The following is a 56,142-nucleotide window of genomic DNA, read 5'->3' as shown; positions in this document are numbered from 1 at the left end:
AAAGTCCAGATCGCGGCTGACAAGGCGGCGCACCCCGGCCGAGGCATTGGCAAGGCGCAGCCGGTAGCCGGTGATGGCGCGGGCAAAGACGTTGTAGATGACGACGGCGGGGATGGCCGCGACCAGACCGATGGCGGTGGCCAGCAGCGCCTCGGCGATGCCCGGCGCCACGACGGCAAGGTTGGTGGTCTGGCTTTCGGAAATGCCGATGAAGCTGTTCATGATGCCCCAGACGGTGCCGAACAGGCCGACGAAGGGCGCGGTCGAACCGATGGTGGCCAGAACGCCGGTGCCACGTCCCATGGTGCGGCTGGCCACGGCCTCGATGCGGTCCAGATGGCTGTCCACGCGTTCTTTCAGGCCGCTGTCGCCTGCAACTTCAAGCGCGGGGGCCGAGCGGTCATATTCGGTCGAGGCGGCGCGGATCATGCGCGACACCGGGTCGCGGCGATTGCCGATCGAGGACAGCGCGGCAGGCAGGCTGCCCGCGTTTTCGATGCGGCGGATGCCGTTCTGCACGCGCTTCATCGCGCCGCCCAGTTCCAGAAGCTTTGCGACCAGCACGGTCCAGGTCACGATCGAGGCAAAGACCAGCCCCAGCATCACGCCCTTCACCACCCAGTCAGCGGCCCAGAACATCCCCATCGGCGACAGGTCATGGGGCAGGTTCGGATCGCGTTCCTGCGGGGCAAGGGGGGCCAGAATGTTCTGGATCGACTGTGGCAGGATGCTTTCGCTTTGCGGTGCGGCGGTATCGGTCACGGGCAATTCGATCGCGGGCGCTGCGGTATCTGCTGCGGGGGCGGGTTGCACCGGGGCCGGGGTTTCCGCGGGCGTGGTTGCCGCCGGAACTGCGGGCGCGTTGGGCGTTGTAGTCTGGGCCGGGGTGGCGGGTGCAGCAGGTTCGCTAGGTGTGGGCGTCGTCGCCGTCGGGGCAGGTGCGGCAGGCGCGGTGTCAGCCGGAGCCGCAGGAGCCGTTTGCGCCGGAGTGGGAGCCGTCGTCGGAGGTGCGGTCGGCGCAGGTGCAGTCGGTGCCGCTTCCGGTGCGGGCGTCGGGGTCGTTGCCGGCGCCGGGGTTTGCGTCTGTGCGCTGCCTTCCTGAGCGGTAGCGGGTGCGGCAAGCAGCAGGCAGGCAAGCGTAAGGGCGGTCCCCGCGCAGGTGCGCGGCAGCGACATGTGGCTCATGGTGGTCCTTCGTGTCTTCGGCATATGTCCGTCCGCCTTTCGCTTGGACACAGGCCCGCACCGAAAGATGCTGACCCTGCCTGGCTGCGGGTTTGCGCAGGGTATCAAACGTCAGGGTAAAATTGTCAACTATAGCATCGGGTTTTCTGCCCCGTCAGGCCGTCCAGTAACCCGCAAGATGAGTGCGGCCCTTGTCATGCCCCAACTCGTTGAGGATCAGCTTGCGCAGCGCGGTGATCCCGGATTTTTCCGACGCCATCCAAAGATAGGTTTCGGGGTGGGGCGGGTTGGCGGACAGAATCCGTCCCAGTTCCGCCTCGCCCTGCGGCAGGTGGGTGATCTGGAAATTCGGCGCGGGCGGCAGCGGGTAATCTGCCCGCGTGCCCAGCAGATAAACCTGTCCCTGCGCATCGGGGCGACGTTCCATCATGCGGGCCAGTGCGGGATAGGCGGTTTCATCCCCCGCCAGGATCAGCCGTGCCGCGTTCGGAATGCCGCCGCCGCCGGGACCGGACAGGCCGATCTGGCGGCCCTGCGGATTGCCGCGCGCCCATTCCGTCACCCGGCCGCCGTCATGGATAAAGATGTCGGTATCCAGCCAGCCCGCATCCAAGTCGATATGGCGCACCGTATAGGCGGGGCGGTGCAGCGCCTTGGCCCCGCTGGGCCAGATGGTCTGGCCGTTGGGCGCGATGCGCGGCCATTCGGGCGCATCGTCGCCTTCGGGCGGCAGGACGATGCGGAAATGGATCGAATCCTGCGTCGCCAGTCGGTCCAGATCCGGGGCGTGCAGGCGCAGGCGGATGAAGTCCTGCGCGATCTGGCGCGCTTCGCCCACGCGGGCAAAGCTGAAATAGGGCGGGATCTTGCCCGCATCGGCCAAGGACGACCAGCGCATCGCGCGGGCCTGATCGGGCAGCACCTCGGCCAGATGATAGACGATGGTTTCCTGAAGCGAGAACAGCCATTCCGCCCGATGCGCGCGGGCAAAGACCAGCACGTCATCGCCGCGCTTCTTGGCCCCGAATTCGCCCATATCCGTCTGGCACCAGGTCGAGCGGCCATGCCCGTTATGCAGCTCCAGCCCGTGTTCCTCGGCCTCATGGCGCAGCATCTGGTCCACGATGGCGAAATCGGTGGCGGGCAGCATCGCCTCGGATTGGAATTCGGGCAGTTCGGTGATGCGCATCTGGGCCTCCTGTCATTCAAGGCAAAATGGCGATTGTGGCGCGGGGCCGCAATCGCCGGGAAGAAAAGGCCCGCCCGGATTGGAACCGGGCGGGCAAGTGAATCCCTCGCAGCCCTAGAAGCTGCGCGAGACCGAGAGCTTGAAGTTCCGGCCGGGGGCCGGTCCGCTGACCCAGCTTGCGGGCGTGTAGTCGCGGTCGGTGATGTTATCGACGCCCATATGCACCTCGATCCCTTGGGCGGGGCCCGATTGCGGGGTCCATGTCGCGAAGATGTCGTGGACGCCATAGCCGCCGCGATGCGTTCCATCGGGCTTGTCGCGACCGGCGGCCAGCGTGCTGCGCGCGCCGATGCGCCATGCGTCGCCGGCCATGTAGACGGCTTGCAGGGTCAAGCGGTCATTGGGCAGGGTTTCCAGATCGGCCCCGTCCTGATCCTCGCCCGCCACGACCGAAACCGCAGCGCCCAGATCCCAGCCGCCGATGGCATAGCTGGCCTCGATCTCGCCGCCTTTCAGATAGGCTTTGTCGATATTCGTGTAATAGGCCGAAGGTCCGCCGCCCGAACGCACGATCATGTCGTCGATATGGTTGCGGAACAGGGTGATCTTCATCACCGCCTCATCGCCATCCGCGATCAGCGAGCTGCCGCGATAGGAGGCGCCAATTTCGATGTTCTTGCCCTTTTCATCCTTCAGGTTCGGATTGGGCGCCGTGATCATCGAGCCGTCGTAAAGTTCATCGACCGACGGGATGCGGTTCACATAGGCGACCGAGCCGAAGACAGACCACGCGTCGTTCAGGCGATAGATCGCGGCGACCTGCGGCTCGACCGCCTCGAATTCGCGATTGTCGGCATCGAAGCTGACCGAATCCTTGGGTTCGGTGCGCTGGCGTTCATAGCGCAGGCCGCTGTTCACCGTCAGATCGCCATAGGTCACTTCCGACAGGGCATAGGCCGACCACGCGCGGGTATAACCCTCGGGGTGCGATGACGACGGCACCTGTGACGAACGATCCTGTTTCCAGACCTCGAACCCGGTGGTCAGGTGGTGATCATAGCCCGAGGTGGACAGGTCGGCCACGTTGGCGACTTTCAGTTTCCACAGGCGATAGTCGCGCTTGCCCAGCAGGCTTTCCATGATCGGCTCGGCCGGATCATCGCCCTGCCGCACGTCCTTCATGGTGTTCGAATAGGACAGGGTTGCCGTCAGATCGACGTAACGGTTGTCCTGCGGGTTCCAGCCCCAGACCAGCTTTGCAGTCTGGTCGCGTGTGATGATGTCGCCCACACCCCACGAAAAGCCCGGATAGAACAGGTCTTTCTGCGACCCCTCAAGCTGGTTGAAGTCCTGATCCTCGCCCTTGGCCTCAAGGTGCTGATAAGAGAAGGCGACATATTGATCGCCGAAGGTCTTCTTGGCCTTCAGCAGCAGGTTCGGCGTCTTCGAGTTCGAGCGCACGATGGTGTCGCCATCGGCATCCTTGCTGTCGCCCAGCTTGCGCCATGCGAATGCCGCCAGCGCCTCGAAATCCTCGGTCAGACGCCAGCCCATCGCGACGCTGCCAAGAATGGTTTCCGGGTTCGAGGCATAGCCGATCTTGGCCTTGCCGCCGAAGGTCTTGCCTTCGGGGATCAGGTCGCCGGCCTCGATCGTTTCCATCGCGATCACGCCGCCCAAGGCGCCCGAGCCGTAAAGCGTGCTGGAACCGGGACCACGTAGCACCTCGACCTGACGCAGGAAGTCGGGTTCGACGAACAGCGCGCCCTGACGATAGGATTCGTAATATTTCTTTTCGCCGTCGATCAGCTGGACGATGCCAGCTTCGGATGCGGCATTGCTGGCCGCGCCGAAGCCGCGGATGTTGAAGCCCTGCCCGAAGAAGCTGCCCGAGCCGACGCCCGCGACGCCCGGCACTGTCGCCAGCACCTCGCCGATATGGACGGGGGCGATGTCGTCAAGTTCCTGCGCGCCGACGACCGACACGGATTGCGGCACTTCGGACGCGACCTTGGGCTTGCCCGCGCGCAGGACCAGCGGGTCCAGCACATAGGTCTGCGCCTGTTGTGCGGCGGCGGGCAGGCTGATTGCGAAAACGGTAAGGCAGGTCGTGCCGGCAAGCAGTCCGGCGCGGATCGGATGGCGTAGCATATGTCCCCGAATTCTTCTTGTTGGTGGGTCGGGCTGGCTTCGGGGCTCGCATCTTGCGCCGCGTTAAGTATTCTGACTAAATCTGTCAATGATTCATTCAACGCCCCCAGCCATTTGCCAGAGGTGTTTCCCAGCAAAGCAAGGCCCTTACGATGACCGACCACTCCCCCGCCGATCTGCGCCGCATTCAGGCCGAGGATACTGCCCGCCCCTTTGATCTTGCCGCGCGTCTGGATGTGCCCGAGGCCGCGCTGGTTGCGGCCCATGTCGGCCACGGCGCGACGCGGATCCAGTCGCTGCCGGGACAGCTGATCCCCGCGGTGCAGGCCTTGGGCGAGGTGATGGCCCTGACCCGCAACCGCTCCTGCGTGATCGAGAAGGTCGGGACATACAACGATTTCCACGATGGCGAACATGCGTCGATGACGACCGACCCTGAAATCGACATGCGGATGTTCCCGCGTCACTGGGTTCATGCCTTCGCGGTCGAAAAGGGCGACAGGCGTTCCGTTCAGGTCTTTGACGCAGCAGGCGATGCGATCCACAAGGTGCATCTGCGCGAAGGCTCGGACCTTGCGGCGTGGGAGGCGCTGAAGCGCGATCTGGCGGTCGCGGATCAATCCGACAGTGCCGAATTTACCCCGCGCGAGCCGGTCGAGGGGCCGAAATCCGCGCCCGAGCGTCTGGACGCGCTGCGCCGCGAATGGGCCGAGATGACCGACACGCATCAGTTCAACATCCTGATCCGGCGGCTGAAGATGAACCGTCTGGGCGCCTATCGCATCATCGGCGCGCCATGGGTCCGGCCCTTGTCGGTCGATGCCGTGCCTGCGCTGCTGGAGCGGGTGAATGCCCAAGGCGCAGGCGTGATGATGTTCGTCGGCAATCAGGGCTGCATCGAAATCCATTCGGGCGGGTTCCAGACGCTGCAGCCAATGGGGCCGTGGCTGAATGTCATGGACCCCCGCTTCAACCTGCATCTGCGCGGCGACCATGTGGCCGAGGTCTGGGCCGTCGAAAAGCCCACCAAACGCGGCCCGGCGATTTCCGTCGAGGCCTTCGATGCCGAAGGCGCGCTGATCTTCCAATGCTTTGGCTTGCGTCCTGAAAAGGGCGGTGACGCGGATCAATGGGCGGCGCTGGTCACGGACCTTCCCGCGCCGGCCGAGGCCGCGGCATGAGGGCGCTGGTCCTTTTTGCCGCGCTGATCGCCGCGCCCGCCCATGCCGAAAGCTATCCCGATGCGCAGCGTGTGCTGTCCATCGGCGGCTCGGTCACGGAAATCATCTATGCGCTGGGGGAACAGGACCGGCTGGTGGGCCGCGACCAGACCTCAAGCTGGCCGCCCGAGGCGTTGTCGCTGACTGATGTCGGCTATATGCGCGCGCTGTCGCCCGAAGGCGTGCTGTCCGTGTCGCCCGACCTGATTTTGGCCGAGGATGGCGCAGGCCCGCCCGAGGCGGTCTCGGTCCTGAAATCCGCGGGTCTGCCCTATGTCACCGTGGACGAGGGCTATGACACCGCAGGCGTTCTGCGCAAGGTCGATGAGGTGGCCGAGGCGTTGGGCGTGCAGGACAAGGGCCGCGCGCTGCATGACAAGCTGGCGGGGCAGTTAAGCGATGCCGAAACCCGCGCCAAGTCGGTCGGAACGCCGAAAAAAGTGCTGTTCGTGCTGTCCCTGCAAGGCGGGCGGGTGATGGCGGGGGGCAGCGATACCTCGGCCGACGGGATCATCCGGCTGGCGGGGGCGCAGAATGCCGTGACCGGCATCGAAGGCTACAAGCCCCTGACGGATGAGGCGATCGTGGCCGCCGCGCCCGACGTGATCCTGATGATGCAGCGCGGCGATGCGCAGGCCGATGCGAATGCGCAGGGCGGCCATGCCTCGGCCAAAGAAGCGGCGCTGGCCATGCCCGCACTGGCGCAGACCCCGGCGGGGCGCGACGGCGCGCTGGTGATGATGGACGGGCTGAAGCTTCTGGGCTTCGGCCCCCGCACCCCAGAAGCGGCGCTTGAGCTGCATGATCTGGTCTATGGAGGCCGGTGATGGTGGCCATCAGCCCCGATTTCCTTGAAGGCGACCGCAGCCACCGCGCCCGCCGGATGGCGCTGGCCCTGTCGGTGCTGCTGGTGCTGGTCGCGACGCTGTCGCTGGGCTGGGGTGCATCGGGCACATCCTTGCCGCGCGCCATCGGCGACCTGCTGGCGGGGCGGGAACTGGCGGTGCAGGACCGCGTGGTGTTGCTGGACATCCGCCTGCCGCGCGTGCTGATGGGGATCTGCGTCGGCGCATCGCTGGCGGTATCCGGGGCGGTGATGCAGGGGCTATTCCGCAATCCGCTGGCTGATCCGGGGCTGGTCGGCGTCAGCGCGGGCGCGGGCCTGGGCGCTATCCTGGCCATCGTGCTGGGCGGCACGCTGCCTGTTGCCGTGGCGGGTCTGCTGGGCTGGTATCTGGTCCCGGTCGCGGCCTTCCTTGGCGGCTGGCTGACGACGCTGGTGCTGTATCGCATTGCGACGCGGCGGGGCCGCACCTCGGTCGCGACGATGCTTCTGGCGGGGATCGCGCTGGCCGCGATCATGTCGGCGGTGGCGGGCGTGGTCATCTTGCGGGCCAATGACGCGCAGTTGCGCGACCTGACCTTCTGGGGGCTGGGATCGCTGGCCGGGGCGAACTGGCCGAAACTGCTGGCCGCCGCGCCGATCATGCTGGCGGCGCTGGCCTTTGCCCCCATGCTGGCGCGCGGGCTGAACGCGCTGGCACTGGGCGAGGCCGCGGCGGGCCATGTCGGCATCCGCGTCCAGCGCGTCAAGAACCGTGCCATCCTGATGGTCGCCGCCGCGACCGGGGCAGGTGTTGCGGTGTCGGGCGGCATCGGCTTCGTGGGAATCGTGGTGCCGCATCTGCTGCGGCTGGTCATCGGGCCGGATCACCGCTGGTTGCTGGTCAACGCAGGCCTGCTGGGGGCTGTGATGCTGCTGCTGGCCGATATGGTCAGCCGCACGGTCATCGCACCGGCGGAACTGCCCATCGGCATCGTCACCGCGATCTTTGGCGGGCCATTCTTTCTGTGGATATTGCTGCGCAATCGCGGAGTGCTGGACCTATGAGCCTGATCGCCCAGAACATCCACGTGCATCTGGGCCGCGCCCATGTGCTGCAAGGCGTCTCGGTCGTCGCGCGACCGGGACAAATGACGGCCATCGTGGGCCCGAACGGTTCGGGCAAGACGACGCTGATGCGGGCCTTGACCGGAGAGCTGCCCTGCCAGCGCCTCGTCACCCTGAACGGCCATGACATCGCGGCTATGCCCCCCGAGGCGCTGGCCCAACGTCGCGGCGTCCTGCCGCAATCCGCCGCCCTATCCTTCCCCTTCACCGTGACCGAGGTGGTTCGCATCGGGCTTGAGGCACGCGGCGAACGCGCCGATGCCTTGGTCCCCGCCGCACTTTCCGCCGTCGATCTGCCTGGCTTTTCCGGGCGGCTTTATCAGGAACTGTCCGGCGGCGAACAACAGCGCGTGCAGCTGGCCCGCGTGCTGGCGCAGGTCTGGCAGCCGGTGGATGCGAACGGCCCACGCTGGCTGATGCTGGACGAGCCGGTCAGCAGCCTCGACATCGCGCATCAGATCACGGTCATGCGGCTGGCCGCCGAATATGCGCGCCGTGGCGGCGGTGTGGTCGCGGTGATGCACGACCTGAACCTGACCGCGCTCTATGCCGACCGGGTGATCCTGATGCAAAAAGGGCAGGCGGTTGCGCAAGGCACACCACCCGAAGTGCTGACGGATGCCATTTTGTCCAATGCATATGGCTGCGCCCTGCGTGTGAACGCCGTCCCACAAGAGGGCATTTGGGTTCTGCCGCACGCCGCTGCTTGAACCTGCAAAATGTGGCAATCTCGCATGGGTATTTAAGGAACTAAGAAGTCCCGGAGCACAGCCCATGAACTTCTTAGTTCTTCAAATACCCATGCGAGCGTTCAATTGGTGCGGATCACGCCGATTGTGCGATCAGCCTTGCCGCCGCTGCCGTGCCGCCCGGCGTATAGGGGATGCCAAGCGCGTCCATGCCCGCTTCGATCACCGCCAGCGTGCCCAGCAGTTGGTGGGCGTTGGCGTGGCCCATATGCGCGATGCGCAGCGCCGCGTCGGGATTTTCGGCGCCAAGGCCCACGCCCAGGGTCACCCCGGCGACCTGCTGGGTCCATTGGCGCAGCTCCGTCGCGCGGGGCATGGCGACTGCGGTGACGGAACGTGCGCGACCCTTCGGGTCAGCAACCATTGGCGCAATGCCGCTGCCGTCCTTGCCCCATGTTTCAAGCGCGGCCCATGTCGCTTGTGCCAGAACCTCGTGGCGGCGCCATGCGACGGGCAGGGTTTCTTCGTCCAGCAGCAGGTCCAGCGCTGCATTCATGCCGAAGATGTGTTGGACCGGAGGCGTGCCGCCCCAGAATTGCCATAGCTGTTCGGCCTCGGTCCGGGGGTGCCAGTCCCAATAGGGGGTGGCCAATGTGCTGCGTCCGCGCGCCCGCACCCTTTCCGAGAACCAGACCAGCGCCAGACCGGGCGGCACCATCAGACCCTTTTGACTGGCCGAGACCAGCAGGTCGATGCCCCATTCGTCCATCATCAGCGGCTCGCAGCCCAGCGATGCGATGGCATCGACGCCGAACAGCGCCGGATGGTCGCCCATGGCGGCACGGAGTGCCGGGATGTCGGCGCGGGCCGAGCTGGCGGTATCGACCTGACAGACCAGCACGGCGGTGATGCCGTGGTCGCGGTCCTGCGCCAGCCGGTCGGCAAGGCGCTGCGGGTCCGGGGGGAGGGTGCCGAAGTCCAGTTCCTCGACCTCGATCCCCAGGGGCCGCGCCGATCCGGCCCAGCTGCGTCCGAAATGCCCCGAGGTGATGACCAGCGCCCGTTCGCCACGGTTGAACAGGTTGACGTTCGCCGCCTCCCACGCCGCATGGCCGTTGCCGATATAGGGCGCGCAATGCGCCGTCGTGCCCGCCAGACGTTTCAACTGCGCGATCATGTGCTGGTTTTCCGCCAGAAGGTCGGGGCCGTAGATGTCGGGAGAGGGGCGGTGCATCGCGCGCAGCACGCGATCCGGGACGGGCGAGGGGCCGGGAATTGCGACGACGGCGCGGCCCTGGGCAAAGCTCATGTCGGGGTGCCTTTTGATTTGAACCCCGTATCGGTAGGACTGCCGCGCGTTCCCGTCAACGCTGCTCGCGGCTTGCCCTGCTGGCGTGACGGGCTTATCCCTTGGGCCGAACGACGCGAGGGGACGATGGCAGACAAACTTCAGATAACAGCCAATCTGTTCTCACGCATGTGGCGGGACTATCTGCATCCTTACTGGGGGCGGATTACGCTGGCGCTGTTCTTCCTGATCCTTGAAGGCTCGACCCTTGGGCTGCTGAGCTGGATGCTGAAGCCGCTGTTCGACCGGGTCTTCGTGGGCGGCGACGGTGATGCGATCTGGTGGGTCGGTGGTGCGATATTCGGGCTGTTCCTGCTGCGGGCGGCGACATTCGTCATCAACCGCAGCCTGATGACCTCGGTTTCGCTGGCGGTTTCGACGACGATGCAGACCGACATGCTGCGCCATGTGATGACGCTGGACGGCGATTTCTTTCAGAAGAACCCGCCCGGCGCCATGATCGAGCGGGTGCAGGGCGACACCATTGCCGTCCAAGGGGTGTGGTCCACTTTCATCTCGGGGGCGGGGCGGGACGTCGTGTCGCTGGTGTCGCTGTTTGGCGTGGCCATCGCGGTCGATCCCGAATGGACGCTGACCGCGCTGATCGGTGCGCCGCTGCTGATCGTGCCGACGCTGCTGGTGCAGCGATACATCCGGCGCAAGATGCGGCAGAACCGCGTGGGCGCCAGCCAGCGCGCGACGCGGCTGGATGAGGTGCTGCACGGCATCAACGCTGTCAAGCTGAACCGGATGGAGGAATATCAGGCGGGCCGTTTCGGCCAGATCGTCGAAGGCATCCGCATGGGCCAGATCAAGATGTCGGCCATCGGTGCGACCGTGCCGGCGTTGGTCGATGTGGTGACGGGTCTGGGCTTCATGGGCGTTCTGTGGCTGGGCGGGGCCGAGGTGATCTCGGGCGAACGCACGGTTGGCGATTTCATGTCGTTCTTTACCGCGATGGCGCTGGCCTTTCAGCCCCTGCGCCGTCTGGGCAGCCTGACCGGGACGTGGCAGATCGCCGCCGCCAGTCTTGAGCGGATCTATTCGGTTCTGGACATGCGGCCCAGCATCGCCTCGGGTCCGCGGACCGCGCCGCCGCCGGACACCACGATCCGGCTGGAGGATGTCCGCATGTCCTATGACGGCCATCCGGTGCTGAACGGGCTGACATTCACCGCGCAGGCGGGTCAGACCACGGCGCTGGTCGGGCCTTCGGGGGCGGGAAAATCCACGGTCTTCAACCTGCTGACCCGTCTGGTCGATCCCGAAGGCGGTGCGATCACGCTGGGGGGCGTGGCGCTGCGCGAATACGATCTTGCCGTGCTGCGCGACCAGTTTTCCACCGTCAGTCAGGACGCCGCGCTGTTTGACGAAACGCTGCGCGAAAACATCCTGCTGGGCCACCCCGAGGATGAGCCGCGCCTGCGTCAGGCCACCATCGCCGCCCATGTCGCCGATTTCGCCGACAACCTGCCGCAAGGGCTGGACACCCCCGCCGGACCGCGCGGCTCGGCCCTGTCCGGCGGGCAGCGTCAGCGCGTGGCGATTGCCCGCGCCGTCTTGCGCAACGCCCCGATCCTGCTGCTGGACGAGGCCACCAGTGCGCTTGATGCCCAGTCCGAACGTCTGGTCCAGCAGGCGCTGGATGAGCTGTCGGTGGGCCGCACCACGCTGGTCATCGCGCACCGGCTGTCCACCGTGCGTCAGGCCGACAAGATCGTCGTGATCGAGGCGGGTCGGGTTGTCGAAGAAGGCAGCCATGACCAGCTTATGGAACAGGGCGGGGCCTATGCCGCCTTGGTCAAACTGCAATTCGGAGAGAAGTGATGCGGCGCATTCTGGCGGTCTCGGGCGAGGATCGGGTCGAATTCCTGCAGGGGCTGGTCACCAACAAGGTGGGCGAATTGCCCGCCTGGGCTGCGCTGTTGACGCCGCAGGGAAAGTATCTGGCGGATTTTCTGGTCGTGCCGGATGGCGGGCGGCTGCTGATCGACGTGGATGCGCGGCTGGCCGATGACCTGATGCGGCGGCTGTCTATGTATAAGCTGCGCTCCAAGGTCACGATCGAGGCCAACGACCTGACCGTGGCGCGCGGTATCGGCGACATGCCGGACGCCGCGATCATAGACCCCCGGCACGAGGCGCTGGGGTGGCGGCTTTACGGCGGCGACGGCGATGACGGCAGCGATTGGGACGCGATCCGGGTCGAACATTGCATCCCCGAAAGCCTGATCGAGCTGATCCCGAACGAGACCTTTATCCTTGAAGCCGGGTTCGAGCGCCTGCACGGCGTCGATTTCCGCAAGGGCTGCTATGTCGGGCAGGAAGTCACCGCCCGCATGAAGCACAAGACCGAGCTGAAAAAGGGGCTGGTCACGTTGGGCATCGACGGCGCGGCCCCGGTCGGCACGCCGATCCTTTTGCCCGACGGGCGCGAGGCGGGCGTCCTGTTCACCCAATCAGGCGGGCGGGCAATCGCGCATATGCGTTTCGACCGCATGGTCGACGGGTTGACGGCGGGGGATGCCCGCATCCTGCCGTGACCGAGCCGGGGCCGGAACGTGTCCGCCGCATCGTGCATGTGGATATGGATGCGTTCTATGCCTCGGTCGAGCAGCGCGACGATCCTGATCTGCGCGGCAAGCCTGTCGCCGTGGGCGGCATCCAGCGCGGCGTGGTCGCGGCCGCCAGCTATGAGGCGCGGCGGTTCGGCGTGCGCTCGGCCATGCCGTCGATGCGGGCGCGTCGGCTGTGCCCCGACCTGATATTCGTCAAGCCGCGCTTCGAGGTCTACCGCGCCGTCAGCCAGCAGATCCGCGAGATATTTGCCGACTACACCCCGCTGATCGAGCCCTTGTCGCTGGACGAGGCCTATCTGGACCTGACCGACCATTTGCAGGGCCGCACGGCCACACGCATCGCGCAGGAGATCCGCGCCCGTATCCGCGCGGCGACGGGGGTGACGGCATCGGCTGGCGTCAGCTACAACAAGTTTCTGGCCAAGCTTGCATCCGATCAGCGCAAGCCCGACGGGCTGTTCGTCATCCCGCCCGAGGCCGGGCCGGGTTTCGTGCAATCCCTGCCCATCGGCCGCTTTCACGGCATCGGTCCGGCCACGGCAGCCCGGATGGAGGCGCATGGCATCCAGACCGGCGCAGACCTGCTGCGGCAAAGTCTGGAGTTTCTGACCGCGCGTTTCGGTAAGTCCGGCACTTACTACTGGAACATCGCCCGCGGCATCGACCATCGCGAGGTGCGCCCCGACCGCATCCGCAAATCCATCGGAGCCGAGAACACGTTTTTCGACGATCTGCGCGATCTGTCGGCAGCCTGCGTCGAGCTTGGGCCACTGGCGGACAAGGTGTGGCGCCATGCCACACGCAATTCGCTGACCGGTCGGACCGTGACGCTGAAGGTGAAATACGGGGATTTCCGGCAGATCACGCGGGCGCGCTCGGTTGCCGTGCCGGTGGAGAGCCGCGATCAGGTGCTGGCGATTGCCTGCGAATTGCTGGGGCCGGTCTTTGCCGACCCGCATGGGGTGCGGCTGCTGGGGATCACGCTTTCGGCGTTGGAGGAAGCGGGGGCGGAACCCGCCCCACGCCAGCTTGGCCTGTTCGATCAGGCGTAAAGGTTGGTCGCACCGACCTGATCGTGGATGCCGTTCACGGTGGCCTTGTCCAGATTCAGCGCGGTTGCCAGTTCGTGCAGATATTCGGCTTCCTTGCGGTTGTCGAAATCAATGGCCATCAGCGACATCAGGTAGACCTGCGCGCCATAACCTTCGGGAACCTGCGCTGCCAGACCCTTGGCATCGACCGGCGCGGCCATCTGGTCGCGAATGAACTGACGCTCATCCTCGTCCAGCTCACCGAATTCCTTCATCAGGTGGGCGCGTTCCTGTTCGTCGATTTCGCCATCGGCCTTGGCGGCCTGGATCATCGCCTTGAGCATCAGACCGGCAAGGGCGTTCTGTTCGGCGGTGGGCTGGGTGGCCGGTTCGCCATTGTTGGACAGCGCGTCGTTAAACAGCTCGCCAAAGCTCGAATCGTTGCTGGCCTGCGCGCCTTTCTGCGCCAGACCGCCCGAGGCAGTGCCGGGTGCTGCGGTGGTGCCAGCCTTGGCCTGACCGCCACCCAGCAGTTCGCCAAGAATGCCGCCGATGCCGCCTGCTGCGGCGCCACCTGCAAGGATGCTGCCCAGACCGCCACCGGCGCCTGCGCTGGTCGAACCGCCACGGCCTGCGGTCAGTTGGTCAAGGATGCCGCCCAGTCCACCCGAGGCACGGCCTGCGGGCGAATGCGCGCCGCCATAGCTGGAACCCGAGCCGGCGCGACCGCCCAGCACCTGGCCCAGCATGTCGCCCAGACCGCCGCCGGCACCTGCCTGAGTGCTGCCCGAACGGGCGGTGTTGGTTTTCAACAGATCGTCCAGAATGCCACCGGAGGGCCGCCGACCTGCGGTTGCTCCGCCTTGGGCGTTCTTCATCATGGCGCCGACCCCTTTGGCCAGCATAACACCAGCCGCAACGCGGGCGAGAGACTTCATCAGGCTCATCTTGTCCTCCGACATGGAATTGGGACCCGCAGGTGCAGGTCTCCGGCAATTGCTACAACAGCCGGGGACAGCCCCGGTTCCGTGAGTGTGGCACTGTCCGCGCGGCTTCGCCAGAGGTGTTTGCCGCCCTTGATTTTTCCCCTGTGCAAATATAAGTCGCGGCGGATGTATCACGACGGGGGCTGTCGCGCGGGTGGCCCCCCCGATAGGAGGCCATGATGGCAAAGGCAAAGTTTGAACGTAACAAGCCGCACGTCAACATCGGGACCATTGGTCACGTTGACCACGGCAAGACGACGCTGACGGCTGCGATCACGAAGTATTTCGGCGAGTTCAAGGCTTACGACCAGATTGACGGCGCACCGGAAGAGCGTGCACGCGGCATCACGATCTCGACCGCGCACGTGGAATACGAGTCGGAATCGCGTCACTACGCCCACGTCGACTGCCCCGGCCACGCCGACTACGTGAAGAACATGATCACGGGTGCGGCGCAGATGGACGGCGCGATCCTGGTTGTGAACGCTGCTGACGGCCCGATGCCGCAGACGCGCGAACACATCCTGCTGGGCCGTCAGGTCGGCATTCCCTACATGGTCGTCTACCTGAACAAGGTCGACCAGGTGGATGACGCCGAGCTGCTGGAACTGGTCGAGATGGAAGTGCGCGAGCTGCTGTCCTCCTATGACTATCCGGGCGACGACATTCCGATCATCAAGGGCTCGGCTCTGGCCGCTCTGGAAGGTCGCGACGCGGAAATCGGCGAGAACTCGATCCGCGAACTGATCGCGGCTGTCGACAGCTACATCCCGACGCCCGAGCGCGCGGTTGACCAGCCGTTCCTGCTGCCGATCGAAGACGTGTTCTCGATCTCGGGCCGCGGTACGGTTGTGACCGGCCGGATCGAGCGTGGCGCTGTGAACGTGGGCGACGAACTGGAAATCGTGGGCATCCGCGACACCAAGAAAACCACCTGCACCGGCGTGGAAATGTTCCGCAAGCTGCTGGATCGCGGTGAGGCTGGCGACAACGTCGGCGTTCTGCTGCGCGGCATCGACCGTGACGGCGTCGAGCGTGGTCAGGTTCTGGTGAAGCCGAAATCGGTGACGCCGCACACGACCTTTGAAGCCGAGGCCTATATCCTGACCAAGGAAGAAGGCGGCCGCCACACGCCGTTCTTCGGCAACTACCGCCCGCAGTTCTACTTCCGCACGACGGACGTGACCGGGACGGTGAAGCTGCCGGAAGGCACCGAGATGGTGATGCCGGGCGACAACCTGAAGTTCGAAGTCGAGCTGATCGCACCGATCGCGATGGAAGAGAAGCTGCGCTTCGCCATCCGCGAAGGCGGCCGCACCGTCGGCGCAGGCGTCGTGTCGAAGATCATCAAGTGATGATCTGACGCGCCAGACCGGTCGTGTCGAAGATCATCAAGTAAGCATCGCTTGCTGGCTGATCGTGAGACGCGCCCCCATGGATGCGTCGAAGATCCTGATCTGAGATCGGGGCGCGGTGAACCGCGCCCCTTTCGCTTTCGCCGGGTGATCCGCCTGCGGATATCATGGCGACGCAGGGCCGCTCCGAATGGGGCGGCCTTTTCGCTTGGGAAAGACCCTGACGGGGAACCGGCGCTGACCAACGTGCTTTGCCCGCCTGCGCCCCCCAACTTTCCGCCAGATTGACCGCCGCGCTGCTTTGGCCCAAAATCGGCGGACCACCAGAAGAAGGCGATCAAGCCGATGTGCCAGATCTTTGCCGGGCAGGATCCCGAACGCTACGTGTCCGTGACGCGGCGGCTTCGCCTGAACGGGCAATCCACCTCGATCCGGCTGGAGCGGGCGTTCTGGCGTATCCTTGACCAGATCGCCGCGCGTGAGGGACTGACCACGCCTGCCTTCATCTCGAAGCTTCATGCCGAGGTGCTGGAACAGCACGGCGAGGCGCGGAATTTCACCTCGCTTCTGCGCTGCACCTGCACGATCCATCTGGGCGAAGATACCGCCGCCCATGGCATCGCCGCAGAATAAACGCCTGTAGTAATCCGCTACTACCCGCCCCGCGCGGCCCGCGCCTAGTCTGGTCCGACAAAGACCAAGACCGGAGGCCCATGTGGCGAAATACATCCATTCCATGATCCGCGTGCTGGACGAGGCGAAATCCACAGCCTTCTACGATCAGGTCTTCGGCCTGAAGGTCGCCGAGCGGCTGGATTTCGAAACCTTCACCCTGATCTATCTGTCGAATGGCGAGGCCGAGACCGAGCTTGAGCTGACGGTCAACAAGGGCCGCACCGAACCCTATAATCTTGGCGACGGCTATGGCCATGTCGCCTTTTCGGTCGATGACGTGGATGCGCTGCATGCCCGGCTGGAGGCTGCGGGCTTTGCGCCGCGCAAGCTGGTCGATTTCGCGCCGGGCGGCGAGGTGATCGCACGCTTCTTTTTCATCGCCGATCCTGACGGATACCAGATCGAGGTGCTGCAACGCGGAGGCCGCTACCTTTAACGACCCGCGCCTTGGGAGGGGCGCGAAGACCCATAGGGAGGAGAGAATGACGGGACTTAGCAAGCAAGGTCTGACCCGTCGCGCGCTATTGTCGCGCGCGGCGGCGTTGGGCGCCCTGACGGTCGTGGGGGCGGGCTTCATCGCCGCACCCGACGCGGCCTGGGCGGTCGAGGTGACCTCGATCAGCGAGCAGGAGATGGCGACTCTGGTGCAGATGGCACGCGACATCTATCCGCATGACCGGATCGGGGATCGTTTCTATGCCATCGCGGTCAAGGCCTATGACGCCGAGGACAAAAAGGCGATGGTCAGCGAAGGCATCGCCGCGCTGAACGAGGCCGCGAAACAGGCGGGCTTTGACAGCTATGTCGCTGCCGGGTGGGAAGCGGACCGCGTGGCAATCCTGCGCAGCGTTCAGGACACGCCGTTTTTCCAGACCGTGCGCGGTGGCCTTGTGACCGGGCTTTATAACCAGAAAGAGATCTGGCCGCTGTTCGGCTATGAGGGCGAGTCATTCTCGCAGGGCGGTTACATCAACCGCGGCTTCGACGACATCGACTGGTTGTAAGGGGGCGGGGACATGGCACAAGCGCGCAAATTCGAACTGACGGACGACAGCGTGGTCGTCATTGTGGGCACCGGCGCGGGTGGCGGTGTGCTGGCCAACGAACTGGCGCAAAAGGGCGTCAAGGTCGTGGCGCTGGAGGCGGGCGGGCGCTATCTGCCCGAGGATTACATCAACGACGAATGGGAAAGCTTCGGCCAGCTGGCCTGGACCGATCCACGCACGACCAGCGGCGATTGGCGCGTGGCCAAGGATTTCGCGGGGCTGCCTGCATGGATCGTCAAGGCGGTCGGCGGCACCTCGATCCACTGGGCCGGGGCGAGCCTGCGCTTTCAGGAACATGAATGGAAGGCGCGCACCACCTATGGCGCGGTCGAGGGCGCAAGCCTGCTGGACTGGCCGCTGGATCATGCCGAGATGGCACCGTGGTATGACAAGGCCGAGGCCAAGCTGGGCGTTTCCGGCGTTGGCGGGCGTCCGCGTCTGCCGGGCAGCAACAATTACAAGGTGCTGGAAAAGGGCGCGTTGGCCTTGGGTTACAAGGAAGTCCACACCGGCAACATGGCGATCAACAGCGTCGAATATGACGACCGGATTTCATGCCAGCAGACCGGCTTCTGTTTTCAGGGCTGCAAATGGGGCGCGAAATGGTCGGCTGCCTATACCGATATTCCGCGGGGCGAGGCGACCGGCAACCTTGAGGTTCGCGACCATGCCCATGTCGCCCGCATCCTGCATGACGACAAGGGCAAGGTGACTGGGGTCGAATATTTCGACAAGGACGGCCAGTTGCAGATGCAAAAGGCGCGGCTGGTCTGTGTGGCGGGCAACAGCTACGAATCCCCGCGCCTGCTGCTGAATTCGGCCAGCAGCATGTTCCCGGACGGGCTTGGCAATGCCTCGGGTCAGGTGGGGCGGAACTATATGCGCCACACCACTGGATCGGTCTATGGCGTGTTCGAAAAGCCCGTGCGGATGTGGCGCGGCACCACCATGGCCGGGATCATCAGGGACGAGGCGCGGCACGACCCGTCGCGCGGCTTCGTCGGCGGTTATGAGTTCGAGACGCTGAGCCTTGGCATCCCCTTCATGGCGGCGTTTTTGGACCCCGGATCATGGGGGCGCGAATTCACCACGGCGCTGGACAGCTATGAAAACATGGCCGGCATGTGGATCGTGGGCGAGGATATGCCGCAGGCCGACAACCGCGTCACCCTGTCCGAAACCAAGGATGCCCATGGCCTGCCGGTCGCGAATGTCAACTTCAGCGACCATCCGAACGACATCGCCATGCGCAACCATGCCTATGCGCAGGGGCAGGCGATCTATCGCGCGGTCGGGGCCACGCGGACGCTGCCGACGCCGCCATACCCATCGACCCACAATCTGGGCACCAACCGCATGTCGGAAAAGCCTGACGACGGGGTGGTGAACAAATGGGGCCGCAGTCATCAGGTGGAAAACCTGTATATCTCGGATGGCAGCCAGTTCACCACGGGGGCGGCGGAAAACCCGACGCTGACTATCGTGGCACTGGCGATCCGGCAGGCCGACCACATCGCCAATGAGATGTCGGCCGGAAATATCTAAGAACCTGCCGCCCCCTGACGGTTTCGTGAGGGGGCGGGGCGGCTTTGCGTGCTAGCCTGATGCCACCGAAACCAGAAGGGGCGCGCGCCATGACCGACCGCAAGAAGGCTTCCGATTTCGATCCCCGTATCCTTGAGATTTTCGACGGCTATGTGCATGGCCGCATCAGCAAGCGCGATTTCATGGCGCAGGCAGCGCAATTCGCGACCGTGGGCCTAAGCGCGGCCGCGATCTTCGAGGCGTTGAAGCCGAATTACGCGCTTGCCCAGCAGGTGCCTGCCGACGATCCCTCGATCAGGGTGCAGACGGTCAGCTATGACAGCCCCGAGGGGAACGGGCGCATTTCCGGCCTGATGGCCCGGCCTGCGGATGCTGCGGGCAAGCTGCCCGCCGTGCTGGTCGTCCACGAAAATCGCGGCTTGAACCCATACATCGCCGATGTGGTGCGGCGCTTGGGCAAGGCGGGCTATCTGGCCTTCGGACCGGACGGGCTAAGTTCGATCGGCGGCTATCCCGGCAATGACGAACAGGGCCGCGAGATGCAGGCCAGTCTGGACCCCGCCAAGCTGATGGAGGATTTCTTCGCCGCTTATGAATTCCTGCGCGACCATGACGACAGCACCGGCAAGGTCGGCGCGGTCGGCTTCTGCTATGGCGGCGGCGTTTGCAATGCGCTGGCGGTGGCCTATCCCGATCTGTCGGCCTCGGTTCCGTTCTATGGCCGTCAGCCGCGGGCCGAGGAGGTAGCGCAGATCAAGGCGCCGCTGCTGATCCATTACGCCGAAAACGACGAACGCATCAACGCGGGCTGGCCCGCCTATGAGGCAGCGCTGAAGGAAAACGGCAAGGAATATCAGGGCTTCATCTATCCTGGCACGCAGCATGGTTTCCACAACGACACCACGCCGCGATATGACGAAGAAGCCGCGAAACTGGCCTGGAGCCGCACCTCGGCCTTTTTCGAGGAGAAGCTTAGCTGACAGGTTCTGTCAGCAGGCCCGATGCATCATGGTCGAAACCAACGGAGGGTTCGACCATGAAGACCTATCACGGAAGCTGTTTCTGCGGCGCGGTGCATTTCGAAGCGCAGGGCGATCTGGCCGAGGGCACGATGCGCTGCAACTGCCGTTTCTGCCGCAAGATGCGTTACTGGGAAATGCGCCTGCCCGATCCCGATGGTTTCCGCGTGACGGCAGGGGCCGAGTATCTGGCCGAAACGCCGCGCGCGCAGAATGACGGCGTGAACATGCACCACCACTTCTGCGCCCGATGTGGCACGCGGCTGTGGACCCATGGCGAGATTGCGGAAATGGGCGGCGCCTTTGTCATGGTCTGCGTGGGTGCGCTGGATGATGTCCCCGAAGCCGAACTGATCGCCGCTCCGATACATTACGCCGATGGCGCGCATGACAACTGGTGGAACCCCGCACCCGAGACGCGCCACCTGTGACTTGATTTTAGGCAGGTTCCATACTAGGTTGGCCCGCGCAACCAAGGAGTAAGTGTCATGGACCTTTTTCACATCTGACCCCCTGACCGGACGGATTTGAAAAGGAATGCTCCATGACTGCCAGTTTCCTTGATGCGGCCCAGCCCCATCCCATGCATTTCGCAGATGGCACGCCCAATCGCGGGCTTGTCCATCTGAACCGCGTGATCGACCATCCGAATATCCGGATCGGCGATTTCACCTATGCCAGCAGCTTCGATCCGCCGGATGACTGGGCGGTGCGGCTGGCCCCCTATACCTATCCCGGTGCGCCCGAGATGCTGCATATCGGGCGCTTCTGCCAGATCGCGGATGGGGTGCGGATCATCACCGCCTCGGCCAACCATCCGATGGCGGGGGTCTCGACCTATCCTTTTGCGATCTTTGATCACGCGCGGGTGGGCGATTACATCGACCAGATCAGCGGCTTGCCGGATACGGTGATCGGCCATGACGTCTGGATCGGTGACGGGGCGCGTGTGCTGCCCGGCGCGCGGATCGGCAATGGCGTCATCATCGGGGCGGGGGCTGTGGTGGGCGGCTGCGTTCCCGATTACGCCATCGTCGCGGGAAATCCGGCACGTGTCATCAGGATGCGTTTCGATGATGCCATAATCGCGCGGTTGCTGCCGCTTGCATGGTGGAATTGGCCGGTGCCGCTGATCGCAAAGGCGACCGGCGCATTGGCACGAGCCGACATCGCCGCGCTTGAAGAATTTGCCGCGAAGGCGGTCTGACGCAATGCCCACGAAGGGCAAATCAATGAGGTTTCAAATGTTTAGCTGGTTCGAGCGCCGGCTTGATCCCTATCCGTCCGAAGCGCCTAAGATGCCGCCCGGCGGATTTGTCAGCTTCATGCTGCATTTCACGCGCGGCGCCTGGGGCTATATGCTGTCCATGGCCGCCTGTTCGGCGCTGATCGCGGTCTGCGAGGTGGTGCTGTTCGGCTATCTGGGCTCGCTGGTGGACCGGCTGTCCGGGGCCGACCGCGCCGATTTCTGGGCGGCCGAGGGCAATCGCCTGATCCTGATGGGCGCGATCCTGATGATCGCGATCCCGCTGTTGCAGGTGATGTTCACGCTGTTGATGCACCAGACGCTGATGGGCAACCTGCCGCAGCGCATCCGCTGGCAGGCGCATCGTTACCTGCTGCGCCAGTCGATGAGCTATTTTCAGGACGAATTCGCGGGCCGCATCGCCACCAAGCTGATGCAGACGGCGCTGGCCGTGCGCGAAGTCGCGATGAAGTTCATGGATGTGCTGGTCTATGTCGGCGTCTATTTCATCGGGGCGCTTATTCTTGCCGCCTCGACCGATGGCTGGCTGGCGCTGCCCTTTGTGGCATGGGGCGTGCTTTACGGCATCCTGCTGTGGTGGCTGATCCCCCGCATCGGCCGCGTCAGCGAGGCGCAGGCCGATGCCCGCGCCGTGATGACGGGCCGGGTGGTGGACAGCTATACCAACATCACCACCGTGAAGCTGTTTTCCCATTCCTCGCGGGAGGAATCCTATGTCCGCGAAAGCATGGACGGGTTTCTGGACACGGTGCATAAGCAGATGCGTCTGGCCTCGATCCAGAACCTGCTGCTGGCCACGCTGAATTCGGGCCTGACCTTCGCCGTGACGGCGCTGGGTCTGTGGCTGTGGATGAACGGCAAGGTCGAGGTGGGGGCGGTCGCCATCGCCATTCCGCTGGCCTTGCGGCTGGGCAACATGTCGCATTGGATCATGTGGGAATTCGCGGGCCTGTTCGAAAACATCGGCACGGTGCGCGACGGCATCGGCTCGCTTTCGCTGCCGCGCATGGTGGTCGATCAACCCCATGCCAAGCCGCTGGCCGTTCCCGAAGGCGGGCTGGAGTTCAGGGACGTCACCTTCCGCTATGGCGAAACACCCGAGGGGCGGCCCGTCGCGGTGCTGAACGACCTGAGCCTGAAGATCGCACCCGGAGAGCGGATCGGTCTGGTGGGACGCTCGGGCGCGGGCAAATCGACGCTGGTGAACCTGATGCTGCGTTTCCACGATGTCGAATCGGGCAAGATCCTGATTGACGGGCAGGATATTTCGCAGGTCACGCAGGAATCCCTGCGCGCCGCGATCGGGGTGGTGACGCAGGACACGTCGCTGCTGCACCGCTCGATCCGGGAAAACATCGCCTATGGCCGCCCCGATGCGTCCGAGGAGCTGATCCTGCAGGCGGCGGAACTGGCCGAGGCGGGGCAGTTCATCCCCGGCCTAAGCGATTCGGGCGGACGGCGCGGATATGAGGCGCATGTGGGCGAACGCGGCGTCAAGCTGTCGGGCGGCCAGCGCCAGCGCATCGCCATCGCGCGAGTGCTGCTGAAGGACGCGCCGATCCTTGTGCTGGACGAAGCGACCAGCGCGCTGGACAGCGAGGTGGAGGCCGCGATCCAAAGCCAGCTTGAAATGCTGATGCAGGGCAAGACCGTCATCGCGATTGCGCACCGCCTGTCCACCATCGCACGGATGGACCGTCTGGTGGTGATGGAACAGGGCCGCATCGTCGAACAGGGCACGCATGACCAGTTGCTGGCGCATGGGGGCATCTATGCGGGCCTGTGGGCGCGGCAATCGGGCGGTTTTCTGGAAAGCGTGTGAAACGCGGGCAGGGCGGTCAGTTCCCTCTTGAACAACCGCCCGGCCTTGGGTAATCAGCACCACGGCCTAGGGGTTTAGCTCAGTTGGTAGAGCATCGGTCTCCAAAACCGAGGGTCGTGGGTTCGAGTCCCCCAACCCCTGCCAGCCGTAAAGACGAAAGCCCGGAGCGCGCTCCGGGCTTTGTCGTTTTCGGACCCGCACTTGCCAGATACGTGCCGGCGGGCCAGATTACCGCGCAATCAAGTCACCCGGATTTCAGCATTTGTTCATTCATTCCGACATCGCAGGACGGGCCGCATTCAGGAAGGCGGCGGGCGGGTGCTGAAAATTCATCTGGGGGCGCACAAGACCGCCTCGACCCATCTGCAATATTCGATGCGTCTGGTGCGGGACGAATTGCGCGCGTGCGGCGTGGCATATGTCGATCCACCGCTGCTGCGGGGTGATCCCGTGTCATTGGCGCAGGTCCTGTCGCATGGGCCGGGTGGCGAACATGACGCGGATTGCGCCGATATGCTGCGCGGGTTGCGGGCGGAATGCGACCGGATCCTGATCTCGGAGGAGAACATCCTTGGCGGCACGCATCGCAGCAATATGTTTTCGCGCCGTGGGCTGATCTATCCCTTTGCAGCGCGTCGGGTCCGGCAGGTCATCGCGCTGGCCGGGGGCGGGCCTGCGACGCTTTATCTGGGGCTGCGCGATCCGGCTGGCTTCAACGTCTCGGCCTTTGCGCTGCAACTAAGTCTGGGCAATGAGATCGAGCTGACCCCATATCTGCGCGGGCGCGATCCGTCGCGCAGTTTCTGGGGCAATCTGATCCGGCGCCTATCCGAGATCGACGAGGTCGAGCGTCTGATCGTCTGGCGATATGAGGATTACCGCGCGCTGCGTCCGCGGCTGCTGGCGCATATGCTGCCGCAGGACTGCGCGGGTATCGTGCCCGAACCGCCGCCGTCGAACGAAAGCCTGACGCAAGCGGGCTATGAATGGTTTCTAAGCCGCGCCATGTCCGACAGCGAAAGCGATCTGCGCGAACTGGTGCGCCGCGCGCGTAACCGCTTTCCCCGGTCGGACGGGCATCGCGGGCTGCGGCTGCTGGACGATGCCGTCCATGCCCGGTCCGACGCCAATTATGCCGCCGATATTGACGGGCTGCGCCAGCTGGCCAAGGTCGAATTCCTTGATCCGTGAAGGCAGGCAGGCCAATCGGCGCTTGAAAAGCCGGGCGGCGCGGTCTATCTGACGCGCTGCAAGACCGAAGGGATCATCATGGCCAACCCCGTTCAGTTCATTTCGCAGGTGCGCGCCGAGATCGGCAAGATCACCTGGCCCACCCGTCGCGAGGTGATCACGACCACGATCATGGTCTTTATCATGGCGACTCTGGCCTCGATCTTCTTCTTCCTCGTCGATCTGGCGATCAAGTCGGGCCTGTCTGGAATCCTGCACCTGGTCGGCTAAAGTGCTTGCAATAGGGGGCAGGTGGCGTTATTCCCGCCCGACCTGCCCATGATGCGGCGTGCAACGATTCGATCGTGCGCGCCGATTTCAATTTTGCCGGACGCCCTGATTTGTTGATGGGCCGAGGCGGGCGGGAAAGATGAATTCAAGGGTTTGGCGCAAGTCAGGCCGAAGAAAAGCAGGGGTCGATCGAAGCATGGCAAAGCGTTGGTATTCGGTCAGCGTCCTGTCCAACTTTGAAAAGAAGGTCGCCGAAGCGATTCGTCAGGCGGTTGTCGAGAAGGGACTTGAGGATCAGATCGATGAGGTTCTGGTCCCCACCGAAGAGGTGATCGAGATCCGTCGCGGCAAAAAGGTGACCTCGGAACGTCGCTTCATGCCCGGCTATGTGCTGGTGCGCATGGAACTGTCGGACCGCACCTATCACCTGGTCAACTCGATCAATCGGGTGACGGGGTTTTTGGGCGCGCAGGGCAAGCCGATGCCGATGCGCGACGACGAAGTGAACGCCATCCTGCATCGCACCGGCGAGGGCGGGGCAGAAGTCGCGCCGCGCAACCTGATCCGGTTCGACGTGGGCGAAAAAGTGAATGTGACCGACGGCCCGTTCGAGGGCTTCTCGGGCATGGTCGAGGAAGTGGACGAGGCGGCAAGCCGCATCAAAGTCACCGTCTCGATCTTTGGTCGGCCCACGCCGGTCGAACTGGAATTCACGCAGGTCGCCAAGACCGCGTGATCTGTCGCGGGAGGCCGCGCCTACGGGCAAGGCCGCACCGCTAAGTCTGCTCCATACCGGGGCGTGATGATAAGGAGAGGGCCACATGGCCAAGAAAGTCGTCGGCAGCCTGAAGCTGCAAATCAAGGCGGGTCAAGCAAACCCGTCCCCGCCGGTTGGTCCCGCACTGGGTCAGCGCGGCATCAACATCATGGAATTCTGCAAGGCGTTCAACGCCAAGACGCAGGAAATGGAACAGGGTTCGCCCGTTCCGGTCGTGATCACCTATTACGCCGACAAGTCGTTCACGTTCGAGACCAAGACCTCGCCCGCGTCGTTCCTGCTGAAAAAGGCCGCTGGCCTGAAGCCGGTCGGCAAGCGTAACCGCGCCAAAGGCTCGGAAAAGCCCGGTCGTGTGGTTGCTGGCACCGTGACCGCGAAGCAAGTTCGCGAGATCGCCGAAGCCAAGATGAAAGACCTGTCCGCGAATGACGTGGAAGCCGCGATGCAGATCATCCTCGGCTCGGCCCGTTCGATCGGTATCGAGGTGAAAGGCTAAGTCATGGCAAAAGTTTCCAAGAACAAAGCCGCCGCTCGCGCTGCCTTCGAAGGCCAGTCGAACCTTTCGGTCGAAGCTGCCGTCGCCCTGGTGAAAGCCAACGTCAAAGCGAAATTCGATGAAACCGTCGAAATCGCGATGAACCTGGGCGTTGACCCGCGCCATGCCGACCAGATGGTCCGCGGCGTCGTCACCCTGCCGAACGGCACGGGCAAGCACGTCCGCGTCGCCGTTTTCGCCCGTGGCCCCAAAGCTGACGAAGCGAAAGCCGCCGGTGCCGAGATCGTCGGTGCAGAAGACCTGCTGGAGACCATCCAGTCGGGCAAGATCGAATTCGATCGCTGCATCGCTACCCCGGACATGATGCCGCTGGTCGGCCGTCTGGGCAAGATCCTGGGCCCGCGCAACCTGATGCCGAACCCCAAGGTCGGCACGGTGACGATGGACGTGAAAGCGGCCGTCGAAGCTGCCAAGGGCGGTGAAGTTCAGTTCAAAGCCGAAAAAGCGGGCGTCGTGCACGCTGGCGTCGGCAAAGCCTCGTTCGACGAAGCCAAGCTGGTCGAAAACATCCGCGCTTTCGTGGATGCCGTGACCCGCGCCAAGCCGTCGGGCGCCAAAGGCACCTATGTGAAGAAAGTCTCGATCAGCTCGACCATGGGTCCGGGCGTGTCGCTGGACGTTTCTTCGGCCGCTTCGCAATAAGCGGCACAAGTTTCGCCGGAGTGATCCGGCGGATGGCGGGGCAGCGATGCCCCGTCCTGTCCGAGACGGAGGGTGCGGGGAAGCCCGCTTAATTTCCTTCCTGAGATGGGATCAAGACCATTTTCCGGGCTTCTGTTCGGGGGATCTTGGGACCGTCACGGACCCGTTCCGGTCGCTGTTCGGGCGGCTGGAAAGTTGAGCCGGGGGGAAACCCCCATACTTGGAGTGAAACCGTGGATAGAGCGCAAAAAGAGCAGTTGGTCGATGAACTCGGCCAGATCTTTGAAGCCTCTGGCGTCGTGGTGGTTGCCCACTACGAAGGAATGACGGTTGCCCAAATGCAGGACCTGCGCGCGCAAATGCGCGAAGCTGGTGGGTCCGTTCGCGTTGCCAAGAACAGGCTCGCCAAGATCGCCCTGGATGGGAAGCCTTGCGCAAGCATCGCCAACTATCTGACGGGTATGACCGTGCTCGCCTTCTCCGAGGATCCTGTGGCTGCTGCCAAGGTCGCGGACAAGTACGCCAAGGGTAACGACAAGTTCGTCATCCTGGGCGGTGCGATGGGTGACACGGCCCTTGACCCTGCCGGTGTGAAAGCCGTTGCCCAGATGCCGTCGCGTGAGGAGCTTATCGCTTCGATCGTGGGTTGCATCGGTGCACCTGCTTCCAACATCGCGGGCGCGATCGGCGCACCTGCCAGCAACATCGCGAGCATCCTCACGACTCTGGAAGAGCGTGAGGCCGCTTGAGGCAATCCCATTCCCTCGTGGGGTTGAAACCCCGACGTTGGAACATTTAATGGAAAGAACGGAAAAATGGCTGACCTGAAAAAACTCGCCGAAGAAATCGTGAACCTGACGCTGCTGCAAGCTCAGGAACTGAAGACCATCCTGAAAGACGAATACGGCATCGAGCCGGCTGCCGGTGGCGCCGTCATGGTTGCTGGTCCTGCTGCAGCTGCTGAAGCAGTTGAAGAAAAGACCGAATTCGACGTCGTTCTGACCGACGCCGGCGCGAACAAGATCAACGTGATCAAAGAAGTTCGCGGCATCACCGGTCTGGGCCTGAAGGAAGCCAAAGACCTCGTCGAAGCTGGCGGCAAAGTCAAAGAAGGCGTGTCGAAAGCCGACGCCGAAGAAATGAAGAAAAAGCTCGAAGCGGCTGGCGCCAAAGTCGAGCTGAAGTAATTCGGTTGGCCCATATCGGCCGATTGCTTTGCTGAAGAAATGGGCAGGGTCCGGGTTTTCCCGGTCCCTGCCGAACCTGTCTTGAAGGACGGTTTCCAAGGCAAACCTTCCTTCAGGGCATGTTCGGGGTTCGGGAGCCGCGCGGTGGGACGCGCGGCACGAATGGGACCCCACCCCTTATTCGCCGCCTTGTGCCGGTCGGGCCCCGACGACCGCCGCAAGCGAAAGACGAAAGGTTAGACCCTCTATGGCGCAAGCTTATGTCGGCCAGAAACGCATCCGGCGTTACTATGGCAATATCCGCGAAGTTCTGGAGATGCCGAACCTGATCGAGGTTCAGAAGTCCTCCTATGACCTGTTCCTGCGGTCGGGCGAGGCGGAACAACATCAGGACGGTGAAGGCATCCAGGGCGTCTTCCAGTCGGTGTTCCCGATCAAGGACTTCAACGAAACGGCGACGCTGGAATTCGTGAAATACGAACTCGAGCGCCCGAAATACGACGTTGACGAATGCCAGGCCCGCGACATGACCTATGCCGCGCCCTTGAAGGTCACCCTGCGCCTGATCGTGTTCGATGTCGATGAAAACACCGGCGCGAAATCAGTCAAGGACATCAAGGAACAAGACGTCTACATGGGCGACATGCCCCTGATGACGCAAAACGGCACGTTCATCGTGAACGGCACCGAGCGCGTGGTCGTGTCGCAGATGCACCGCTCGCCCGGCGTGTTCTTCGACCATGACCGTGGCAAGACCCATTCCTCGGGCAAGCTGCTGTTCGCCTGCCGCATCATTCCCTATCGCGGCTCGTGGCTGGATTTCGAATTCGACGCCAAGGATCTGGTGTTCGCGCGCATCGACCGTCGCCGCAAACTGCCGGTGACGACGCTGCTTTATGCGCTTGGCATGGATCAGGAAGGCATCATGGATGCTTTCTATGACACCGTGGATTACAAACTTCAGCGCGCGAGCCGGGGTCAGGACGCGGGCTGGGTTACCAAGTTCTTCCCCGAGCGTGTGCGCGGCACCCGCCCGACCTATGATCTGGTGAACGCCGAAACCGGCGAAGTCATCACCAAGGCCGGTGAGAAAGTCACCCCGCGTCTGGTCAAGCAGCTTTCCGAAAAGGGCGACATCAACCTCCTGATGCCGTTCGAAAAGATTGTTGGCCGTTTTGTCGCCAAGGACATCATCAACGAACAGACCGGCCTGATCTATGCCGAAGCGGGCGATGAGATCACCATCGAATACGACCGCGACGGGGAAATCGCGGGCGGCCTGCTGAAAGTGCTGCTGGATAACGGCGTCGAGGATATTCCGGTTCTGGACATCGACCACGTCAATGTCGGTCCCTATATCCGCAACACCATGGCTGCCGACAAGAACATGAGCCGCGATGGCGCGCTGATGGACATCTACCGCGTCATGCGTCCGGGCGAGCCGCCGACCGTCGAGGCCGCGTCGAGCCTGTTCGACAGCCTGTTCTTTGACGGCGAGCGTTACGACCTTTCGGCCGTGGGCCGCGTCAAGATGAACATGCGTCTGGATCTGGACGCGCCGGACACCCAGCGCACCCTGCGTCACGCCGATATTGTCGCCTGTATCCGTGGTCTTGTGGAACTGCGCGACGGCAAGGGCGAGATCGACGACATCGACCATCTCGGCAACCGCCGGGTGCGTTCGGTCGGCGAGCTGATGGAGAACCAGTATCGCATCGGCCTGCTGCGCATGGAGCGTGCGATCCGCGAACGTATGTCGGGCGTCGAAATCGACACCGTGATGCCGCAGGACCTGATCAACGCCAAACCGGCGGCGGCTGCTGTTCGCGAATTCTTCGGCTCGTCGCAGCTGTCGCAATTCATGGACCAGACCAACCCGCTGTCCGAAGTCACGCACAAGCGTCGTCTTTCGGCGCTTGGGCCGGGCGGTCTGACCCGTGAACGCGCAGGCTTCGAGGTTCGCGACGTTCACCCGACCCATTATGGCCGGATGTGCCCCATCGAGACGCCGGAAGGTCAGAACATCGGTCTGATCAACAGCCTTGCGACCTTTGCCCGCGTCAACAAATACGGTTTCATCGAGACCCCCTACCGCAAGGTGATCGAGGGTGCGGTGACCGATGACGTGGTCTATATGTCCGCCACCGAAGAGATGCGTCACACCATCGCGCAGGCGAACGCGACGCTGGACGAAAAAGGCAAGTTCGTTGACGAACTGATCTCGACCCGTCAGGCGGGCGATTTCATGCTGAACCCGGTGGATGCGGTCGATCTGATCGACGTGTCGCCCAAACAGCTGGTTTCGGTCGCGGCGGCGCTGATTCCGTTCCTTGAAAACGACGACGCCAACCGCGCCCTGATGGGCTCGAACATGCAACGTCAGGCGGTTCCGCTGCTGCGTGCCGAGGCGCCGTTCGTCGGCACCGGCATGGAGGCGACCGTTGCGCGCGATTCCGGGGCAGCCATCATGGCGCGCCGCGGCGGCATCATCGACCAGGTCGATGCGCAGCGTATCGTTATCCGTGCGACCGAGGATCTGGGTGCGGGTGATGCGGGCGTGGACATCTATCGTCTGCGCAAGTTCAAGCGTTCGAACCAGTCCTCGACCATCAACCAGCGTCCGCTGGTGAAGGTGGGCGAGCGCGTGGTCAAAGGTCAGGTCGTGGCCGACGGTCCGTCGACCGATCAGGGCGAACTGGCAATCGGCCGGAACGTGGTCGTGGCCTTCATGCCGTGGAACGGCTACAACTACGAAGACTCGATCCTGATTTCGGAACGCATCCACCGCGACGACGTGTTCACCTCGATCCATATCGACGAATACGAAGTGGCGGCCCGCGACACGAAGCTGGGGCCGGAGGAAATCACCCGCGACATCCCGAACGTCGGCGAAGAAGCGCTGCGCAACCTCGATGAGGCTGGCATCGTCTATATCGGCGCCGAAGTGGGTCCGGGCGATATTCTGGTCGGCAAGATCACCCCCAAGGGTGAATCGCCGATGACCCCGGAAGAAAAGCTGCTGCGCGCCATCTTTGGCGAAAAGGCATCGGACGTGCGCGACACCTCGCTGCGTCTGCCGCCGGGTGCTTATGGCACGATCGTCGAAGTGCGCGTCTTCAACCGTCACGGCGTCGATAAGGACGAACGTGCGCTGCAGATCGAGCGTGAGGAAGTCGAACGTCTGGCCCGCGACCGGGACGACGAGCTGGCGATCCTTGAGCGCAACATCTATGCGCGCCTGAAAACGCTGATCATGGGCAAGGAAGTCGTCAAGGGCCCGAAAGGGATCAAGGCCGGCGTCAATGTCGATGAGGACGTGCTGAGCCAGCTTTCGCGCGGCCAATGGTGGCAGCTTGCTGTCGCCGAGGAAGAGACCGCCAAGGAAGTCGAGGCGCTGAACCAGCAGTTCGACAGCCTGAAGCGCGCGCTGGACAACCGTTTCGACGACAAGGTTGAAAAGGTCCGTCAGGGCGACGATCTGCCTCCGGGCGTGATGAAGATGGTCAAGGTGTTCGTCGCCGTGAAGCGCAAGCTTCAGGCAGGCGACAAAATGGCCGGTCGTCACGGCAACAAGGGCGTCGTGTCCAAGGTCGTTCCGATCGAAGACATGCCGTTCCTGGCCGATGGCACCCCGGTCGATCTTGTGCTGAACCCGCTGGGCGTGCCTTCGCGGATGAACGTCGGGCAGATCCTTGAAACCCATATGGGCTGGGCATCGCGCGGCCTGGGCATCAAGATCGACGAGGCGCTACAGGACTATCGCCGCAATGGCGACATGGCCCCGGTGCGCGAGGCGATGCAGAACGGTTATGGTGACGAATTCTATGCCGAGACCTTCTCGGGCATGGATGATGACACCCTGATCGAACATGCCAACGCGGTTCGCGGCGGCGTTCCGATTTCCACGCCGGTCTTTGACGGCGCGAAAGAGGGCGACGTGAACGACGCGCTGATGCGGGCAGGCTTCGACACCTCGGGTCAGTCGGTGGTCTTCGACGGCCGTACCGGCGAGCAGTTCGCGCGCAAGGTCACCGTCGGGATGAAATACGTCCTGAAGCTGCACCACCTTGTCGATGACAAGATGCACGCACGTTCGACCGGCCCGTATTCGCTTGTCACGCAGCAGCCGCTGGGTGGTAAGGCGCAGTTCGGTGGTCAGCGTCTGGGTGAGATGGAGGTCTGGGCTCTGGAAGCTTACGGCGCCGCCTATACCCTGCAGGAGATGCTGACGGTCAAGTCGGACGATGTGGCAGGCCGCACCAAGGTCTATGAGTCGATCGTCAAGGGCGAAGACAACTTCGAGGCCGGCGTGCCGGAATCGTTCAACGTTCTGGTCAAGGAGGTCCGGGGTCTGGGCCTCAACATGGAACTCCTGGATGCGGAGGATGAGGAGTGAGGGCGCGTCAGCGCCCCACTTCCCCCACCGCGCCCCTCATTAGGATTTGAAAATGAACCAGGAACTTGCCACCAATCCCCTGAACCCGCTGGCCCAGCCGCGGCAGTTCGACGAAATCAAGATCTCGCTGGCCTCGCCCGAGGAAATCCTCGCCTGGTCCTATGGCGAGGTGAAAAAGCCTGAAACCATCAACTACCGCACGTTCAAGCCTGAACGTGACGGCCTGTTCTGCGCGCGTATCTTTGGCCCGATCAAGGATTACGAATGCCTGTGCGGCAAATACAAGCGCATGAAATATCGCGGTCTGGTCTGCGAAAAATGCGGCGTGGAAGTGACCCTGCAAAAGGTCCGCCGCGAGCGCATGGGCCATATCGAACTGGCCGCACCGGTCGCGCATATCTGGTTCCTGAAGTCGTTGCCCTCGCGCATCGGCCTGATGCTGGACATGACGCTGCGTGATCTTGAGCGCATCCTGTATTTCGAAAACTACGTGGTGATCGAACCCGGTCTGACGGATCTGACCTATGGTCAGCTGATGACCGAAGAAGAGTTCATGGACGCGCAGGACCAGTATGGCGCCGACGCCTTCACCGCTAATATCGGCGCCGAAGCGATCCGCGAAATGCTGGCCAATATCGATCTGGCCGCCACTGCCGAACAGCTGCGCGAGGAGCTGAAAGAGGCGACCGGCGAGCTGAAGCCGAAAAAGATCATCAAGCGCCTGAAGATCGTCGAGAGCTTCCTTGAATCGGGCAACCGTCCCGAGTGGATGGTCCTGACCGTGATCCCGGTCATTCCGCCGGAACTGCGTCCGCTGGTTCCGCTGGATGGTGGCCGTTTCGCGACCTCGGACCTGAACGATCTGTATCGCCGCGTCATCAACCGCAACAACCGCCTGAAGCGGCTGATCGAGCTGCGCGCGCCCGACATCATCGTCCGCAACGAAAAGCGGATGCTGCAGGAATCGGTCGATGCACTGTTCGACAACGGCCGTCGTGGCCGCGTCATCACGGGCAACAACAAGCGCCCGCTGAAGTCGCTGTCGGACATGCTGAAGGGTAAGCAGGGTCGCTTCCGTCAGAACCTTTTGGGTAAGCGCGTGGACTTCTCGGGCCGTTCGGTCATCGTGACCGGCCCGGAACTGAAGCTGCATCAATGCGGTCTGCCCAAGAAGATGGCGCTGGAGCTGTTCAAGCCGTTCATCTATTCGCGGCTTGAGGCGAAGGGGCTGTCCAGCACCGTCAAGCAGGCCAAGAAACTGGTCGAGAAAGAGCGTCCCGAGGTCTGGGATATTCTGGACGAGGTCATCCGTGAGCATCCGGTTCTGCTGAACCGTGCGCCCACGCTGCACCGTCTGGGCATTCAGGCGTTCGAGCCGATTCTGATCGAAGGTAAGGCGATCCAGCTGCACCCGCTGGTCTGCTCGGCCTTCAACGCCGACTTCGACGGCGACCAGATGGCCGTTCACGTTCCGCTGAGCCTTGAGGCCCAGCTGGAAGCGCGCGTCCTGATGATGTCAACGAACAACGTTCTGTCGCCCGCCAACGGCGCGCCGATCATCGTTCCGTCGCAGGACATGGTCCTTGGTCTGTATTACACGACCATGGAACGCGAAGGCATGAAGGGTGAAGGCATGGCCTTTGCCAATCTTGAAGAAATCGAGCACGCGCTTGCCGCGGGTGAAGTGCATCTGCACGCCCGCATCAAGGCTCGCCTGCCGCAGATCGACGAGAATGGCAACGAGGTGATGACCCGCTTCGACACCACGCCGGGCCGGATCCGTCTGGGCGCGCTGCTGCCGAAGAATGCGAAAGCACCCTTCGAGCTGGTGAACCGCCTGCTGCGCAAGAAAGACATCCAGAACGTCATCGACACCGTGTATCGCTACTGCGGCCAGAAGGAATCGGTGATCTTCTGCGACCAGATCATGGGTCTGGGTTTCCGCGAGGCGTTCAAGGCCGGCATTTCGTTCGGCAAGGACGACATGGTGGTTCCGCCGACGAAATGGACCCTGGTCGAAGAGACGCAGGATCAGGTGAAGTCGTTCGAACAGCAGTATCTGGATGGTCTGATCACCCAGGGCGAGAAATACAACAAGGTCGTGGACGCCTGGTCGAAATGTAACGACAAGGTCACGGACGCGATGATGAAGACCATCTCGGCCACCAAGAAGGACGAGAAGGGTTCGGAGCTTGAGCCGAACTCGGTCTACATGATGGCCCACTCGGGCGCTCGTGGTTCGGTCAGCCAGATGAAACAGTTGGGCGGTATGCGCGGCCTGATGGCCAAGCCGAACGGCGAGATCATCGAGACGCCGATCATCTCGAACTTCAAGGAAGGTCTGACCGTTCTTGAATACTTCAACTCGACCCACGGCGCCCGGAAGGGTCTGTCGGACACCGCGTTGAAGACCGCGAACTCGGGTTACCTGACCCGTCGTCTGGTGGACGTGGCGCAGGACTGCATCATCCGCGAACATGATTGCGGCACCGATCGCGCGATCACCGCATCGGCCGCAGTCAATGATGGCGAAGTCGTCAGCCCGCTTTCCGAGCGTGTGCTGGGCCGCGTCGCCGCCGAGGACGTGCTGGTTCCGGGCGAGGACGTGGTCATCGTTCGCAAGAACGAGATCATCGACGAGCGCAAGGCCGACGAGATCGAGACCGCTGGCGTTCAGACCGTGCGTATCCGCTCGGGCCTGACCTGCGAGGCCGAGGACGGGATCTGTGCGCTGTGCTATGGTCGCGACCTTGCACGCGGCACGCTGGTCAACATCGGTGAGGCTGTCGGCATCATCGCCGCGCAGTCGATCGGTGAACCCGGCACGCAGCTGACGATGCGGACCTTCCACATCGGTGGTATTGCGCAAGGTGGTCAGCAGTCCTTCATCGCTGCGGCGCAAGAAGGTTCGGTTGCGTTCGAAAACGAAAGCACGCTGGAGAATGCCTCGGGCGAGCTGATCGTGATGAACCGCAACATGCAGCTGCACATCAAAAGTGCCTCGGGCGAGACGCTGGCCAGCCACAAGCTGTTCTACGGCTCGAAACTGTTCGTGCGCGAAGGCGATGCCGTTGCGCGTGGTCAGAAGATGTTCGAATGGGATCCCTATACCCTGCCGATCATCGCCGAAAAGGCCGGTGTCGCGAAATATGTCGATCTGCTCTCGGGCCTGTCGGTCCGCGACGAGACCGACGATGCGACGGGCATGACGCAGAAGATCGTGACGGACTGGCGCTCGGCCCCGAAAGGCAACGAGCTGAAGCCCGAGATCATCATCGTCAACGCCGATGGCGAGCCGGTGCGCAATGATGCGGGCAACCCGGTCACCTATCCGATGTCGGTCGATGCGGTTCTGTCGGTCGAAGACGGGCAGGAGATCAAGGCCGGTGACGTGGTGGCGCGTATCCCGCGCGAAGGTGCCAAGACCAAGGACATCACCGGGGGTCTTCCCCGCGTGGCGGAACTGTTCGAAGCCCGTCGCCCGAAAGATCACGCGATCATCGCCGAGCTGGATGGCTATGTGCGCTTTGGGAAAGACTACAAGAACAAGCGCCGCATCAGCATCGAGCCTGCGGACGATACCCTGGACGCCGTCGAATACATGGTGCCGAAAGGCAAGCACATCCCGGTGCAGGAAGGCGACTTCGTGCAGAAGGGCGACTACATCATGGACGGCAACCCGGCGCCGCATGACATCCTGCGCATCATGGGGATCGAGGCTTTGGCCGACTACCTCATCGACGAAGTGCAGGACGTCTATCGTCTGCAAGGGGTTAAGATCAACGACAAGCACATCGAGGTGATCGTTCGCCAGATGCTGCAAAAGATCGAGATCCTGGACAGCGGCGACACCACGCTGCTGAAAGGCGAGCATGTCGATCGCGACGAGTTCGAGGAAGAGAACGCCAAGATCGAAGCCAAGGGTGGCCGCGTGGCCACGGGCGAGCCGGTGCTTTTGGGCATCACCAAGGCCAGCCTGCAAACCCGCAGCTTCATTTCGGCCGCCTCGTTCCAGGAAACGACCCGCGTGCTGACCGAGGCTGCCGTTCAGGGCAAGCGCGACAAGCTCGTCGGCCTGAAAGAGAACGTCATCGTCGGCCGTTTGATCCCGGCAGGCACGGGTGGCGCGACCGCTCGTGTGCGCCGGATCGCAACGGATCGCGACAACGAGGTGATCGAGGCGCGCCGCGCCGAAGCCGAAGCCGCAGCCGCATTGGTTGCGCCCGAGGCGAGTTCGAACGAAGCGTGATCTTCGGCAAATGACAGGGAAAGGCCCGGCGATGAGCCGGGCCTTTTTCGTTGTGCCATTAACGCTTTCTCAACCCTTCCGCGCTACGAGGCAGGAGAGAGCAAAATGAAAACGGGAATGACTGGTGCGTGACGAAAAAGCAGCCTTGCATGGGGTGTCGCGTTGGCATCCGTAAGCTGTGCTGGCGTTTCGTCTGCGCGTTTCCTAGGCATTGGGAAAATGCTCGCAGGGAACCCGATGCGCACGCCATTTCAAACGGCCGAACCCCCATCCGAAACTCCGGTTCTGGGCATGAGTGCCGCCGACAATTTGCGCGGCGCAGCGCTGATGATCCTGAGCACGGCGGGCTTTATCTGCAACGACGCCGTGATGAAATCGGTGACGCAGGAATTGCCGCTATATCAGTCGGTGGCGATCCGGGGCGGTATGATCCTGATCCTGATGCTGCTGTTCTTGCGCATCCAGCAGGGTGGAGTCCGGCTAAGCGTGCCGCGTGCCGATGTCGTTCCGCTGATCCTGCGCACCGCGGCGGATATTGTTTCGACCGTGCTTTACCTGATCGCGCTGCGCCAGATGGCGCTGGCTGACATCTCGGCCATCATGCAGGCGCTGCCGCTGGCTGTAACGCTTGCCGCCGCGGTGTTTTTCCGCGAGCCCTTGGGTTGGATGCGGCTTGGCGCGATTTGCATCGGCTTTGTCGGCGTGCTGCTGATCCTGCGTCCGGGCACGGGGGCGTTCGACATGTGGTCGGTGATTGCACTGGCCTCGATGGCGCTGATCGTCGTGCGCGATATGGTGACGCGGATGTTTTCGGCCCATGTCGGGTCGTCCACGATCGCATTCCATGCGGCATTGATGGTCACCGTGTCGGGCTTCGTGCTGGGCGTCGGGGAAACATGGCGGATGCCCAGCGTCCGAGAGCTTGCACTGCTTGGGCTGGCCGCGCTGTTTCTGACCGCCGGATACATCACCGCAGTCGCCACCATGCGGGTCGGGCAGATTTCATTCGTCGCGCCTTTTCGATATACGTCGCTGATCTGGGCCATTCTGTTGGGACTGTTCGTCTTTGGTGAATGGCCGGACCTCTGGACCTGGGCCGGCTCGGCCCTGGTGGTCGGCGCGGGTCTTTACACCATAATCAGGGAGCGTCGCTTGATGGGACGGGTCTAATGCGGGTTCAGATGCTGGGGCTTTGCCGCTTTTCCTATCTGGGCGGCCGCGGTTTTCAGGTGTCGCATCAGACAGTCAGCGAGCGCCGGGCTTTCCTTTATGACCCGGCGCGACTGGCAAGACGCTGGCACTGGTTCGAGAACGTGACGCTGCCCGGTCTGTTGGCCCAGACCGATCAGGATTTCACGATGGTCCTGATGACCGGCCCCGATCTGCCCGATCCCTATATGTCGCAATTGCGCGAACTGACCGAAATCGCGCCGCAGTTCAAGCTGGCCCTGATCCCGCCGATCGAGGCGCATCTGGATGCCTGTATGCAGGCCATCACGCCTTATATCGAACCGCAGGCCGATGTTGTGGGTCATTTTCGTCAGGATGACGACGATGCGGTCGCCGTGGACTATATCCGGGACGCGCGCCGCGATTTTGCAGCGATGCGGCCTTTATGGAAACAGCGTGGCAGGCTGTCATGCGATTATTCGCGCGGGCTGGTGCTGAAAGCGACGCAAAAGGGCATCTCGGTCGAGCCTCGGATCATATATAATGCGGTGGCGGGTCTGACGATCTATCTGCCGCCCGACGCGCAGCGCAGCGTCATGCATTTTCCGCATTGGAAGATCGGCCTGTCCATGCCGGGCGTGAACATGCCGTCCAAGGTGATGTTCGTGCGTTTCCTGAACCACGACAACGACTCGGGTGCGATTGGCGCGGGCTATCAATGGGACGTGACAGACCCCGACTGGCGGACGCTTCTGGCTGAGCGGTTCTGCATAGATCTGCCCAGTCTGGAACAGGCGGCGCGGGCTTTCGCGCTGCCCGGCGCCGACCGACCGCGCTGGGGCGTTTAGGCCGGGAAAAGCAGGGAAACGGGCAGGGTGGGGCTGTTGACTCAGGGGGCGATTCCCCATATACGCCGCACACCCGGGACGACTCTGCCCGGTGCCCAGAACCATATTGGTCACGATCCGGGTGGGCAACTGCCCCGATCCTCTGGAAAAAACCCGTCCTCCCGAACAGGGACAGGATGGGTTCTGGCGTTTCACGATTCGCGTGCGACGCTGTCGAGAAGTGGTGCAGCAATTTTGCTGCGAGTATTGACGAAAGCAAGACGGGGAACCGAATGCCGACGATCCAACAGCTGATCCGCAAGCCGCGGCAGCCGAAAGTGCAGCGCTCGAAGTCGCAGCACCTGCAAGGGTGCCCGCAGAAACGCGGCGTGTGCACGCGCGTCTATACGACGACGCCGAAGAAACCGAACTCCGCTATGCGTAAGGTCGCCAAAGTGCGCCTGACGAATGGCTTCGAGGTCATCTCCTACATTCCGGGCGAAAAGCACAACCTCCAGGAACACAGCGTCGTGCTGATCCGTGGCGGCCGTGTGAAAGACCTTCCGGGTGTCCGTTACCACATCCTGCGCGGTGTGCTGGATACCCAGGGCGTCAAAGACCGTCGCCAACGCCGTTCGAAATACGGCGCGAAGCGTCCGAAGTAAGGAGAGGCACAGATGTCACGTCGTCACGCAGCTGAAAAGCGCGAAGTCCTGCCCGACGCCAAGTTTGGCGATCGCGTGCTGACCAAATTCATGAACAACCTGATGGTTGATGGCAAGAAATCGACCGCTGAGCGGATCGTTTACTCGGCCCTTGACCGCGTTCAGGGCAAACTGAAGCGCGAGCCGATCGAGGTCTTCCACGAAGCCCTCGATAACGTTAAGCCTTCGGTCGAAGTCCGTTCGCGCCGCGTCGGTGGTGCGACCTACCAGGTTCCGGTCGAGGTCCGTCCGACCCGCCGGGAAGCGCTGGCGATCCGCTGGCTGATCGCTGCGGCCAAGAACCGCAACGAACACACGATGGAAGAGCGCCTTGCGGGCGAGCTTGCCGATGCCGTCAACGGCCGCGGCACTGCCGTCAAGAAGCGTGAAGACACTCACAAGATGGCCGACGCCAACAAGGCGTTCAGCCACTATCGCTGGTAAGGAAAAGCATCATGGCACGGGAATATCCGCTCCAGCGTTACCGTAACTTCGGGATCATGGCCCACATCGACGCGGGCAAGACCACGACCACGGAACGCATTCTCTACTACACCGGCAAGTCCCACAAGATCGGCGAAGTCCATGACGGCGCCGCGACGATGGACTGGATGGAGCAGGAGCAGGAGCGGGGCATCACCATCACCTCGGCTGCGACGACCACTTTCTGGCAGCGCCAGGAAGATCCGACCACCGAAGGCACTTCGGACACGAAGTATCGCTTCAACATCATCGACACCCCCGGCCACGTTGACTTCACCATCGAAGTCGAACGCTCGCTGGCGGTGCTTGACGGTGCGATCTGCCTTCTGGACGCCAACGCAGGCGTCGAGCCCCAGACCGAGACCGTGTGGCGCCAAGCCGACCGTTACAAGGTTCCGCGGATCGTGTTCGTCAACAAGATGGACAAGATCGGCGCCGACTTCTTCAACTGCGTGAAGATGATCAAGGACCGGACCGGCGGCACCCCGTGCCCGATCGCTTTCCCGATCGGCGCCGAGGACAAGCTGGAAGGCATCGTCGACCTGATCAAGATGGAAGAGTGGGTCTATAAAGGCGAAGACCTTGGCGCAAGCTGGGTCCGTCAACCGATCCGCGAAGAGCTGCAGGATCTGGCCGACGAATGGCGCGGCAAGATGATCGAGCTGGCCGTCGAGCAAGACGACGACGCCATGGAAGCCTATCTGGAAGGCAACGAGCCCGACGAAGCAACCCTGCGCGGCCTGATCCGCAAAGGCACGCTGTCGCTTTCGTTCTTCCCGGTCACCGCTGGCTCGGCGTTCAAGAACAAGGGCGTGCAGCCCCTGCTGAACTCGGTCATCGACTTCCTGCCCTCGCCGCTGGACGTGCCCGCCTATATGGGCTTTGCACCGGGCGACGAGACCGAAGAGCGTAACATCGAGCGTCGTGCAGATGACGCCCAGCCCTTCTCGGGTCTGGCGTTCAAGATCATGAACGACCCCTTCGTCGGCTCGCTGACCTTTACGCGCCTGTATTCCGGCGTCCTGAAAAAGGGCGACCAGATGCTGAACGCGACCAAAGGCAAGCGTGAGCGCGTCGGCCGGATGATGATGATGCACTCGATCAACCGCGAGGAGATCGAAGAAGCCTTCGCAGGCGACATCATCGCGCTGGCAGGTCTGAAAGACACGACCACGGGCGACACCCTGTGCGATCCGGCCAAACCGGTGGTTCTGGAAACCATGACCTTCCCCGAGCCGGTGATCGAGATCGCCGTGGAACCGAAGTCGAAAGCCGACCAGGAGAAGATGGGCCTCGCGCTCGCTCGCCTGTCCGCTGAAGACCCGTCCTTCCGCGTCGAAACCGATCTGGAATCGGGTCAGACCATCATGAAGGGCATGGGCGAACTTCACCTCGACATCCTGGTCGACCGCATGAAGCGCGAGTTCAAGGTCGAGGCGAATATCGGCGCGCCGCAAGTGGCTTACCGCGAGACCATCTCGACCGCTGCCGAGATCGACTACACGCACAAGAAACAAACCGGTGGTACCGGCCAGTTCGCGCGCGTCAAACTGCAGATCACCCCGACCGAGCCGGGCGAAGGTTATTCGTTCGAATCGAAAATCGTCGGCGGCGCAGTGCCCAAGGAATACATTCCGGGCGTCGAAAAAGGCATCAAGTCGGTCATGGACTCGGGTCCGCTGGCAGGCTTCCCGGTGATCGACTTCAAGGTCGCGCTGACCGACGGTGCGTTCCACGACGTCGACTCCTCGGTGCTGGCCTTCGAAATCGCTGCTCGTGCAGGGATGCGTGAAGGTCTGCGCAAGGCCGGTGCGAAACTGCTGGAACCGATCATGAAGGTCGAAGTCGTGACGCCGGAAGAATATACCGGTTCGATCATCGGCGACCTGACCAGCCGTCGTGGTATGGTCCGTGGTCAGGACTCGCGCGGCAACGCGAACGTCATCGACGCTTTCGTGCCGCTGGCGAACATGTTCGGCTACATCAACAACCTGCGTTCGATGTCGTCGGGCCGCGCCGTGTTCACCATGCTGTTCGACCACTATGAGGCCGTGCCGCAGAACATCTCGGACGAGATCCAGAAGAAATACGCCTGATCGGGACGGCGGGGTGAACAGCCCCGCCTTCTCCTCATGAAATAACAAGCATTCAAGGAGCCCTGCTATGGCAAAGGCAAAGTTTGAACGTAACAAGCCGCACGTTAACATCGGGACCATTGGTCACGTTGACCACGGCAAGACGACGCTGACGGCTGCGATCACGAAGTATTTCGGCGAGTTCAAGGCTTACGACCAGATTGACGGCGCACCGGAAGAGCGTGCACGCGGCATCACGATCTCGACCGCGCACGTGGAATACGAGTCGGAATCGCGTCACTACGCCCACGTCGACTGCCCCGGCCACGCCGACTACGTGAAGAACATGATCACGGGTGCGGCGCAGATGGACGGCGCGATCCTGGTTGTGAACGCTGCTGACGGCCCGATGCCGCAGACGCGCGAACACATCCTGCTGGGCCGTCAGGTCGGCATTCCCTACATGGTCGTCTACCTGAACAAGGTCGACCAGGTGGATGACGCCGAGCTGCTGGAACTGGTCGAGATGGAAGTGCGCGAGCTGCTGTCCTCCTATGACTATCCGGGCGACGACATTCCGATCATCAAGGGTTCGGCTCTGGCCGCTCTGGAAGGTCGCGACGCGGAAATCGGCGAGAACTCGATCCGCGAACTGATCGCGGCTGTCGACAGCTACATCCCGACGCCCGAGCGCGCGGTTGACCAGCCGTTCCTGCTGCCGATCGAAGACGTGTTCTCGATCTCGGGCCGCGGTACGGTTGTGACCGGCCGGATCGAGCGTGGCGCTGTGAACGTGGGCGACGAACTGGAAATCGTGGGCATCCGCGACACCAAGAAAACCACCTGCACCGGCGTGGAAATGTTCCGCAAGCTGCTGGATCGCGGTGAGGCTGGCGACAACGTCGGCGTTCTGCTGCGCGGCATCGACCGTGACGGCGTCGAGCGTGGTCAGGTTCTGGTGAAGCCGAAATCGGTGACGCCGCACACGACCTTTGAAGCCGAGGCCTATATCCTGACCAAGGAAGAAGGCGGCCGCCACACGCCGTTCTTCGGCAACTACCGCCCGCAGTTCTACTTCCGCACGACGGACGTGACCGGGACGGTGAAGCTGCCGGAAGGCACCGAGATGGTGATGCCGGGCGACAACCTGAAGTTCGAAGTCGAGCTGATCGCACCGATCGCGATGGAAGAGAAGCTGCGCTTCGCCATCCGCGAAGGCGGCCGCACCGTCGGCGCAGGCGTCGTGTCGAAGATCATCAAGTGATGATCTGACGCGCCAGACCGGTCGTGTCGAAGATCATCAAGTAAGCATCGCTTGCTGGCTGATCGTGAGACGCGCCCCCATGGATGCGTCGAAGATCCTGATCTGAGATCGGGGCGCGGTGAACCGCGCCCCTTTCGCTTTCGCCGGGTGATCCGCCTGCGGATATCATGGCGACGCAGGGCCGCTCCGAATGGGGCGGCCTTTTCGCCTGCGCCAATATCGCGTGAGTGTTTGGGAAACGAAGAAGGATGAAGGAGGCGGGGAGGGTAGGTATTTGGGAAACGGTGAAGGGGAAATAGCCGCTACCCCAGGGGGGCGTCCCGCATAGAGTTACTCTAACAAAGTTTGCAGTCGGGTTTTGAATGACGACGCCAAGCGCATCTGTCGGAGAGAAGTATGTTGGATGAGCGGCCTTGGATCTTGTATTTTCCGATACTGATAGGCTTGGGTTATGCAGTTTTGGGACCAACTGGTGCGTTGATCGGGCTAGCTGCCGGCATGGTCATCCATAGTCGTACAGAACGAGCAAGGTCGGAGCGTACGGAGCGCTACAGGGTCGAACGGGAACGACTAGATCTGCGCGAGCTACTTATCGCGACGCTTCGCAAAAGGCTTGCAGACGTAGAGGAAAAAGTTGTTCGAACCTATTTTGTGACTGTGACATACAGTCACATGGATGTGGAAAATGAAGATCGGTTCCACAAAGAGATTGTTGAGTTTCTGGAGAGTGGCCTAACTCCCTTTGAGCGCAAAATCTTGGCTGAAGAGCGCATGACGCTGAAGCAGTTTTATCATCAGCATTTGGCGTCAGCGCTATTAAAAACGTGCCGCCAACAAGCGAATACTTCACCGGCGTCTTTTGCGGTTTGCTCGGTGGAGACAAGAAGCAATCAGTCGAGAGGAATTGCCTTCGAGACCTGGTGCCAGCAGCAGCTTCAGGCTGCAGGGTGGTCCGTAAGTCCGACATCCAAGTCTGGCGACCAGGGCGTGGATCTGGTGATTACACGGCACGGGCAAACCGGTGTTGTCCAGTGCAAATTGCATGAAAAACCGGTAGGCAACGATGCGGTGCAGCAGGTCAGTGCCGGGCGGCCGCACTATCGAGCGCATTTTGCTATCGTTGTCGCAAAAAGCGGGTATACGCGCTCTGCGCGCACGCTTGCAGAGAGCAATGGCGTCGAACTGCTGCATCCGAACCAACTCTCGCGGTATCGAAGAAGCATATCTTGACATACCCCCTGACCTAAGGCAAAAGCCCCCATCGCCACCGGTCTGTCAAGAATCGGTTGCATTCTGTCGGGCCGCCAAGTAATGGGGCGGCCTGCACTTATTTTATACGGTTCGACGCTGGCGGCGCGTGGTGCGTTGTCAGCCTCTCAACTGGAACTCCCCGCAAGAGGGATGTCTATGCAAAGCCAGAATATCCGCATCCGGCTCAAGGCGTTCGACTATCGCGTTCTGGATGCCAGCACGCAGGAAATCGTGAACACCGCCAAGCGCACCGGCGCTACCGTCCGTGGTCCGATTCCGCTGCCGAACAAGATCGAGAAATTCACCGTTCTGCGCGGTCCGCACATCGACAAGAAGTCGCGCGACCAGTGGGAAATCCGTACGCACAAGCGTCTTCTCGACATCGTTGACCCGACCCCCCAGACCGTGGACGCGCTGATGAAGCTCGACCTCGCCGCTGGCGTGGACGTCGAGATCAAAGTCTAAGGAGGCTCACATGCTGCGGACTGGTGTTATCGCCAAGAAGCTGGGCATGACCCGGCTGTTCCTTGAAGACGGGCGTCAAGTTCCCGTCACCGTTCTGCACGTCGATAACGTGCAGGTCATCGCTCAGCGCACGACCGAGAAAGACGGTTACGTGGCTCTGCAGCTCGGCGCGGGCGAGGCGAAAGCCAAACGCACGACTGCCGCTCTGCGTGGTCACTTCGCAAAAGCGAATGTCGCCCCCAAGCGCAAGATCGCGGAATTCCGCGTTGCCGCCGAAAACCTGGTCGAAGTGGGCGAAGAAATCATCGCCGACCACTACTTCGCGGGTCAGTTCGTCGACATCGCCGGCACCTCGATCGGTAAAGGCTTTGCCGGTGCGATGAAGCGTCACAACTTCGGTGGTCTGCGCGCCTCGCACGGTGTGTCGATCTCGCACCGTTCGCACGGTTCGACCGGCCAGTGCCAGGACCCCGGCAAGGTGTTCAAAGGCAAGAAGATGGCTGGCCATCTTGGTGCCGTTCGCGTCACCACGCAGAACCTGCAAGTCGTCCGCACCGACGCCGACCGCGGCCTGATCATGGTCAAAGGTTCGGTCCCCGGTTCGAAAGGCGGCTGGGTCACCATCAAGGATGCCGTGAAGAAGCCGCTGGCTGAAACCACGATCTATCCGGCTGCGACCCGTTCGAAAGCCAAAGAAGCCGCCCGTCTGGCCGAAGAAGCCGCTGCCGCTGCAGCAGCCGAGGAAGAAGCAGCCCGCAAGGCCGCTGCTGAAGCCGAAGCCGCCGCGCAAGAGGCCGCTCTGGCCGAGGCCGAAGCTTCGATCGCTGCCGACAAGGCCGACGACAACGCCGCGCCCGAAGGAGACAAGCAATGAAACTTGATGTGATCTCGCTCGACGCCGGTAAAGCCGGTGACATCGATCTGAGCGATGACATCTTCGGTCTGGAGCCTCGTGCCGACCTGCTGCACCGTGTGGTGCGCTGGCAGCGTGCGAAGGCTCAGCAGGGCACCCACTCGGTGCTGGGCAAGTCGGATGTCAGCTACTCGACCAAGAAGATCTATCGCCAGAAAGGCACCGGCGGCGCACGTCACGGTTCCCGCAAGGCGCCGACCTTCCGTCACGGTGGCGTCTACAAGGGTCCGACCCCGCGTTCGCACGCCTTCGATCTGCCGAAGAAAGTCCGCGCGCTTGGCCTGAAGCACGCTCTGTCCGCGAAATTCGCGGCGGGTGAGCTGGTCATCGTGGACAGCCTGAACATTGCCGAAGCCAAAACCTCGGCCGTTGCCAAAGCGGTCAAGGAAAACGGCTGGAAGCGCGTTCTGGTGATCGACGGTGCCGAAGTGAACGAGAACTTCGCCCGTGCCGCCCGCAACCTGGAAGGCGTCGATGTGCTGCCGTCCATGGGTGCAAACGTCTATGACATCCTGCGTCGCGACACCCTTGTGCTGACGCGCGCTGGTGTCGAAGCTCTGGAGGCTCGTCTGAAATGACCACGAAGCCCGAACATTACGACGTGATCGTGAAGCCGCTGATCACCGAGAAAGCGACGCTGGTGTCCGACGCCAACGCTTACGTTTTCCAAGTGGCCAAGGATTCGAACAAGCCCGCGATCAAAGAAGCGGTCGAAGCTCTGTTCAACGTCAAGGTGAAAGCGGTCAACACCACGATCACCAAAGGCAAGACCAAGCGTTTCAAGGGCCGCCCCGGCGTGCGCTCGGACGTGAAGAAAGCCTATGTGACGCTTGAAGCTGGCAACAGCATCGACGTGTCGACCGGTCTCTGATAAGAGACTGCGAATCGACGGCCCCGGCAACGGGGCCGTTGCCTTTTGACTGAAACGGACCAGCAACGGTCCAAAGCAACGGAAGACAGAAAGCATGGCACTCAAGTCGTATAAACCGACGACGCCTGGCCAGCGTGGGCTGGTTCTGATCGACCGTTCGGAGCTTTGGAAAGGGCGCCCGGTCAAATCCCTCACCGAGGGTTTGACCAAGAACGGCGGCCGGAACAACACCGGACGGATCACGATGCGTCGCAAGGGCGGCGGGGCGAAACGCCTCTACCGCATCGTTGACTTCAAACGCACCAAGTTCGATGTTTCGGCGACCGTCGAGCGGATCGAATACGATCCCAACCGCACGGCGTTCATCGCGCTTATCAAATACGAAGACGGCGAGCAGGCCTACATCCTTGCTCCGCAGCGTCTGGCTATCGGTGACAAGGTCATCGCCGGCAGCAAGGTTGACGTGAAGCCCGGCAACGCGATGCCCTTCTCGGGTATGCCGATCGGCACGATCGTCCACAACGTCGAGCTGAAGCCCGGCAAAGGCGGCCAGATCGCCCGTTCGGCAGGCACCTATGCCCAGTTCGTCGGTCGTGACGGTGGCTATGCCCAGATCCGCCTGTCCTCGGGCGAGCTGCGCATGGTGCGTCAGGAATGCATGGCAACCATCGGCGCCGTGTCGAACTCGGACCACTCGAACCAGAACCTGGGTAAAGCGGGCCGCAACCGTCACAAGGGCATCCGCCCGAGCGTCCGCGGTGTTGCAATGAACCCGATCGACCACCCGCATGGTGGTGGTGAAGGCCGCACCTCCGGTGGTCGTCACCCGGTCACGCCCTGGGGCAAAGGCACCAAGGGCAACAAGACCCGCACGAACAAGTCGACCGACAAGTATATCCTGCGGTCGCGCAACGCGAAGAAGGGGCGCTAATCCATGGCACGTTCTATTTGGAAGGGCCCCTTTGTTGACGCATACGTGCTTCGCAAGGCGGAAAAAGCCCGCGAGTCCGGCAAGTCGGATGTCATCAAGATCTGGTCGCGTCGTTCGACCATTCTGCCGCAGTTTGTCGGCCTGACCTTCGGCGTCTACAACGGCCAGAAGCACATCCCGGTCGCCGTGACCGAGGAGATGATCGGCCAGAAGTTTGGTGAATACTCGCCGACGCGGACCTATTACGGTCACGCCGCCGACAAGAAAGCGAAAAGGAAGTAATCCCCATGGGTAAGGAACAGAATCCGCGCCGCGTGGCGGAGAACGAGGCGTTTGCGAAGACCAAGATGCTTCGCACCTCGCCGCAGAAGCTGAATCTGGTTGCGGCGCTGATCCGTGGCAAGAAGGTGGACAAGGCTCTGGCCGACCTCACCTTCTCGCACAAGCGTGTCGCGGGCGACGTGAAGAAATGCCTTCAGTCGGCCATCGCCAACGCCGAAAACAACCACAACCTGGACGTCGATAACCTGATCGTCGCCGAAGCCTGGGTTGGCAAGAACCTGGTCATGAAACGCGGTCGCCCGCGCGCCCGTGGCCGTTACGGCAAGATCATGAAGCCGTTTTCGGAAATCACCATCAAGGTTCGCCAGGTCGAGACCGTCGAAGCAGGGGAGCGTGCGTAATGGGTCAGAAGGTAAACCCCATCGGGATGCGTCTTCAGGTCAACCGCACCTGGGACAGCCGCTGGTATGCGGATGACAAGGATTACGGCAACCTGTTGCTGGAAGACCTGAAAATCCGTGACTTCGTTCATAACGAGGCCAAGCAGGCAGGCGTCAGCCGCGTCATCATCGAGCGTCCGCACAAAAAGTGCCGCGTCACGATCTATGCCGCGCGTCCGGGTGTCATCATCGGCAAAAAAGGTGCCGATATTGAAACCCTGCGCAAGAAGCTGACGAACTTCACCGCTTCGGAACTGCACCTGAACATCGTTGAGGTCCGCAAGCCCGAACTGGACGCCCAACTGGTCGCCGAGTCGATCGCTCAGCAGCTTGAGCGCCGCGTTTCGTTCCGTCGCGCCATGAAGCGTGCGGTTCAGAACGCCATGCGCATGGGCGCACTGGGCATCCGTGTGAACGTTTCGGGCCGTCTTGGCGGTGCCGAGATCGCACGGACCGAGTGGTATCGCGAAGGCCGTGTGCCGCTGCACACCCTGCGCGCCGACATCGACTATGCGCTGTCGGAAGCGACGACCCCCTACGGGATCATCGGTGTGAAGACCTGGATCTTCAAAGGCGAGATCATGGAACATGATCCGCAGGCCCGTGACCGTCGCGCGACCGAAGCGCAGGATGGCCCGGCTCCTCGCGGACCGCGTCGTGATCGCGACCGCGACGCGCGCTAAGGAGAAACGACAATGCTGCAACCGAAACGGACGAAGTTCCGCAAACAGCACAAGGGCCGGATCCACGGCGAAGCCAAGGGCGGTTTTGCCCTGAACTTCGGTTCCTACGCGCTGAAGGCCACCGAGCCGGAGCGTGTGACCGCCCGCCAGATCGAAGCGGCCCGCCGCGCGATCACCCGCCACATGAAGCGTCAGGGCCGCGTCTGGATCCGGATTTTCCCGGACCTGCCGGTTTCCTCGAAGCCGACCGAAGTGCGGATGGGTAAAGGTAAAGGTTCGGTGGATTACTGGGCCGCCCGCGTCCACCCCGGCCGCATCATGTTCGAAATCGACGGCGTGTCCGACGAGATCGCGCGTGAAGCCCTGCGCCTGGGCGCCAACAAACTGCCGGTTCTGACCCGCATCGTTGCGCGCGAAGACTGGTAAGGCCAAGGGCGAATGCCCGGAAAGCCTGAAAACAAAGGCCCGCCGCGCAAGTGGCGGGCCGCGTCATTTGTGGCCTTTCTGTGAATAAGGCTTGCAAAAAAGGGGGCAGACCTGTATGGGCAAGCCTTCATCATGAAACTCCACCGGAATCAGGGTGGCCTTGCGCAGCAAGGGCCCTCCGGTGATGTTGAAAGGAAGAGGCGCATGAAAGCGCAAGAACTTAAAGACAAGACGCCGGATCAGCTGAAAGAGCAGCTGCTCTCGCTGAAAAAGGAAGCGTTCAACCTGCGCTTCCAACAGGCCACCGGCCAACTGGAATCGACCGCTCGTATGCGTGCCGTCAAACGTGACGTTGCCCGCGTGAAAACGATTCTGAACCAGAAAGCGGCGCAAGCCGCTGCGTCGAACTAAGGAGCCCGGTCCATGCCCAAACGCATCCTGCAAGGCAAGGTCGTCAGCGACAAGAACGAACAGACCGTCACCGTTCTGGTCGAGCGTCGCTTCAAGCACCCGCTGCTGCACAAAACCGTGCGGTCGTCCAAGAAATACCGCGCACATGACGCGGAGAACCAGTTCAAGGTCGGCGATACCGTTCGCATCATCGAATGCGCGCCGATCTCGAAAACCAAGCGTTGGACCGTTCTGGTTGACGCAACCGTCTAATCGAAACCCTGGGGCCGCATCGCGCGGTCCCCAAAGGTCGGGAGTAACCCTATGATCCAGATGCAGACCAATCTGGATGTTGCTGACAACTCCGGCGCTCGCCGGGTTCAGTGCATCAAGGTCCTGGGTGGTTCGCACCGTCGCTATGCGTCGGTGGGCGACATCATTGTCGTCTCCGTCAAGGAAGCCATTCCTCGGGGCCGCGTGAAGAAAGGTGACGTTCGCAAGGCCGTCGTCGTTCGGACCGCAAAAGAAGTGAACCGTGAAGACGGCACCTCGATCCGTTTTGACCGCAACGCTGCCGTCATCCTGAACAACCAGGGTGAGCCGGTTGGCACGCGTATCTTCGGGCCGGTGGTTCGTGAACTTCGCGCCAAGAACTTCATGAAGATCATCTCGCTTGCGCCGGAGGTGCTGTGATGGCTGCCAAGCTGAAAAAAGGCGACAAGGTCGTCGTCCTTGCCGGCAAGGACAAGGGCAAGCAGGGCGAGATCGCGGCTGTGTTCCCGAAAGAGAACAAGGCTGTGGTTGACGGCGTCAACATCGCCATCCGTCACACCCGTCAGACCCAGACGTCGCAAGGCGGCCGCGTGGCGAAAGCCATGCCGATCGACCTGTCGAACCTGTCGCTGATGGACAAGAACGGCAAAGCGACCCGCGTCGGCTTCCGCGAAGAAGACGGCAAGAAAGTCCGCTTCGCCAAGACCACGGGAGACGTGATCTGATGCTGGACCAAGCCACCTACACCCCGCGTCTCAAGTCGCTTTTCAAGGACAGCATCCGCGCTGCCCTGAAAGAAGAGTTCGGCTATAAGAACGACATGCAGATCCCCCGTCTGGACAAGATCGTCCTGAACATGGGCATCGGCGAGGCCGTCAAGGACACCAAGAAAGTCAAGCAAGGCGCCGAAGAGCTGTCGCTCATCGCTGGCCAGAAGGCTGTCGTCACCCATGCGAAAAAGTCGATCGCCGGCTTCCGCGTGCGTGAAGAGATGCCTCTGGGTGCGAAAGTGACGCTGCGCGGCGACCGGATGTATGAATTCTTGGACCGTCTGATCAACATCGCACTGCCCCGCGTCCGCGACTTCCGCGGCGTGAAAGGCACCTCTTTCGACGGTCGTGGCAACTATGCCATGGGCTTGAAAGAGCACATCGTTTTCCCGGAAATCAACTTCGACAAGGTCGACGAAGTTCTGGGGATGGACATCATCATCTGCACCACCGCGCCGACCGACGCGGAAGCGAAGTCGCTGTTGAAGCATTTCAACATGCCGTTCAACAGCTGATCGCGGAGGGAAGAAGATATGGCTAAGAAATCCATGGTCGAGCGCGAGAAGAAGCGCGAGAAACTGGTTCAGAAATACGCTGCAAAGCGTGCCGCTCTGAACGAAGTTGTCCACGACCAGTCCCGCCCGATGGAAGAGCGCTTCAAGGCCAGCCTGAAACTGGCTGAACTGCCGCGCAATTCCTCGGCGACGCGTCTGCACAACCGGTGCCAACTGACCGGTCGTCCGCACGCATACTATCGGAAACTGAAACTGTCGCGGATCATGCTGCGCGAGCTTGGCTCGTTCGGTCAGATCCCCGGCATGGTCAAGTCCAGCTGGTAAGGGGCATATACAATGATGAACGATCCGCTCGGCGATATGCTGACCCGCATCCGCAATGCTCAGATGCGCGGCAAATCGACCGTCCGCACCCCGGCCTCCAAGCTGCGCGCTTGGGTTCTGGACGTGCTGAAAGCTGAAGGCTACATCCGCGGCTATGAGAACGTGACTTCCGAGTCCGGCCATGCCGAGATTGAAATCAGCCTGAAATACTACGAAGGCACCCCGGTCATCCGCGAACTCGCGCGTGTGTCCAAACCCGGTCGCCGGGTTTACGCCTCGGTCAAGGAAATCCCGTCGGTCCGCAACGGCCTGGGTGTTTCCATCGTCTCGACGCCGAAAGGTGTCATGTCGGACGCAGCAGCACGCAATGCCAACGTTGGCGGCGAAGTGCTCTGCACCGTGTTCTAAGGAGGGCAGAGATGTCTCGGATTGGTAAAAAACCGGTCGCCCTCCCGCAAGGCGTGACCGCGGAGATCAAAGGTCAGACGATCGAAGTGAAAGGCCCGAAAGGCGCCCGCAGCTTCACCGCGACCGATGATGTGACCCTGTCGCTGGAAGACGGCGCTGTGAAAGTGACCCCCCGTGGCCTTTCCAAGCGTGCGCGCCAGCAGTGGGGCATGACCCGCTCGATGGTGGAAAACCTGACGGTTGGTGTCAGCACCGGCTTCAAGAAAGAGCTTGAGATCCAGGGTGTGGGTTACCGCGCCTCGATGCAGGGCAAAACCCTGAAACTGGCTCTGGGCTATTCGCACGACGTGAACTTCGAAACGCCCGATGGCGTGACCATCACCTCGCCGAAGCAGACCGAAATCGTGATCGAAGGCATCGACCAGCAACAGGTCGGCCAGGTCGCGGCAAACATCCGTGAGTGGCGCCAGCCCGAGCCCTACAAGGGCAAAGGCATCCGCTACAAGGGTGAGGTCGTCTTCCGCAAGGAAGGCAAGAAGAAGTAAAGGGGCGCAAAATGGCACTGACGAAAAGAGAGCTGTTCCTGAAGCGCCGCCTGCGCGTGCGGAACAAACTGCGGGCAATCTCGGACGGTCGTCCGCGTCTGTCCGTTCACCGTTCTTCCAAGAACATCAGCGTCCAGCTGATCGACGACGTGAAAGGGGTCACCCTGGCCTCGGCCTCGTCGCTGGAAAAAGATCTGGGCGTTGTTGGCAAGAACAACCTGGAAGCTGCGGCGAAAATCGGTTCGGCCATTGCCGAGCGCGCCAAGGCAGCAGGCGTCGATACGGTCATCTTCGACCGCGGCGGCTTCCTGTTCCACGGCAAGATCAAGGCACTGGCAGACGCAGCCCGCGAAGGCGGTCTGAAGTTCTGATCCTGTGGGCGGCGGTTTCGCCGTCCCGATGATCCGGGGGCGTCCTTATGGGGCGCCCACTTGGATTGAATGAAACGGCGCTTTGCGCCAACCTGTGAAGGGATGCCTTATGGCAGAACGTGAAAACAACCGTCGGGGTCGCCGCGAAGAGCGCGAAGAGACCCCGGAATTCGCCGACCGTTTGGTCGCGATCAACCGTGTGTCGAAAACCGTCAAGGGTGGTAAGCGCTTCGGCTTTGCTGCTTTGGTCGTTGTCGGCGATCAGCGCGGCCGTGTCGGTTTCGGCAAGGGTAAAGCGAAAGAAGTGCCCGAGGCGATCCGCAAGGCGACCGAACAGGCGAAACGCGGCCTGATCCGCGTGCCGCTGCGCGATGGCCGCACGCTGCATCACGACATCGAAGGCCGTCACGGCGCCGGTAAAGTGATCATGCGGACTGCCGTTCCGGGGACCGGGATCATCGCCGGTGGTCCGATGCGTGCCGTGTTCGAGATGCTGGGCGTTCAGGACGTTGTTGCGAAATCGCAAGGTTCGCAGAACCCCTACAACATGATCCGCGCCACCATCGACGGTCTGAAAAAGGAAGCCTCGCCCCGCAACGTCGCACAGCGTCGTGGCAAGAAAGTGGCCGAGATCCTTCCTTCGAACGACAAGCCGGCTGCTGAAGCCGTCGAAGCGTAAGGAACGGATAACATGGCAAAAACCATCGTCGTGAAGCAGATCGGCTCGCCGATCCGCCGCCCCGCCATCCAGCGTGAGACGCTGAAAGGTCTGGGCCTGAACAAGATGAACCGCACCCGCGAGCTGGAAGATACCCCGGCTGTCCGCGGCATGGTCGCCAAGATCCCGCATCTGGCCGTCATCGTCGAAGAGCGCGGCTGATTTTCAGCCCGGCTTTTGGAAATGGAACGCCCCGAGGTTTCCTCGGGGCGTTTTCTTTTGCGCATTAACCTTTCGCTAACGACGCGCGGCTAGTTTTGGCTAGGAATCGAAAGGGCATGGCGTGGCGCGCATTCTGGCGGTTTTTCTGATCCTGTTGGCGCATCCTGCGCTGGCGGGCCCATGGCCCCGAGAGGAGGGCGGGGTGTTTCTGTCCTTCTCGGGTGAGCGGGACCGGGACGGAAACAGCTATGCCGGGCTTTACACCGAATACGGTCTGTCGCCGCGCACGACGCTGGGGCTGGAGCTGGGCCGTGCCAATGCGGGCGAGACCAACGTGATGATCTGGTGGCAGCGTGCGTTGGACCGGGGGCAGGGCGCAAATCGTTTCACCATTTCCTCTGGTCTTGGCGCTGTTCAGCGCGACGGAGAGGTGATGCCGGTGGCCCAGATGGGCGCTGCATGGGGTCGGGGGCTGGATGGCTTGCCGCTGCTGCAGCACATCCCCGGCGGCGGCTGGCTGGCGGTCGAGGGGCGGGTGAAGGTCGCGGGCGCGACCGAAACCGCGCGGATCGATCAAGGTCTTACCAGTGTCGAGATCGCCTATCTGACCCCCGAAACCACGACCAAGGCCGAGGTGACGCTGGGCCTGCGTCCCTTTGACCGGCTGATGTTGATCAACCAGTTCCGCTTCGAGAAGCGTGAGGACACGGGCTTTTCCAGCAAGCTTGCCACATCTGTCGTGCGTGATCTGTGGGGGCCTGCGAAGGTTGAACTGGGCGTCATCACACCGCTTTCCGGGCAGGGAGAGGAGGCTGTGAAGCTGGGGACTTGGTTCGAGTTCTGAAAAGCACAGCGCCGTGTTTTTGTCGTATCTGTCTGATTTAGCGTAGTTCGTGCTGCGGCGTGCGTTTCAAATGATTTCTGAATGGCGCGATCTGGATCAGTAGGATGAAGGAAGCAGGCGACTTGTCGGAACCTCCGGGAATCGCATTCTGGCCGCGAGTCAGGCGTTGGACAATGCGCGACAGGTCGGCAAATCGCGGATGCATCCGAAACTGGATGATCCGCGGGTGGTGGACAACCTTATCCTGCCCAAGATTACCTCGCGCTTTCGACTGGAAAGCGGCGATCGGGTCTTCACCATCGGCTCGTGTTTAGCGCGCGAGCTCGGGTGTGTTTCGGCATTCAATCTTGACCCCTTAGGCGGGGTATCGGCGCCCAATTTTGACGCCCCTGATGTTTTGTCAGACCGTTCGCTGAGGGTCAGCGAGCGGAGGGGGAGATGAAGCGGGTGGCCAATACAACCGCCGCTTTCTGCAGATGTGCAGCCATTACCTGGTTCAGCCGCCGTCCATTGGGCTCGAACCAATGGCGCCGCAATGAACGGCCTTGCACCCCGGCTTCCGGGTGGGAGAAGGGCCAGGTCGAGAACCAGGTCGGGCTGGTGCGGGAGCGCTTCTTCACGCCGCGTCTGCGAGTAAAGAGCCTCGACGAGCTGAACGCATGGTTGCTCGACAAATGCGTGGCCTATGCCAAGACCCATCGCCATCCCGAGGAAAGCGGGAAGGCGGTCTGGGAGATGTTCGAGGCGGAACGCCCGCACCTTGTGCCCTATGCCGGACCCTTCGACGGCTTCCACAGCGTTCCGGCCTCGGTGGCGAAGACCTGCACGGTGCGGTTCGACAATCAAGCGTCAGCACGAACCACCCCGGATTGTCGGCGATCTGCTGCAGTCGGAGATCGCGGAGATCGAGCCAGCGTGTCGCCATCGGTTCCAGACCGCTGGCGAGGGGCACGATCCATCCGCTATCAACTGACCGTCGCCAAGCTGCCCTTGGCAAAAGACATCGAGGAGTTCGACTTTACCGGCACGCCGATCAACGAGGGTCTGGTGCGTGACCTCAGCACCGGCAACTTCGTTGCCGACCAGCGCAACGTCGTGCTGATCGGCGGCACCGGAACCGGCAAGACCCACCTCGCCATTGCCATAGCGCGCGCCCTGATCCGGGGCGGCACCCGCGGACGCTTCTTCAACGTCGTCGACCTTGTGAACCGCCTGGAGACCGAGACCCGTAGCGGCAAGCAGGGTCGCATGGCCGATTACTTGACCCGCCTCGACTTCGTCATCCTGGACGAACTTGGCTATCTGCCCTTCGCCCAGTCCGGCGGTCAGCTGCTATTCCACCTCATCAGCCGCCTCTACGAGCGCACCTCGATCATCGTCACCACGAACCTTGCCTTCGGCGAATGGCCGACGGTCTTCGGCGATGCCAAGATGACCACGGCGCTCCTCGATCGGCTCACCCATCATTGCGAGATCATCGAGACTGGCAACGAGTCTTGGCGCTTCAAGAACCGCGCATAACCGGGGCCTGACCCGCCTCCACCATTAATCAGTTCCGTCGGATCAGGCCCCGGAACAAACCGCATTAAGGGGGTCAATTTTGGACGCCGATGAGGGGGGTGCGGACAAAATGTTGGACTGTTTTTACGGTATAAGGCCGAGGCTTTTACGGTATTCGATCGGGCTGCGGCCACCAAGTGACATCTTGAT

58 protein-coding genes, 1 tRNA gene and 2 pseudogenes (1 of these 61 only partly in view) are annotated in these 56,142 nt (G+C 62.4%); 56 read left to right on the top strand and 5 right to left on the bottom strand.

The features are described from left to right. From exbB to FN835_RS15355, 3 genes are all read right to left on the bottom strand, one after another. On the bottom strand, nt 1-1,185 hold the 5' portion of the coding sequence (gene exbB, locus FN835_RS15365; RefSeq protein WP_142664113.1) for a tonB-system energizer ExbB. 24 nt of this gene lie to the left of the window's left edge; only the first 1,185 of its 1,209 coding nucleotides appear in the window; its start codon is at nt 1,183-1,185; its stop codon lies beyond the left edge, outside the window. Nucleotides 1,186-1,339: 154 nt separating this feature from the next. Beyond that, nucleotides 1,340-2,374: a siderophore-interacting protein gene (locus FN835_RS15360; protein ID WP_142664112.1), complete on the bottom strand. Its 1,035-nt coding sequence runs from the start codon at nt 2,372-2,374 to the stop codon at nt 1,340-1,342. Nucleotides 2,375-2,488: 114 nt separating this feature from the next. Next, nucleotides 2,489-4,525 carry a TonB-dependent receptor domain-containing protein gene (locus FN835_RS15355; protein ID WP_142664111.1) on the bottom strand — a complete coding sequence of 679 codons (2,037 nt, stop codon included), beginning with the start codon at nt 4,523-4,525 and terminating at the stop codon, nt 2,489-2,491. 152 nt (nt 4,526-4,677) lie between these two features. Here FN835_RS15355 and FN835_RS15350 point away from each other — a divergent pair, with 152 nt between their 5' ends. From FN835_RS15350 to FN835_RS15335, 4 genes are read left to right on the top strand one after another with little or no spacing between them, the layout of a single operon-like run. Continuing rightward, on the top strand, nt 4,678-5,706 hold the full coding sequence (locus FN835_RS15350) for a hemin-degrading factor (RefSeq protein ID WP_142664110.1): 1,029 nt from the start codon (nt 4,678-4,680) through the stop codon (nt 5,704-5,706). Further along, entirely contained in the window at nt 5,703-6,572 is an 870-nt protein-coding gene (locus tag FN835_RS15345; protein ID WP_142664109.1) for a heme/hemin ABC transporter substrate-binding protein, read from the top strand. The genes FN835_RS15350 and FN835_RS15345 overlap by 4 nt, the downstream gene beginning before the upstream one ends. After that, nucleotides 6,572-7,636, top strand: coding sequence for a FecCD family ABC transporter permease (locus FN835_RS15340; RefSeq protein ID WP_142664108.1), 1,065 nt, complete (start codon nt 6,572-6,574; stop codon nt 7,634-7,636). Before FN835_RS15345 ends, FN835_RS15340 begins: the two co-directional genes overlap by 1 nt. Beyond that, complete coding sequence (locus FN835_RS15335; protein ID WP_142664107.1) at nt 7,633-8,406, top strand: heme ABC transporter ATP-binding protein; 774 nt, start codon at nt 7,633-7,635, stop codon at nt 8,404-8,406. The genes FN835_RS15340 and FN835_RS15335 overlap by 4 nt, the downstream gene beginning before the upstream one ends. Nucleotides 8,407-8,521: 115 nt before the next feature. Here the strand turns inward: FN835_RS15335 and FN835_RS15330 are convergent, their stop codons facing one another. Next, nucleotides 8,522-9,694, bottom strand: coding sequence for a pyridoxal-phosphate-dependent aminotransferase family protein (locus FN835_RS15330; protein ID WP_142664106.1), 1,173 nt, complete (start codon nt 9,692-9,694; stop codon nt 8,522-8,524). A 126-nt stretch (nt 9,695-9,820) separates the two neighbouring features. On the opposite strand from FN835_RS15330, the gene FN835_RS15325 reads away from it, so the two are divergent. From FN835_RS15325 to dinB, 3 genes are read left to right on the top strand one after another with little or no spacing between them, the layout of a single operon-like run. Next, on the top strand, nt 9,821-11,560 hold the full coding sequence (locus FN835_RS15325; protein ID WP_142664105.1) for an ABC transporter ATP-binding protein: 1,740 nt from the start codon (nt 9,821-9,823) through the stop codon (nt 11,558-11,560). Further along, a complete protein-coding gene (gene ygfZ / locus FN835_RS15320) occupies nt 11,560-12,276 on the top strand; it encodes a CAF17-like 4Fe-4S cluster assembly/insertion protein YgfZ (protein ID WP_142664104.1) in 717 nt (238 codons plus the stop codon). The genes FN835_RS15325 and ygfZ overlap by 1 nt, the downstream gene beginning before the upstream one ends. Next, nucleotides 12,273-13,364, top strand: coding sequence for a DNA polymerase IV (gene dinB, locus FN835_RS15315; RefSeq protein WP_142664103.1), 1,092 nt, complete (start codon nt 12,273-12,275; stop codon nt 13,362-13,364). The genes ygfZ and dinB overlap by 4 nt, the downstream gene beginning before the upstream one ends. On the opposite strand, the gene FN835_RS15310 is transcribed toward dinB, so the two are convergent. Beyond that, complete coding sequence (locus FN835_RS15310) at nt 13,355-14,290, bottom strand: DUF533 domain-containing protein (protein WP_142664102.1); 936 nt, start codon at nt 14,288-14,290, stop codon at nt 13,355-13,357. The genes dinB and FN835_RS15310 overlap by 10 nt on opposite strands. Nucleotides 14,291-14,508: 218 nt before the next feature. Between FN835_RS15310 and tuf (FN835_RS15305) the strand changes: the two genes are divergently transcribed. The 49 genes and pseudogenes from tuf (FN835_RS15305) to istB all read left to right on the top strand — a co-directional run bounded on the left by tuf (FN835_RS15305) (nt 14,509) and on the right by istB (nt 55,953). Beyond that, nucleotides 14,509-15,684, top strand: a complete 1,176-nt coding sequence (gene tuf, locus FN835_RS15305) for an elongation factor Tu (RefSeq protein WP_142664080.1) — start codon at nt 14,509-14,511, stop codon at nt 15,682-15,684. Nucleotides 15,685-16,029: 345 nt separating this feature from the next. Continuing rightward, nucleotides 16,030-16,317 (top strand): ribbon-helix-helix domain-containing protein, encoded by a 288-nt coding sequence (locus FN835_RS15300; RefSeq protein WP_142664101.1) that lies wholly within the window; start codon nt 16,030-16,032, stop codon nt 16,315-16,317. An 82-nt stretch (nt 16,318-16,399) separates the two neighbouring features. Next, entirely contained in the window at nt 16,400-16,795 is a 396-nt protein-coding gene (locus FN835_RS15295; RefSeq protein ID WP_142664100.1) for a VOC family protein, read from the top strand. Nucleotides 16,796-16,841: 46 nt separating this feature from the next. Beyond that, nucleotides 16,842-17,363: a Twin-arginine translocation pathway signal gene (locus FN835_RS15290; protein WP_142664099.1), complete on the top strand. Its 522-nt coding sequence runs from the start codon at nt 16,842-16,844 to the stop codon at nt 17,361-17,363. Nucleotides 17,364-17,375: 12 nt separating this feature from the next. Beyond that, entirely contained in the window at nt 17,376-18,950 is a 1,575-nt protein-coding gene (locus FN835_RS15285) for a GMC family oxidoreductase (protein ID WP_142664098.1), read from the top strand. Between the two features lie 89 nt (nt 18,951-19,039). Further along, nucleotides 19,040-19,930 carry a YghX family hydrolase gene (yghX, locus tag FN835_RS15280; RefSeq protein ID WP_142664097.1) on the top strand — a complete coding sequence of 297 codons (891 nt, stop codon included), beginning with the start codon at nt 19,040-19,042 and terminating at the stop codon, nt 19,928-19,930. Nucleotides 19,931-19,986: 56 nt separating this feature from the next. After that, entirely contained in the window at nt 19,987-20,400 is a 414-nt protein-coding gene (locus FN835_RS15275; RefSeq protein WP_142664096.1) for a GFA family protein, read from the top strand. A gap of 113 nt (nt 20,401-20,513) precedes the next feature. Then, the gene (locus tag FN835_RS15270) at nt 20,514-21,176 is read left to right on the top strand and encodes a CatB-related O-acetyltransferase (RefSeq protein ID WP_142664095.1); all 663 of its coding nucleotides are present in this window, start codon (nt 20,514-20,516) and stop codon (nt 21,174-21,176) included. Between the two features lie 37 nt (nt 21,177-21,213). Continuing rightward, a complete protein-coding gene (locus FN835_RS15265; RefSeq protein WP_142664094.1) occupies nt 21,214-23,058 on the top strand; it encodes an ABC transporter ATP-binding protein in 1,845 nt (614 codons plus the stop codon). Between the two features lie 68 nt (nt 23,059-23,126). Continuing rightward, a tRNA-Trp gene (locus FN835_RS15260) sits at nt 23,127-23,202 on the top strand. 174 nt (nt 23,203-23,376) lie between these two features. Next, nucleotides 23,377-24,249: a hypothetical protein gene (locus FN835_RS15255; protein ID WP_142664093.1), complete on the top strand. Its 873-nt coding sequence runs from the start codon at nt 23,377-23,379 to the stop codon at nt 24,247-24,249. A 78-nt stretch (nt 24,250-24,327) separates the two neighbouring features. Further along, nucleotides 24,328-24,519, top strand: coding sequence for a preprotein translocase subunit SecE (gene secE / locus FN835_RS15250; RefSeq protein ID WP_142664092.1), 192 nt, complete (start codon nt 24,328-24,330; stop codon nt 24,517-24,519). Nucleotides 24,520-24,715: 196 nt separating this feature from the next. Then, on the top strand, nt 24,716-25,255 hold the full coding sequence (gene nusG / locus FN835_RS15245) for a transcription termination/antitermination protein NusG (RefSeq protein ID WP_142664091.1): 540 nt from the start codon (nt 24,716-24,718) through the stop codon (nt 25,253-25,255). A gap of 85 nt (nt 25,256-25,340) precedes the next feature. Continuing rightward, nucleotides 25,341-25,793: a 50S ribosomal protein L11 gene (rplK, locus tag FN835_RS15240; protein ID WP_142664090.1), complete on the top strand. Its 453-nt coding sequence runs from the start codon at nt 25,341-25,343 to the stop codon at nt 25,791-25,793. Nucleotides 25,794-25,796: 3 nt separating this feature from the next. Further along, nucleotides 25,797-26,495: a 50S ribosomal protein L1 gene (gene rplA, locus FN835_RS15235; RefSeq protein WP_142664089.1), complete on the top strand. Its 699-nt coding sequence runs from the start codon at nt 25,797-25,799 to the stop codon at nt 26,493-26,495. Nucleotides 26,496-26,728: 233 nt separating this feature from the next. Further along, nucleotides 26,729-27,244, top strand: coding sequence for a 50S ribosomal protein L10 (gene rplJ, locus FN835_RS15230; protein ID WP_142664088.1), 516 nt, complete (start codon nt 26,729-26,731; stop codon nt 27,242-27,244). Between the two features lie 66 nt (nt 27,245-27,310). After that, nucleotides 27,311-27,682: a 50S ribosomal protein L7/L12 gene (rplL, locus tag FN835_RS15225; protein ID WP_142664087.1), complete on the top strand. Its 372-nt coding sequence runs from the start codon at nt 27,311-27,313 to the stop codon at nt 27,680-27,682. Nucleotides 27,683-27,929: 247 nt separating this feature from the next. Continuing rightward, nucleotides 27,930-32,078: a DNA-directed RNA polymerase subunit beta gene (rpoB, locus tag FN835_RS15220; RefSeq protein ID WP_142664086.1), complete on the top strand. Its 4,149-nt coding sequence runs from the start codon at nt 27,930-27,932 to the stop codon at nt 32,076-32,078. Between the two features lie 52 nt (nt 32,079-32,130). Continuing rightward, nucleotides 32,131-36,327, top strand: coding sequence for a DNA-directed RNA polymerase subunit beta' (rpoC, locus tag FN835_RS15215; protein WP_142664085.1), 4,197 nt, complete (start codon nt 32,131-32,133; stop codon nt 36,325-36,327). A gap of 237 nt (nt 36,328-36,564) precedes the next feature. After that, a complete protein-coding gene (locus FN835_RS15210; protein WP_142664084.1) occupies nt 36,565-37,497 on the top strand; it encodes a DMT family transporter in 933 nt (310 codons plus the stop codon). Continuing rightward, nucleotides 37,497-38,345: a putative rhamnosyl transferase gene (locus FN835_RS15205; RefSeq protein ID WP_142664083.1), complete on the top strand. Its 849-nt coding sequence runs from the start codon at nt 37,497-37,499 to the stop codon at nt 38,343-38,345. The genes FN835_RS15210 and FN835_RS15205 overlap by 1 nt, the downstream gene beginning before the upstream one ends. Nucleotides 38,346-38,617: 272 nt before the next feature. After that, nucleotides 38,618-38,989: a 30S ribosomal protein S12 gene (gene rpsL / locus FN835_RS15200; protein WP_022705687.1), complete on the top strand. Its 372-nt coding sequence runs from the start codon at nt 38,618-38,620 to the stop codon at nt 38,987-38,989. A 12-nt stretch (nt 38,990-39,001) separates the two neighbouring features. Further along, entirely contained in the window at nt 39,002-39,472 is a 471-nt protein-coding gene (rpsG, locus tag FN835_RS15195) for a 30S ribosomal protein S7 (RefSeq protein ID WP_142664082.1), read from the top strand. Between the two features lie 11 nt (nt 39,473-39,483). Beyond that, nucleotides 39,484-41,607, top strand: coding sequence for an elongation factor G (gene fusA / locus FN835_RS15190; protein WP_142664081.1), 2,124 nt, complete (start codon nt 39,484-39,486; stop codon nt 41,605-41,607). A gap of 67 nt (nt 41,608-41,674) precedes the next feature. Continuing rightward, complete coding sequence (tuf, locus tag FN835_RS15185) at nt 41,675-42,850, top strand: elongation factor Tu (RefSeq protein WP_142664080.1); 1,176 nt, start codon at nt 41,675-41,677, stop codon at nt 42,848-42,850. A gap of 396 nt (nt 42,851-43,246) precedes the next feature. Further along, nucleotides 43,247-44,080, top strand: coding sequence for a restriction endonuclease (locus FN835_RS15180; RefSeq protein WP_142664079.1), 834 nt, complete (start codon nt 43,247-43,249; stop codon nt 44,078-44,080). Between the two features lie 177 nt (nt 44,081-44,257). After that, complete coding sequence (gene rpsJ / locus FN835_RS15175; RefSeq protein ID WP_042247848.1) at nt 44,258-44,566, top strand: 30S ribosomal protein S10; 309 nt, start codon at nt 44,258-44,260, stop codon at nt 44,564-44,566. Between the two features lie 10 nt (nt 44,567-44,576). Further along, nucleotides 44,577-45,440, top strand: coding sequence for a 50S ribosomal protein L3 (gene rplC, locus FN835_RS15170; RefSeq protein WP_142664078.1), 864 nt, complete (start codon nt 44,577-44,579; stop codon nt 45,438-45,440). Further along, nucleotides 45,437-46,057 (top strand): 50S ribosomal protein L4, encoded by a 621-nt coding sequence (gene rplD, locus FN835_RS15165; protein WP_142664077.1) that lies wholly within the window; start codon nt 45,437-45,439, stop codon nt 46,055-46,057. The genes rplC and rplD overlap by 4 nt, the downstream gene beginning before the upstream one ends. Further along, nucleotides 46,054-46,350, top strand: a complete 297-nt coding sequence (locus FN835_RS15160; RefSeq protein WP_142664076.1) for a 50S ribosomal protein L23 — start codon at nt 46,054-46,056, stop codon at nt 46,348-46,350. The genes rplD and FN835_RS15160 overlap by 4 nt, the downstream gene beginning before the upstream one ends. Nucleotides 46,351-46,444: 94 nt before the next feature. Then, on the top strand, nt 46,445-47,281 hold the full coding sequence (gene rplB, locus FN835_RS15155) for a 50S ribosomal protein L2 (RefSeq protein ID WP_142664075.1): 837 nt from the start codon (nt 46,445-46,447) through the stop codon (nt 47,279-47,281). Nucleotides 47,282-47,284: 3 nt separating this feature from the next. After that, entirely contained in the window at nt 47,285-47,563 is a 279-nt protein-coding gene (gene rpsS / locus FN835_RS15150) for a 30S ribosomal protein S19 (RefSeq protein WP_142664074.1), read from the top strand. A 5-nt stretch (nt 47,564-47,568) separates the two neighbouring features. Then, nucleotides 47,569-47,964 (top strand): 50S ribosomal protein L22, encoded by a 396-nt coding sequence (gene rplV / locus FN835_RS15145; RefSeq protein ID WP_142664073.1) that lies wholly within the window; start codon nt 47,569-47,571, stop codon nt 47,962-47,964. Beyond that, nucleotides 47,964-48,686, top strand: coding sequence for a 30S ribosomal protein S3 (gene rpsC / locus FN835_RS15140; RefSeq protein ID WP_142664072.1), 723 nt, complete (start codon nt 47,964-47,966; stop codon nt 48,684-48,686). The genes rplV and rpsC overlap by 1 nt, the downstream gene beginning before the upstream one ends. Nucleotides 48,687-48,698: 12 nt before the next feature. Then, entirely contained in the window at nt 48,699-49,112 is a 414-nt protein-coding gene (gene rplP, locus FN835_RS15135) for a 50S ribosomal protein L16 (protein WP_142664071.1), read from the top strand. 204 nt (nt 49,113-49,316) lie between these two features. After that, nucleotides 49,317-49,523 carry a 50S ribosomal protein L29 gene (gene rpmC / locus FN835_RS15130; protein WP_142664070.1) on the top strand — a complete coding sequence of 69 codons (207 nt, stop codon included), beginning with the start codon at nt 49,317-49,319 and terminating at the stop codon, nt 49,521-49,523. Nucleotides 49,524-49,535: 12 nt separating this feature from the next. Next, nucleotides 49,536-49,775: a 30S ribosomal protein S17 gene (gene rpsQ / locus FN835_RS15125; protein WP_142664069.1), complete on the top strand. Its 240-nt coding sequence runs from the start codon at nt 49,536-49,538 to the stop codon at nt 49,773-49,775. A 51-nt stretch (nt 49,776-49,826) separates the two neighbouring features. Next, nucleotides 49,827-50,195, top strand: a complete 369-nt coding sequence (gene rplN / locus FN835_RS15120) for a 50S ribosomal protein L14 (protein WP_022708219.1) — start codon at nt 49,827-49,829, stop codon at nt 50,193-50,195. After that, on the top strand, nt 50,195-50,500 hold the full coding sequence (gene rplX, locus FN835_RS15115; RefSeq protein ID WP_142664068.1) for a 50S ribosomal protein L24: 306 nt from the start codon (nt 50,195-50,197) through the stop codon (nt 50,498-50,500). The genes rplN and rplX overlap by 1 nt, the downstream gene beginning before the upstream one ends. Next, on the top strand, nt 50,500-51,060 hold the full coding sequence (gene rplE, locus FN835_RS15110) for a 50S ribosomal protein L5 (protein ID WP_142664067.1): 561 nt from the start codon (nt 50,500-50,502) through the stop codon (nt 51,058-51,060). Before rplX ends, rplE begins: the two co-directional genes overlap by 1 nt. A gap of 18 nt (nt 51,061-51,078) precedes the next feature. Beyond that, nucleotides 51,079-51,384: a 30S ribosomal protein S14 gene (rpsN, locus tag FN835_RS15105; protein WP_142664066.1), complete on the top strand. Its 306-nt coding sequence runs from the start codon at nt 51,079-51,081 to the stop codon at nt 51,382-51,384. 15 nt (nt 51,385-51,399) lie between these two features. Further along, the gene (gene rpsH / locus FN835_RS15100; RefSeq protein ID WP_142664065.1) at nt 51,400-51,792 is read left to right on the top strand and encodes a 30S ribosomal protein S8; all 393 of its coding nucleotides are present in this window, start codon (nt 51,400-51,402) and stop codon (nt 51,790-51,792) included. Between the two features lie 11 nt (nt 51,793-51,803). Then, a complete protein-coding gene (gene rplF / locus FN835_RS15095) occupies nt 51,804-52,337 on the top strand; it encodes a 50S ribosomal protein L6 (protein WP_142664064.1) in 534 nt (177 codons plus the stop codon). A gap of 11 nt (nt 52,338-52,348) precedes the next feature. Continuing rightward, nucleotides 52,349-52,708 (top strand): 50S ribosomal protein L18, encoded by a 360-nt coding sequence (gene rplR / locus FN835_RS15090; RefSeq protein WP_142664063.1) that lies wholly within the window; start codon nt 52,349-52,351, stop codon nt 52,706-52,708. 109 nt (nt 52,709-52,817) lie between these two features. Then, entirely contained in the window at nt 52,818-53,387 is a 570-nt protein-coding gene (gene rpsE, locus FN835_RS15085; protein ID WP_142664062.1) for a 30S ribosomal protein S5, read from the top strand. Between the two features lie 12 nt (nt 53,388-53,399). Continuing rightward, entirely contained in the window at nt 53,400-53,588 is a 189-nt protein-coding gene (gene rpmD / locus FN835_RS15080; RefSeq protein WP_142664061.1) for a 50S ribosomal protein L30, read from the top strand. A 121-nt stretch (nt 53,589-53,709) separates the two neighbouring features. Then, nucleotides 53,710-54,432, top strand: a complete 723-nt coding sequence (locus FN835_RS15075; RefSeq protein WP_142664060.1) for a hypothetical protein — start codon at nt 53,710-53,712, stop codon at nt 54,430-54,432. A 455-nt stretch (nt 54,433-54,887) separates the two neighbouring features. Further along, nucleotides 54,888-55,275 (top strand): annotated as a pseudogene (locus tag FN835_RS15070) (IS21 family transposase); the annotation flags it as partial. Beyond that, nucleotides 55,274-55,953, top strand: a pseudogene (gene istB, locus FN835_RS15065) (IS21-like element helper ATPase IstB). The pseudogenes FN835_RS15070 and istB, both read left to right, overlap by 2 nt. Nucleotides 55,954-56,142 lie beyond the last annotated feature (189 nt).

It is taken from the genome of Paracoccus laeviglucosivorans (genome assembly GCF_900182695.1).
GTDB lineage: Bacteria > Pseudomonadota > Alphaproteobacteria > Rhodobacterales > Rhodobacteraceae > Paracoccus > Paracoccus laeviglucosivorans.
The sequence above is the reverse complement of the archived record's forward strand: the minus strand, read 5'-3'. Positions and strand labels throughout refer to the sequence as shown.

Coding starts and splice junctions, on each gene's coding strand:
- FN835_RS15360 (WP_142664112.1), bottom strand. CDS start 2,374: ATGCGCATCACCGAACTGCCCGAATTCCAATCCGAGGCGATGCTGCCC.
- FN835_RS15355 (WP_142664111.1), bottom strand. CDS start 4,525: ATGCTACGCCATCCGATCCGCGCCGGACTGCTTGCCGGCACGACCTGC.
- FN835_RS15350 (WP_142664110.1), top strand. CDS start 4,678: ATGACCGACCACTCCCCCGCCGATCTGCGCCGCATTCAGGCCGAGGAT.
- FN835_RS15345 (WP_142664109.1), top strand. CDS start 5,703: ATGAGGGCGCTGGTCCTTTTTGCCGCGCTGATCGCCGCGCCCGCCCAT.
- FN835_RS15340 (WP_142664108.1), top strand. CDS start 6,572: ATGGTGGCCATCAGCCCCGATTTCCTTGAAGGCGACCGCAGCCACCGC.
- FN835_RS15335 (WP_142664107.1), top strand. CDS start 7,633: ATGAGCCTGATCGCCCAGAACATCCACGTGCATCTGGGCCGCGCCCAT.
- FN835_RS15330 (WP_142664106.1), bottom strand. CDS start 9,694: ATGAGCTTTGCCCAGGGCCGCGCCGTCGTCGCAATTCCCGGCCCCTCG.
- FN835_RS15325 (WP_142664105.1), top strand. CDS start 9,821: ATGGCAGACAAACTTCAGATAACAGCCAATCTGTTCTCACGCATGTGG.
- ygfZ (WP_142664104.1), top strand. CDS start 11,560: ATGCGGCGCATTCTGGCGGTCTCGGGCGAGGATCGGGTCGAATTCCTG.
- FN835_RS15310 (WP_142664102.1), bottom strand. CDS start 14,290: ATGAGCCTGATGAAGTCTCTCGCCCGCGTTGCGGCTGGTGTTATGCTG.
- tuf (WP_142664080.1), top strand. CDS start 14,509: ATGGCAAAGGCAAAGTTTGAACGTAACAAGCCGCACGTCAACATCGGG.
- FN835_RS15300 (WP_142664101.1), top strand. CDS start 16,030: ATGTGCCAGATCTTTGCCGGGCAGGATCCCGAACGCTACGTGTCCGTG.
- FN835_RS15290 (WP_142664099.1), top strand. CDS start 16,842: ATGACGGGACTTAGCAAGCAAGGTCTGACCCGTCGCGCGCTATTGTCG.
- FN835_RS15285 (WP_142664098.1), top strand. CDS start 17,376: ATGGCACAAGCGCGCAAATTCGAACTGACGGACGACAGCGTGGTCGTC.
- yghX (WP_142664097.1), top strand. CDS start 19,040: ATGACCGACCGCAAGAAGGCTTCCGATTTCGATCCCCGTATCCTTGAG.
- FN835_RS15275 (WP_142664096.1), top strand. CDS start 19,987: ATGAAGACCTATCACGGAAGCTGTTTCTGCGGCGCGGTGCATTTCGAA.
- FN835_RS15270 (WP_142664095.1), top strand. CDS start 20,514: ATGACTGCCAGTTTCCTTGATGCGGCCCAGCCCCATCCCATGCATTTC.
- FN835_RS15265 (WP_142664094.1), top strand. CDS start 21,214: ATGTTTAGCTGGTTCGAGCGCCGGCTTGATCCCTATCCGTCCGAAGCG.
- secE (WP_142664092.1), top strand. CDS start 24,328: ATGGCCAACCCCGTTCAGTTCATTTCGCAGGTGCGCGCCGAGATCGGC.
- nusG (WP_142664091.1), top strand. CDS start 24,716: ATGGCAAAGCGTTGGTATTCGGTCAGCGTCCTGTCCAACTTTGAAAAG.
- rplK (WP_142664090.1), top strand. CDS start 25,341: ATGGCCAAGAAAGTCGTCGGCAGCCTGAAGCTGCAAATCAAGGCGGGT.
- rplA (WP_142664089.1), top strand. CDS start 25,797: ATGGCAAAAGTTTCCAAGAACAAAGCCGCCGCTCGCGCTGCCTTCGAA.
- rplL (WP_142664087.1), top strand. CDS start 27,311: ATGGCTGACCTGAAAAAACTCGCCGAAGAAATCGTGAACCTGACGCTG.
- rpoB (WP_142664086.1), top strand. CDS start 27,930: ATGGCGCAAGCTTATGTCGGCCAGAAACGCATCCGGCGTTACTATGGC.
- rpoC (WP_142664085.1), top strand. CDS start 32,131: ATGAACCAGGAACTTGCCACCAATCCCCTGAACCCGCTGGCCCAGCCG.
- FN835_RS15210 (WP_142664084.1), top strand. CDS start 36,565: ATGCGCACGCCATTTCAAACGGCCGAACCCCCATCCGAAACTCCGGTT.
- FN835_RS15205 (WP_142664083.1), top strand. CDS start 37,497: ATGCGGGTTCAGATGCTGGGGCTTTGCCGCTTTTCCTATCTGGGCGGC.
- rpsL (WP_022705687.1), top strand. CDS start 38,618: ATGCCGACGATCCAACAGCTGATCCGCAAGCCGCGGCAGCCGAAAGTG.
- rpsG (WP_142664082.1), top strand. CDS start 39,002: ATGTCACGTCGTCACGCAGCTGAAAAGCGCGAAGTCCTGCCCGACGCC.
- fusA (WP_142664081.1), top strand. CDS start 39,484: ATGGCACGGGAATATCCGCTCCAGCGTTACCGTAACTTCGGGATCATG.
- tuf (WP_142664080.1), top strand. CDS start 41,675: ATGGCAAAGGCAAAGTTTGAACGTAACAAGCCGCACGTTAACATCGGG.
- FN835_RS15180 (WP_142664079.1), top strand. CDS start 43,247: ATGTTGGATGAGCGGCCTTGGATCTTGTATTTTCCGATACTGATAGGC.
- rpsJ (WP_042247848.1), top strand. CDS start 44,258: ATGCAAAGCCAGAATATCCGCATCCGGCTCAAGGCGTTCGACTATCGC.
- rplC (WP_142664078.1), top strand. CDS start 44,577: ATGCTGCGGACTGGTGTTATCGCCAAGAAGCTGGGCATGACCCGGCTG.
- rplD (WP_142664077.1), top strand. CDS start 45,437: ATGAAACTTGATGTGATCTCGCTCGACGCCGGTAAAGCCGGTGACATC.
- FN835_RS15160 (WP_142664076.1), top strand. CDS start 46,054: ATGACCACGAAGCCCGAACATTACGACGTGATCGTGAAGCCGCTGATC.
- rplB (WP_142664075.1), top strand. CDS start 46,445: ATGGCACTCAAGTCGTATAAACCGACGACGCCTGGCCAGCGTGGGCTG.
- rpsS (WP_142664074.1), top strand. CDS start 47,285: ATGGCACGTTCTATTTGGAAGGGCCCCTTTGTTGACGCATACGTGCTT.
- rplV (WP_142664073.1), top strand. CDS start 47,569: ATGGGTAAGGAACAGAATCCGCGCCGCGTGGCGGAGAACGAGGCGTTT.
- rpsC (WP_142664072.1), top strand. CDS start 47,964: ATGGGTCAGAAGGTAAACCCCATCGGGATGCGTCTTCAGGTCAACCGC.
- rplP (WP_142664071.1), top strand. CDS start 48,699: ATGCTGCAACCGAAACGGACGAAGTTCCGCAAACAGCACAAGGGCCGG.
- rpmC (WP_142664070.1), top strand. CDS start 49,317: ATGAAAGCGCAAGAACTTAAAGACAAGACGCCGGATCAGCTGAAAGAG.
- rpsQ (WP_142664069.1), top strand. CDS start 49,536: ATGCCCAAACGCATCCTGCAAGGCAAGGTCGTCAGCGACAAGAACGAA.
- rplN (WP_022708219.1), top strand. CDS start 49,827: ATGATCCAGATGCAGACCAATCTGGATGTTGCTGACAACTCCGGCGCT.
- rplX (WP_142664068.1), top strand. CDS start 50,195: ATGGCTGCCAAGCTGAAAAAAGGCGACAAGGTCGTCGTCCTTGCCGGC.
- rplE (WP_142664067.1), top strand. CDS start 50,500: ATGCTGGACCAAGCCACCTACACCCCGCGTCTCAAGTCGCTTTTCAAG.
- rpsN (WP_142664066.1), top strand. CDS start 51,079: ATGGCTAAGAAATCCATGGTCGAGCGCGAGAAGAAGCGCGAGAAACTG.
- rpsH (WP_142664065.1), top strand. CDS start 51,400: ATGAACGATCCGCTCGGCGATATGCTGACCCGCATCCGCAATGCTCAG.
- rplF (WP_142664064.1), top strand. CDS start 51,804: ATGTCTCGGATTGGTAAAAAACCGGTCGCCCTCCCGCAAGGCGTGACC.
- rplR (WP_142664063.1), top strand. CDS start 52,349: ATGGCACTGACGAAAAGAGAGCTGTTCCTGAAGCGCCGCCTGCGCGTG.
- rpsE (WP_142664062.1), top strand. CDS start 52,818: ATGGCAGAACGTGAAAACAACCGTCGGGGTCGCCGCGAAGAGCGCGAA.
- rpmD (WP_142664061.1), top strand. CDS start 53,400: ATGGCAAAAACCATCGTCGTGAAGCAGATCGGCTCGCCGATCCGCCGC.